48 protein-coding genes, 3 tRNA genes and 1 pseudogene are annotated in these 48,021 nt (G+C 46.8%); 40 read left to right on the top strand and 12 right to left on the bottom strand.

The window, feature by feature from the left end; all coding sequences use genetic code 11:
- The coding region (tnpA, locus tag CLFS41_RS24915) for an IS200/IS605 family transposase (RefSeq protein WP_045093832.1) at nucleotides 1-413 on the top strand (413 nt) is incomplete at its 5' end.
- Between the two features lie 221 nt (nucleotides 414-634).
- Here the strand turns inward: tnpA and CLFS41_RS29915 are convergent.
- On the bottom strand, nucleotides 635-805 hold the full coding sequence (locus tag CLFS41_RS29915; protein ID WP_152649076.1) for an Arc family DNA-binding protein: 171 nt from the start codon (nucleotides 803-805) through the stop codon (nucleotides 635-637).
- 129 nt (nucleotides 806-934) lie between these two features.
- Between CLFS41_RS29915 and CLFS41_RS24920 the strand changes: the two genes are divergently transcribed.
- Both CLFS41_RS24920 and CLFS41_RS24925 read left to right on the top strand, forming a co-directional pair.
- Nucleotides 935-1,258 carry a hypothetical protein gene (locus CLFS41_RS24920; RefSeq protein WP_045093833.1) on the top strand — a complete coding sequence of 108 codons (324 nt, stop codon included), beginning with the start codon at nucleotides 935-937 and terminating at the stop codon, nucleotides 1,256-1,258.
- A gap of 596 nt (nucleotides 1,259-1,854) precedes the next feature.
- Nucleotides 1,855-2,298, top strand: coding sequence for a GNAT family N-acetyltransferase (locus CLFS41_RS24925; RefSeq protein WP_045093834.1), 444 nt, complete (start codon nucleotides 1,855-1,857; stop codon nucleotides 2,296-2,298).
- A gap of 399 nt (nucleotides 2,299-2,697) precedes the next feature.
- Here the strand turns inward: CLFS41_RS24925 and CLFS41_RS31050 are convergent, their stop codons facing one another.
- Entirely contained in the window at nucleotides 2,698-2,898 is a 201-nt protein-coding gene (locus CLFS41_RS31050; protein ID WP_045093835.1) for a helix-turn-helix transcriptional regulator, read from the bottom strand.
- A gap of 104 nt (nucleotides 2,899-3,002) precedes the next feature.
- On the opposite strand from CLFS41_RS31050, the gene CLFS41_RS24935 reads away from it, so the two are divergent.
- The 5 genes from CLFS41_RS24935 to CLFS41_RS24955 all read left to right on the top strand — a co-directional run bounded on the left by CLFS41_RS24935 (nucleotide 3,003) and on the right by CLFS41_RS24955 (nucleotide 11,502).
- Complete coding sequence (locus tag CLFS41_RS24935; protein ID WP_045093836.1) at nucleotides 3,003-3,197, top strand: hypothetical protein; 195 nt, start codon at nucleotides 3,003-3,005, stop codon at nucleotides 3,195-3,197.
- Between the two features lie 860 nt (nucleotides 3,198-4,057).
- Nucleotides 4,058-4,402, top strand: a complete 345-nt coding sequence (locus CLFS41_RS24940) for a DUF2589 domain-containing protein (RefSeq protein ID WP_045093837.1) — start codon at nucleotides 4,058-4,060, stop codon at nucleotides 4,400-4,402.
- A 621-nt stretch (nucleotides 4,403-5,023) separates the two neighbouring features.
- Nucleotides 5,024-9,799, top strand: a complete 4,776-nt coding sequence (locus tag CLFS41_RS24950; protein WP_152649077.1) for a hypothetical protein — start codon at nucleotides 5,024-5,026, stop codon at nucleotides 9,797-9,799.
- A gap of 81 nt (nucleotides 9,800-9,880) precedes the next feature.
- Nucleotides 9,881-10,063 (top strand): hypothetical protein, encoded by a 183-nt coding sequence (locus CLFS41_RS29920; protein WP_152649078.1) that lies wholly within the window; start codon nucleotides 9,881-9,883, stop codon nucleotides 10,061-10,063.
- A gap of 215 nt (nucleotides 10,064-10,278) precedes the next feature.
- Nucleotides 10,279-11,502 carry a site-specific integrase gene (locus CLFS41_RS24955; RefSeq protein WP_242856914.1) on the top strand — a complete coding sequence of 408 codons (1,224 nt, stop codon included), beginning with the start codon at nucleotides 10,279-10,281 and terminating at the stop codon, nucleotides 11,500-11,502.
- 86 nt (nucleotides 11,503-11,588) lie between these two features.
- Here CLFS41_RS24955 and CLFS41_RS24960 read toward each other — a convergent pair.
- Together CLFS41_RS24960 and CLFS41_RS24965 are read right to left on the bottom strand one after the other, a co-directional pair.
- Nucleotides 11,589-11,662, bottom strand: a tRNA-Met gene (locus CLFS41_RS24960).
- A gap of 21 nt (nucleotides 11,663-11,683) precedes the next feature.
- Nucleotides 11,684-11,756, bottom strand: a tRNA-Val gene (locus CLFS41_RS24965).
- A gap of 192 nt (nucleotides 11,757-11,948) precedes the next feature.
- On the opposite strand from CLFS41_RS24965, the gene CLFS41_RS24970 reads away from it, so the two are divergent.
- From CLFS41_RS24970 to CLFS41_RS25050, 17 genes are all read left to right on the top strand, one after another.
- Nucleotides 11,949-12,875, top strand: a complete 927-nt coding sequence (locus tag CLFS41_RS24970) for a diacylglycerol kinase family protein (protein ID WP_007867044.1) — start codon at nucleotides 11,949-11,951, stop codon at nucleotides 12,873-12,875.
- A 58-nt stretch (nucleotides 12,876-12,933) separates the two neighbouring features.
- On the top strand, nucleotides 12,934-13,476 hold the full coding sequence (gene ispF, locus CLFS41_RS24975; RefSeq protein ID WP_045093841.1) for a 2-C-methyl-D-erythritol 2,4-cyclodiphosphate synthase: 543 nt from the start codon (nucleotides 12,934-12,936) through the stop codon (nucleotides 13,474-13,476).
- Between the two features lie 116 nt (nucleotides 13,477-13,592).
- Nucleotides 13,593-15,002 (top strand): cysteine--tRNA ligase, encoded by a 1,410-nt coding sequence (cysS, locus tag CLFS41_RS24980; RefSeq protein WP_045093842.1) that lies wholly within the window; start codon nucleotides 13,593-13,595, stop codon nucleotides 15,000-15,002.
- Complete coding sequence (locus CLFS41_RS24985; protein ID WP_007867040.1) at nucleotides 14,987-15,529, top strand: ribonuclease III domain-containing protein; 543 nt, start codon at nucleotides 14,987-14,989, stop codon at nucleotides 15,527-15,529. The genes cysS and CLFS41_RS24985 overlap by 16 nt, the downstream gene beginning before the upstream one ends.
- Entirely contained in the window at nucleotides 15,526-16,269 is a 744-nt protein-coding gene (gene rlmB / locus CLFS41_RS24990) for a 23S rRNA (guanosine(2251)-2'-O)-methyltransferase RlmB (protein ID WP_007867037.1), read from the top strand. The genes CLFS41_RS24985 and rlmB overlap by 4 nt, the downstream gene beginning before the upstream one ends.
- Before the next feature lie 59 nt (nucleotides 16,270-16,328).
- On the top strand, nucleotides 16,329-17,300 hold the full coding sequence (locus tag CLFS41_RS24995; RefSeq protein ID WP_052665861.1) for a transglutaminase-like domain-containing protein: 972 nt from the start codon (nucleotides 16,329-16,331) through the stop codon (nucleotides 17,298-17,300).
- Between the two features lie 14 nt (nucleotides 17,301-17,314).
- Nucleotides 17,315-18,373, top strand: coding sequence for a type II secretion system F family protein (locus CLFS41_RS25000; RefSeq protein WP_045093843.1), 1,059 nt, complete (start codon nucleotides 17,315-17,317; stop codon nucleotides 18,371-18,373).
- An 11-nt stretch (nucleotides 18,374-18,384) separates the two neighbouring features.
- Nucleotides 18,385-18,714: a hypothetical protein gene (locus CLFS41_RS25005; RefSeq protein WP_007867027.1), complete on the top strand. Its 330-nt coding sequence runs from the start codon at nucleotides 18,385-18,387 to the stop codon at nucleotides 18,712-18,714.
- Between the two features lie 11 nt (nucleotides 18,715-18,725).
- Nucleotides 18,726-19,220 carry a DUF4860 domain-containing protein gene (locus tag CLFS41_RS25010; protein WP_045093844.1) on the top strand — a complete coding sequence of 165 codons (495 nt, stop codon included), beginning with the start codon at nucleotides 18,726-18,728 and terminating at the stop codon, nucleotides 19,218-19,220.
- Complete coding sequence (locus CLFS41_RS25015) at nucleotides 19,213-19,728, top strand: hypothetical protein (protein WP_045093845.1); 516 nt, start codon at nucleotides 19,213-19,215, stop codon at nucleotides 19,726-19,728. The genes CLFS41_RS25010 and CLFS41_RS25015 overlap by 8 nt, the downstream gene beginning before the upstream one ends.
- A gap of 41 nt (nucleotides 19,729-19,769) precedes the next feature.
- On the top strand, nucleotides 19,770-20,252 hold the full coding sequence (locus CLFS41_RS25020; protein ID WP_045093846.1) for a hypothetical protein: 483 nt from the start codon (nucleotides 19,770-19,772) through the stop codon (nucleotides 20,250-20,252).
- 101 nt (nucleotides 20,253-20,353) lie between these two features.
- Nucleotides 20,354-21,415: a PilT/PilU family type 4a pilus ATPase gene (locus tag CLFS41_RS25025; RefSeq protein WP_007867002.1), complete on the top strand. Its 1,062-nt coding sequence runs from the start codon at nucleotides 20,354-20,356 to the stop codon at nucleotides 21,413-21,415.
- Between the two features lie 88 nt (nucleotides 21,416-21,503).
- Nucleotides 21,504-22,451 (top strand): L-lactate dehydrogenase, encoded by a 948-nt coding sequence (locus CLFS41_RS25030; RefSeq protein WP_007866999.1) that lies wholly within the window; start codon nucleotides 21,504-21,506, stop codon nucleotides 22,449-22,451.
- Nucleotides 22,452-22,657: 206 nt separating this feature from the next.
- Nucleotides 22,658-22,730: transfer RNA gene (locus CLFS41_RS25035), tRNA-Thr, on the top strand.
- A 369-nt stretch (nucleotides 22,731-23,099) separates the two neighbouring features.
- The gene (locus CLFS41_RS25040) at nucleotides 23,100-23,642 is read left to right on the top strand and encodes a hypothetical protein (protein ID WP_007866996.1); all 543 of its coding nucleotides are present in this window, start codon (nucleotides 23,100-23,102) and stop codon (nucleotides 23,640-23,642) included.
- A gap of 6 nt (nucleotides 23,643-23,648) precedes the next feature.
- Nucleotides 23,649-25,283 carry a GH3 auxin-responsive promoter family protein gene (locus CLFS41_RS25045; RefSeq protein ID WP_045093847.1) on the top strand — a complete coding sequence of 545 codons (1,635 nt, stop codon included), beginning with the start codon at nucleotides 23,649-23,651 and terminating at the stop codon, nucleotides 25,281-25,283.
- 4 nt (nucleotides 25,284-25,287) lie between these two features.
- Nucleotides 25,288-27,822 carry an HD domain-containing phosphohydrolase gene (locus CLFS41_RS25050; RefSeq protein WP_045093848.1) on the top strand — a complete coding sequence of 845 codons (2,535 nt, stop codon included), beginning with the start codon at nucleotides 25,288-25,290 and terminating at the stop codon, nucleotides 27,820-27,822.
- A 93-nt stretch (nucleotides 27,823-27,915) separates the two neighbouring features.
- Here the strand turns inward: CLFS41_RS25050 and CLFS41_RS25055 are convergent, their stop codons facing one another.
- Together CLFS41_RS25055 and CLFS41_RS25060 are read right to left on the bottom strand one after the other, a co-directional pair.
- Nucleotides 27,916-28,254: a branched-chain amino acid transporter permease gene (locus tag CLFS41_RS25055; protein WP_045093849.1), complete on the bottom strand. Its 339-nt coding sequence runs from the start codon at nucleotides 28,252-28,254 to the stop codon at nucleotides 27,916-27,918.
- A complete protein-coding gene (locus CLFS41_RS25060; protein ID WP_007866980.1) occupies nucleotides 28,251-28,958 on the bottom strand; it encodes an AzlC family ABC transporter permease in 708 nt (235 codons plus the stop codon). The genes CLFS41_RS25055 and CLFS41_RS25060 overlap by 4 nt, the downstream gene beginning before the upstream one ends.
- A 171-nt stretch (nucleotides 28,959-29,129) precedes the next feature.
- On the opposite strand from CLFS41_RS25060, the gene CLFS41_RS25065 reads away from it, so the two are divergent.
- From CLFS41_RS25065 to CLFS41_RS25095, 7 genes are all read left to right on the top strand, one after another.
- Nucleotides 29,130-30,824 (top strand): glutamine--tRNA ligase/YqeY domain fusion protein, encoded by a 1,695-nt coding sequence (locus CLFS41_RS25065; RefSeq protein WP_045093850.1) that lies wholly within the window; start codon nucleotides 29,130-29,132, stop codon nucleotides 30,822-30,824.
- 198 nt (nucleotides 30,825-31,022) lie between these two features.
- Nucleotides 31,023-31,373, top strand: a complete 351-nt coding sequence (locus CLFS41_RS25070; protein ID WP_007866977.1) for a MerR family transcriptional regulator — start codon at nucleotides 31,023-31,025, stop codon at nucleotides 31,371-31,373.
- 17 nt (nucleotides 31,374-31,390) lie between these two features.
- Entirely contained in the window at nucleotides 31,391-32,704 is a 1,314-nt protein-coding gene (locus CLFS41_RS25075; protein WP_207642654.1) for a MerR family transcriptional regulator, read from the top strand.
- 162 nt (nucleotides 32,705-32,866) lie between these two features.
- Nucleotides 32,867-34,222: an amino acid permease gene (locus tag CLFS41_RS25080; protein WP_045093852.1), complete on the top strand. Its 1,356-nt coding sequence runs from the start codon at nucleotides 32,867-32,869 to the stop codon at nucleotides 34,220-34,222.
- Nucleotides 34,222-35,538: an amidohydrolase family protein gene (locus CLFS41_RS25085; protein WP_045093853.1), complete on the top strand. Its 1,317-nt coding sequence runs from the start codon at nucleotides 34,222-34,224 to the stop codon at nucleotides 35,536-35,538. Before CLFS41_RS25080 ends, CLFS41_RS25085 begins: the two co-directional genes overlap by 1 nt.
- Before the next feature lie 250 nt (nucleotides 35,539-35,788).
- Nucleotides 35,789-37,234: a PLP-dependent aminotransferase family protein gene (locus CLFS41_RS25090; protein ID WP_045093854.1), complete on the top strand. Its 1,446-nt coding sequence runs from the start codon at nucleotides 35,789-35,791 to the stop codon at nucleotides 37,232-37,234.
- A 23-nt stretch (nucleotides 37,235-37,257) separates the two neighbouring features.
- Nucleotides 37,258-38,193: a hypothetical protein gene (locus CLFS41_RS25095; RefSeq protein WP_045093862.1), complete on the top strand. Its 936-nt coding sequence runs from the start codon at nucleotides 37,258-37,260 to the stop codon at nucleotides 38,191-38,193.
- 82 nt (nucleotides 38,194-38,275) lie between these two features.
- On the opposite strand, the gene CLFS41_RS25100 is transcribed toward CLFS41_RS25095, so the two are convergent.
- Entirely contained in the window at nucleotides 38,276-38,920 is a 645-nt protein-coding gene (locus CLFS41_RS25100) for a hypothetical protein (RefSeq protein WP_007866936.1), read from the bottom strand.
- 261 nt (nucleotides 38,921-39,181) lie between these two features.
- On the opposite strand from CLFS41_RS25100, the gene CLFS41_RS25105 reads away from it, so the two are divergent.
- Nucleotides 39,182-39,466: a co-chaperone GroES gene (locus tag CLFS41_RS25105; protein ID WP_007866933.1), complete on the top strand. Its 285-nt coding sequence runs from the start codon at nucleotides 39,182-39,184 to the stop codon at nucleotides 39,464-39,466.
- Between the two features lie 54 nt (nucleotides 39,467-39,520).
- Nucleotides 39,521-41,143 (top strand): chaperonin GroEL, encoded by a 1,623-nt coding sequence (gene groL / locus CLFS41_RS25110; RefSeq protein WP_045093855.1) that lies wholly within the window; start codon nucleotides 39,521-39,523, stop codon nucleotides 41,141-41,143.
- A 207-nt stretch (nucleotides 41,144-41,350) separates the two neighbouring features.
- Here groL and CLFS41_RS25115 read toward each other — a convergent pair.
- From CLFS41_RS25115 to CLFS41_RS25125, 3 genes and pseudogenes are all read right to left on the bottom strand, one after another.
- Nucleotides 41,351-42,199, bottom strand: a pseudogene (locus CLFS41_RS25115) (nucleoside recognition domain-containing protein); the annotation flags it as partial.
- A 22-nt stretch (nucleotides 42,200-42,221) separates the two neighbouring features.
- Nucleotides 42,222-43,595, bottom strand: coding sequence for a recombinase family protein (locus CLFS41_RS25120; RefSeq protein ID WP_045093856.1), 1,374 nt, complete (start codon nucleotides 43,593-43,595; stop codon nucleotides 42,222-42,224).
- Nucleotides 43,596-43,781: 186 nt separating this feature from the next.
- The gene (locus tag CLFS41_RS25125; RefSeq protein ID WP_045093857.1) at nucleotides 43,782-44,495 is read right to left on the bottom strand and encodes a hypothetical protein; all 714 of its coding nucleotides are present in this window, start codon (nucleotides 44,493-44,495) and stop codon (nucleotides 43,782-43,784) included.
- Nucleotides 44,496-44,684: 189 nt separating this feature from the next.
- On the opposite strand from CLFS41_RS25125, the gene CLFS41_RS25130 reads away from it, so the two are divergent.
- On the top strand, nucleotides 44,685-44,903 hold the full coding sequence (locus CLFS41_RS25130; RefSeq protein ID WP_045093858.1) for a helix-turn-helix transcriptional regulator: 219 nt from the start codon (nucleotides 44,685-44,687) through the stop codon (nucleotides 44,901-44,903).
- Nucleotides 44,904-45,142: 239 nt separating this feature from the next.
- On the opposite strand, the gene CLFS41_RS25135 is transcribed toward CLFS41_RS25130, so the two are convergent.
- Nucleotides 45,143-45,550: a helix-turn-helix transcriptional regulator gene (locus CLFS41_RS25135; protein WP_242856912.1), complete on the bottom strand. Its 408-nt coding sequence runs from the start codon at nucleotides 45,548-45,550 to the stop codon at nucleotides 45,143-45,145.
- 127 nt (nucleotides 45,551-45,677) lie between these two features.
- Here CLFS41_RS25135 and CLFS41_RS30170 point away from each other — a divergent pair, with 127 nt between their 5' ends.
- Both CLFS41_RS30170 and CLFS41_RS25140 read left to right on the top strand, forming a co-directional pair.
- Nucleotides 45,678-45,839, top strand: a complete 162-nt coding sequence (locus tag CLFS41_RS30170) for a hypothetical protein (protein WP_161797510.1) — start codon at nucleotides 45,678-45,680, stop codon at nucleotides 45,837-45,839.
- Between the two features lie 43 nt (nucleotides 45,840-45,882).
- The gene (locus CLFS41_RS25140) at nucleotides 45,883-46,077 is read left to right on the top strand and encodes a hypothetical protein (RefSeq protein ID WP_045093859.1); all 195 of its coding nucleotides are present in this window, start codon (nucleotides 45,883-45,885) and stop codon (nucleotides 46,075-46,077) included.
- Here the strand turns inward: CLFS41_RS25140 and CLFS41_RS25145 are convergent.
- Nucleotides 46,064-46,573, bottom strand: coding sequence for a hypothetical protein (locus tag CLFS41_RS25145; protein ID WP_045093860.1), 510 nt, complete (start codon nucleotides 46,571-46,573; stop codon nucleotides 46,064-46,066). The two genes, CLFS41_RS25140 and CLFS41_RS25145, sit on opposite strands and share 14 nt — an antisense overlap.
- 140 nt (nucleotides 46,574-46,713) lie before the next feature.
- On the opposite strand from CLFS41_RS25145, the gene CLFS41_RS30505 reads away from it, so the two are divergent.
- The 3 genes from CLFS41_RS30505 to CLFS41_RS29165 all read left to right on the top strand — a co-directional run bounded on the left by CLFS41_RS30505 (nucleotide 46,714) and on the right by CLFS41_RS29165 (nucleotide 47,945).
- Complete coding sequence (locus CLFS41_RS30505) at nucleotides 46,714-46,866, top strand: hypothetical protein (RefSeq protein ID WP_200895113.1); 153 nt, start codon at nucleotides 46,714-46,716, stop codon at nucleotides 46,864-46,866.
- 44 nt (nucleotides 46,867-46,910) lie between these two features.
- The gene (locus CLFS41_RS30175; RefSeq protein WP_161797511.1) at nucleotides 46,911-47,078 is read left to right on the top strand and encodes a hypothetical protein; all 168 of its coding nucleotides are present in this window, start codon (nucleotides 46,911-46,913) and stop codon (nucleotides 47,076-47,078) included.
- A 138-nt stretch (nucleotides 47,079-47,216) separates the two neighbouring features.
- Nucleotides 47,217-47,945 (top strand): sigma factor-like helix-turn-helix DNA-binding protein, encoded by a 729-nt coding sequence (locus CLFS41_RS29165; RefSeq protein WP_200895114.1) that lies wholly within the window; start codon nucleotides 47,217-47,219, stop codon nucleotides 47,943-47,945.
- Nucleotides 47,946-48,021: the final 76 nt, after the last annotated feature.

Below are 48,021 nucleotides of genomic sequence, written 5' to 3' on the forward strand. Positions count from 1 at the left end.
CAAAATATCGCAGGCAGGTAATATATAAAGATATCAAGGCAGATGTAGGTCAAATACTAGGGACCTTATGCCGAAGGAAAGGGATTGAGATAATCGAGGCACAATGCATGCCAGACCATATCCATATGCTGGTAAGCATTCCGCCCAAATATTCTGTATCAGAGGTGGTGGGATATCTCAAAGGAAAAAGTTCGCTCATGATATTCGAGAAGCATGCGAACCTAAAGTATAAGTACGGAAACCGTCATTTCTGGTGCCGTGGATATTACGTGGACACAGTAGGAAAGAATACGGCGGCAATAAAGGCATACATACAAAATCAGATAAAAGAGGATTTGGAATATGACCAGATGTCGTTAGTAGAGTACATAGACCCGTTTACGGGTGAGCCGGTGAAGAAAAACAAGAAGTAAGACTCTTAAGAGTCAGTAGGGAGTCAAAGCAAACCAGTAAGCCCCTTTTGGGGCTAAGCCGGAGTAAGGAAGCACTGAACATGCCCTTTTAAGGGCAGCTGAGAATGTGGTGCAGCAGGCAGACTTTTCAGTGCGCCTTCCGGGCGCAAGCAGGTAACAGCCCCTTATAGGGGCAGAATAAGCCACCGGCTAAGCCGGTGGTCTTGACTCTGACTTAAAGATCATTCTGTCTCTATTTTTCCATGTTTTTGCTCGAAATCAGCAACATGTTTTTTCATAAGAACTTCTAACTCACGATTTGCAGAACGTCCATTATAATCAGCTACAATCTTAAATTTCTTTAACAATTCGGAATCTGTCCGCAGAGTGAACTTGGATGTTTCATTTGGCATATGTTAAAACCTCCATATGGATAGTATGCCATCATTATACAGCCATTATGACGGCAAAAAATAAATTGACGGCATAGTGGCGGCACAATATAATGGAATAGAAACCAGAGCATAGAAAAGGAGAGAATCATGAATAGAATAAAGGAGATAGCAAACCGTGCAAACTTAGATACGTTTATTACATATATAATAGATGGGGTGGATGTATCCGTGGACAAAAACCTTGATGAATGCGAAAAGGCGATTGAGGAGAGCTATGATATTATAATAGCGAAAATTAAGGAATGGTATCCAGATATAAGCACAGATGACAATGGATTATTGGATGCTCTAACGGAATTTGCATTCTCTCATGATGAATGCTATTTTAAGCTGGGGATACTTGTGGGTGCACGGTTGCAGAGGGAGTTGGTCAAAGGATATGATAAGCTTGACTCTGCTTGTGTAAAATAATATAGATATTTATTCGATTGTAGAGGCAGAGGATAGAGGATGGACTACGAAAGTGTGTGAAGCTGCTATAACTATAGAAGGAACAGGATTAAGGGGATTACATATCCGGAGCGGATAGAGAAGAAGATGAGGATATAGAAATTATCAGTGATAAATATGAAGTGATCACAGAAACTTTGTGTATGAAAATGTTTGACTATGGAGCACTATTTTCGGGGCCGTTAGATAAGTAAAAGTACTTGGGTGTGTATCATTTAGATTTTGATTAGAAAGAACTGCTTATAGATAATAAAGGTGGTTTCTTTTTTGTGTAAGAAAGTAGGTTAATAGATAAAAGGATGGCAGACGAAGATTCTTCAAATAATCATTGTATGGTTACAGAGTGTATGCCTTTAATTCTGTTTTTGGGAGAGTCGGGGAGTGGGACAGAGATATCGTATAATCTAGTAACCGCCACATCAGAAGAAAAATGGACTGGACAAAGAAAAAGTAACTTTTTATTGTCTAAAATGGGTAAATGCTATATAATGTGCATATTCGATTCACCTTTGACGAAAGGGTATAACCAACAAACCAAGCTTTATGGAGGACTGAAAATGAAAATCGTTGAAATAAAGGACAGAAATCCGTTATTGATAGAACAGCTAATAGATGTTTGGGAAAGTGCTGTAAAGGCAACACATCTCTTTCTATCAGTGAACGAAATAGAAGACATTAAGAAGTATGTGCCACAAGCATTAAAAGAAATACCGCATTTAATTACAATAGAAAATGAAAATCAAGTTCCTATGGGTTTTATGGGAATAGTTGAACAGCACCTTGAAATGCTGTTTATCTCTCATCAAGAAAGAGGAAAAGGATTAGGCAAAGAGTTGCTTCAGTACGGAATAAAAAAATATTCGATTAACGATTTGGCGGTTAATGAACAAAATCCCCTTGCTAAAGGTTTCTATGAACATATGGGTTTTAAGGTATATAAAAGAACAGAAAATGACGAACAGGGAAACCCTTATCCACTTTTATATATGAGTAGGCAGTAATTTTCGGTCTGTCAGATAAGCGTTCCATGTCCTGCGCGCTGCATACCTCGTACGATGCATTATATGTGGAATTAGGCAGAGGCAGGTATCCCAAATGATATCTGCTTTTTTGCTGTAAGAATTTAGAATTACCTTTAGCAGAAGAGTTCAGCCATGGTTTTGGGAGATGATGGGGCAGAGGTGAATCATTGTTTCTTCATTGTTGTGGATAATGTAGTTGGGTGTTATACTATATGACAAGATAGCGGATCAATTACATCAAATGATATCCAGGTATGTTTTAGAAGGTGGCTGTCAAATGAATAAGACATATGTATACGCCATGCAGGAGATAAAGCGTCTTTGTAATGCTATATAAACAGTTGCCTACGCGAATGTAAAGGGATGGTTTTCCATCCCTTAATCCTTCTCAAATTGTATTATATCCGTGATATTACAATCAAACATATTGCATAGATCATTGAGCGTCCGTAAAGTAATACTTCTATTATGTTTCAGGTTGTCCAAGGTTCCCCTGCTCATATGATATTTAGTTATAAGGTCATATTGGCTTATCTGCTTTTCTCTTAGTGTTTTCCAGAATGGTTCAAAAGTAATCATGTCATCCACCTCATCTATAAGAAAGTTTACTGTGGCTTACTAATATTGAACATTGCCAAAAGTATGGGAATACATGTATAATAATTGTCAGGGGTGAATGATAAATGAAAAGAAAAAGGGGCAGTTACTATACACTACGTTATTTTATTTGTATTATATTGGAGAAACTAGCTGCATCAGTATTTAGACTGGAGTATTGGGTGAAAAATGGAAGATTCCCTAAGAGGGCAAGTAAAAGTCAAATAGAAGAGATACGAGGAATTTTAAAAGAGTTAGATAATATAAAGGATAATAAATAATTGAAAGAAAGGCCAGATATGATCTTGAATCAGTCGGGCCTTTTTGCACTTTATCCATTCACACTTCATTTCCAAGCTATCTAGTATGATATCTGCTTTTTTGCTGGAAAAATAGAGTTCGGTAAGGTGTTCGGTAGTGTGATCCATAGAAAGTTAAATCCTAGTAAAACGGTAGGAATAGAGCGCTTTTTATAATTAATGAAGATATTTGTTATGGGGTTCGGGATATCATCGGTAGCATGTTAAAAAGCCTTATTTTACAAGGAATTTTGCTGTTAGTGATGTGAATGAAAGTGACAATGTGTCATCTTGTGAGACGTGTTCGGCAAACTCCCTATTTTACAAGGGGTTTCAGCTATGTTGGAGCAGATATGATGAATTAGGAATGATTACTAATATATGGGAAAATGCTTAGAAAATAAGGGATTATAGGAGATGAGTGAAAGGACGTGAGGAAAAATCTCAGTTCGGAAATGGTTTGAATATCAAAGTGTTTGATACTGTAATAATTTGAATTACAGATATATCCTTATTTATACCACAGGCCCCATCTCCATTGTAATCCCTAATATATAGTGCTAAAATAAATCTATACAATACCAAGGGGTGATATTATGTCTGAATCAAAGCAATGTCCTATATGTAAAGAATTTTCTGAAATATCAGAAATGTATTGCGATTGCGGTTATGAATTTGGAGGGAACCGTTGTACTGATCCAGAGTGTAGATGTGTATGTGATGATTTCACCTGCTTTTGTCCGAATTGTGGTAGTTCAACACAAAATTATTATGATGGTTTTTTACAAGGAATACCAACTAATGTTAAGTAAACGACTCCAATATACGAAAGGATAGTATATATGTCAGAAAAGGATGTATCAGAAAAAGAAAAGGTAGACAAGATTGAGATCACGGCTCCATTGTTGCATCTCGTTCCAGTTCCGGCCTTCACAATGGAAGAAGCAACAAATAATTTTGAAATGAAAGTAAAAGAAATACCAAAGGATAAGGAAAAGGATGACAGTAAAGTAGAATACACATCTCGGAGAGGGTGGACCAACATGGGATATACGGTTAATGCATATGAAGGTAAGATAATATCCCATGATGATTCGGATGAGCAGCCACAGAAAATAATGGACAAAACCGAAAAGGCGATTGACAAGATAGAAAGCCAGATACCGATATGTAATAAAAAAATATGAAACTCGGTATTAAGCTGGAATTGAGCTTCAGGTAATCCAAATAAGGACAGTATTGTGGTAGTAAACCTCAAATAGGAAGATACGAGGATTAATAATAAATGAAAAGATTTATTGCATTTTCTATCGATCTAATTATTGTTGAATTATCGATCTATTTTTATATTATATTTCTATTTTCTATGGAAGTAGCTGAACGTCCTATAGCTAAATTTTCGTATTTTTTTGGGTTCATAGTGTATAACTTTGTGATCGACCATTTCTTTGATGGACGTTCAATTGGCAAAAGATTAGTTCGTATTAAGGTGGTTTTTTTAGACAAGAATAGAAGGGTATTATATACATATACACATGGTATCATTCGTTATTTGTCGGGTATGTTTAGCCCATTTTTAGGAGTATATTATTTAATGAAAGGGAAGTTGCCACAGGATAACCTATATAGGACAGTTACTGAAAACACATGATCTTACCCGCTTCGATACAGCCATGCTCACATAAAAGCTCTCCACTCTTGGTTTTGCCAGTGCCGAAAATGTAGCAACTAACGCGACCTTCTCATTTGCTGGAGCACTCAATACATTAAAAACCGCCTTTGCTACAAATCCCATTGGGATATCCATCATGGCGATTACAACTGCTGTATCTGGAGCTACAATGGCCTTCTCTTACTATAAACAGAAACAGGAAGAAGCCCTTCGTGTGGCTCAAGATGCAGCAAATGTATATTCTGATACATCTGAGTCAATTAAGGATTATACAACGCGGTATGAAGAATTACACCATGCTCTTTTAGAAGCAAGGGGTAACGAAGAGGATACCTACAATGTCAAGAAACAACTTCTTGATTTACAGATTGAACTTAACAATGAATACGGTGACGAATATGGCAAAGTCAATTTAGTTACAGATGCTTATCGTGATCAGACTGAAGCAATCAAGTCTTTAAATAAAGAAGCGGCTAACAAGATACTGAATGATATTGGTGAGGCTGAGATTAGGGACATTACCAATAAAATGAACACACCTCAAACCTATACTTTGTCAGACCAATACGTTATTTCTGATAGTGATCGTGGAAAAGCCTTGCAGGAACTGGCACAGAAGTACTCTGACCAGGGAATCAAAATATCCGATACTACGATAGATGGACTTCAGGATACTTTCATGATATCAATAGAAGCCAATCCCAAGGATGCTTATAAAACGATAGGCTCATTTATGTCGGATGTACGTAACAAGGCGAACGAGCTTGGTGATGAACATATTTTTGACGGAGTATTAGAGATATCAAAAGTATCCTACGATAATACATCCAAGGATATAGAAAACTTGGGGAAAACCTACAACGAAATATTGAAGGCACAAATTTCCCGGGATGATAGACTATCAGCTCAATACAATAATGCAATACAGGCTGTAAAAGATTACAATGAGGCAGTTTTAAAGAGTGAAGATCCCTATCGAGATAAACAAGTCGAGTCGGCATATCAGAATTTAAAAGAGATTAAAGCAGGAATACAGGACAATGAGGAAGAGTGGGGAAAATATTCCGCTATTACTGATGATGTTTTTGAACAGGCTGATACAAGAATGCTGGACTTCACAAGCAAATTGTCTTCAATGAATAACAACGATATGTTCAGAGGCTTACAGGGCAAAATAGATATAGAAGCAAAGGCATTATTAAATGCTGGTGCAGATGACGAATATAAAGATCTAATTGCATTGGCTGATGAGTATTCTTTATCTATTGATGATATTATTTCCAGTCTGCAAAATATGGGTATTGTAATGGATGGCATAGCTGGCAAGTCCGCCTCTGTATATACGAAGCCTTTCTCAAAAAGTGAAATGATTACTGCCATCAATCAAATGTCCGAAGGTTTTGAATCTCTTGATAAGATCATGTCATCTATGAAAGGGAAGAATCCATTTGATTATGCACTTCTGGATGATAAGAATTTTAAGGAGACATTTAGCGGACTTGGAAAATCCTATACAGATTTTGTAGAACAGATCTCAAACTCTCCGAAGGATGTAAAGGCCTGTCAAAATGCATTTGATAGTCTTGTCTCTGAGTGGATCAAGTCAACAGGTATACTTGACCAAGTTTCCAATCATACTGAGGGCCTGACAGCTTCTATGCTCAAGATGATGGGCGTTACCAATGCAGAGGAGATCGTTACAAAAGCTCTCGCCAATAATCATAATAAACTTGCTGCTGAAAAGTACTACAATGAACAAGCGAGTGCCGCCCTTGAGGGTGCAACCGCTAGTGAAGTAGGCCGTATAGTTGATGAAGGCATAGAAGCGGGTATAACCGAAGGCGCACTTATCAAATTAGTAGCAGAAAAGATAGTTGCTAACAGCACTACGCTTACAACGAATGGGGACATAGAAAATCTAAAGGCATTAGCTGTCCAAACAGGATTAACAGCAGATGCCATTTCTCAATTCAAAACAGGTGCGGATGGTGTCGCAGGGTCTTCTGGTGCAGGTAAAGGCCGCCTGTATTCTAATAATCCAGAAAAAGCAAAACAGGATTTACTTAACTCAATTAATGGTGCTGTGGATGCAAATTTTGGTACAGGAAATACCCCCAACACTTCTTATGGTGGCGGAACCAAAACTAATAAATCTGGCTCCAAAGATAAATCTTCCAAGGAAAACTCTGATATTGACTGGATCGATCAGCGCACAAAGCTCCTTAAAAATAAACAGACAGAACTAGAACGTCAGTTATCCGACACCTACACCGCTTATACCGGACTATCCAAAGCAGAGATGGAGCATGTAAACGATCTGATGAACACGAGCAGTATCCCATCTGAGGACACATTGAATCAATTGATTGCGTTAGCTTCCAAAGCTGACATGTCCGTTACTGAACTGACCGAGAAGATCAAGAATGGAACTGGGCTGGAAAATAAGCAGAGTCTTCTTGAACGTCTCATGCAACTGGATAATGAGATCATTAAAAACGCCGAAGGTTCCATTGATGATTATAAACGTTCATACGAGGATTTGGTGGCTCTTGTCCCCGAATATAGAGACAAGATTGAAAATGGCGGTGTGGACATTGAATTGGTTTCCGGCAATCTAAAGACACAGCTGACAAATGCAATGGATGCTTATAACAAACTGTATGATGCACAGCAGAGTGTCAATGAAGCAAAAGAGAAGCGCAGGGAGCATAAGGATGCATATCTTTCAGCAGAGCTTGACAGCTTGGATGCTGAGAATTCCCGATTGGAAAAAATGAATAGCCTGGTAGATGAACAGATCAACTACATAAAAGCTTCCGGAAGTGTTGTTGACACAGATGCCTACCAGCAGCAGATAGACAATTTTGAACGTCTGGTACAAAACTATAACCGTCTGATCAAACTTGCCAAGAATAAACGTGATAAGCTTGATCCAATTGAGGACAGCGCAAAGTATGCAGAACTGACCGAACATGTGGATGATTATGAGTCCGCGCGGTTACAGGCACTTGAAGCAATTGCAAAGAAGGAATTTGAAGTAGCCCAGATACCGATTGATAATCTCAGTAAAATTATTGGTATGTACAATGATATCACCTCTACGATTGAAAACTGGGGCGCAGAATTGGAATCATCTGGGAAGAAGCTGGATGCTGGCTATTATCAGAGCCTAATTACGAATGGCACTACGATTATAGACCAGTATAAAGAACAGGCGGATTTGATCCAGGATCTAATGTCTGAATATGATACTGGAAGCGATAACTGGAATGAGCTTTACAGTCAGTTACAAAATGTGAATGGTGAAATGTCATCCATGGTACAGAACCTTCATAAGTGGAACGAAGAACTGCTGAAAATGCCCATGGAGAGTATTTCCACCTTTAGTTCTGAGTTGCAGAAGGTTGTTTCAGGTCTGAATGGTGTAAAAGGTGATCTGGATACTGTGCTTTCTGCTGTTACAGGCGCGATAAAAGCGCAGATGGATGTGCTGGAAGCGGAAAACTCACTCACAAATGATTCCTACAATGAGAGGATCAAACTTCTTCAAGAACAGCTTGATTTATTGGAGAAAACTAATACCGAGAAGAATCTACAGTACAATCTTGAAAAAGCCCAGTTTGAGTTAGAACGTGCCAGAAATCAGAAGACCACAAAAGTAGTGAGAGAAGGCGAAGTAACCTGGGAGAAAGATTCGGAGGCTGAAAGGGACGCTCAAAAGGCTGTCCAGGATGCCGAGTATGATATCACAAAGAATAATCTCCAAACTGAAATGGACGGATTGAATGATACCCTTGACGATATCAATGAAAAATACAATGACCAGGTAGATGCATTACAAAAGCAGTCCGATAAATGGTCAGAAATTGCAGAGAAAATCAAGCAGGCGCAGGATGAACTAAAAGCCAATGAACTTCTTGGTGATGGATGGAAAGATAAAGTAACCTCTGGTAATGATACTGATATCTATAACATGTTCAAGAATCTCTATCAGACAAATGCTGACCAGATCCAGAAATATGAGGAGCAGATTGAATCTACAGACAACATCTACTCTCTCCTTCAGGATTATATCACATCCTACAAAGAAGGAACCATCACCTATGAACAGGCACAGGCGGGTATCAAGGATTTATTATCCCAGATGAACGGTAAAATGTCTGCAACTGACAATCTACAGAATATTTATGATTATCTTGGTACAGTCAATGGTACTGCTGCTAATGCGGAAGCTGTGCTTAAAGGAATTCAGAGTGCGTTGGAGAAATCTTCGGATGAACTAATTAAATCCCTGGAACAGTATAATGAAAATGCAGGGCTGATATCGGAATATACCACCAGTTGGCAACAGCTTACAAACAATGTGGCTGATATGAAGGATATACTGGAGGATGTCAAGGATGCATTGGAAGATGCAGCTGATCGTGATGATGACGACAGAGGAAGTTCTAGTGGCTCAGGCAGTGGTGGACATTGGGATTCCAGCGATTCAAGTCATGGACCAGGAGTATACGCTGATGGCGTATTAAGGGGGCTTATAGGCGGAGATACCTTCGACAAGAACCAAAAGATAATTAAATATTACGCCACCCATAAATTAAAACAGGGTCAAGTTCCTATCATTGCTGATGATGGGGAAATGGTTGTTAATGAAGCGCAGCAAGGTACGTTACTTGAAAATATAAAAGCATCAGGATTAGAGAGCTGGACTAAAACGCCTAAGTGGCTTATGCCGGATTATTCCAATATGAATTATGGTGATAATTATTCAACTACACCAAAGAATACAAATGTAGAAATCAATATCGGAGATGTTACGATTGAAGAATGCAATGATGCTAAACAATTCCTTGAGGGAATACAAAAGGGAAAGTTAAGGAGTGCGATAATCCAAGAATTAGGTAAACGATAACTTTATTGAGCGCTCAGAAATGGGCGCTTATTATAATGATGCAGTAGACACTAATTACTGAAATGAAAGGAAAATGGGGACATGAAATACAATAAAACATTCCGTGCACAAATTACGGGAATATTAGACAATGGAAAATATGAAACACTGTATAAAGGCAAAAAGTATACAGTTACATGCAACCGTGCGTTAACCGTAGGAACATGGGTATGGGTGTGTGCACCGCAGAATAATTGGAGTGATTTATTTGTAGCTGGGATTTAGATGTGTGATTTTTATGGGTGTCATATAGACTATAATATCTAACAAGAAAAAACGAAGTAAGGGCGTCTCTGCAAGAAGGGGCGCTCTTTTGATGTTATGAAAAGGATAAATTAAATATAAGTATAATAATAAAGGGGTGCTAGAGTATTACACAAGTAGATAACAAAGATTTATTGCAGTATGCTATATCGCAGGGTATAATTAACTTGGATGATGTGCGAAATAGTATGCAAGAAAGAGAACGTCAAAGAATTTTACGAAAACATCCGTATGAGATATGGGAATCATCCGATGGAAGATGGAGAACATATCTGCCTGATGAAAGTAAACCAAATAAGAGGAGGCTGATAGCTAAAAAACAGAGAGAAAAACTAGAAGATGAGATTATAAAGTTTTGCACAATGGAGGAAGATGAAAACTATATATCGCTGACCAATCCAACATTGACTGACTTATATCCCGAATGGATTAAATATAGGAACACGCTTACAAAATCGTCATCTACTATCAAACGATATAAATCGGTGTGTAATACATGGTATAAAGATAAAGAAATAGCCAGCAAACATTTAAGTGATTTGGACTTCTTGTACCTGAACCAATGGGCGAATTCAATTGTAAAAGATAATAGTTTGGATAAAAAACAATATTATCTGATTGAAAGTGTTGTAGGACAGTTATTACAGTATGCTATTGACAAGAAGTATATTGGAGAAAATCCGTTTGATAAGGTAAAAGTTAGTAAAAAGATGTTCCAGCATAAGAAAAAGCCTGATAATGGAAAGCAAGTATTTCTTGTAAATGAGCAAAAACTGATTGCTGAGGCGGCGAGATATAAATTTGACCATCGCACATGGTGCATCACGCCATTGATTGTTCTGTTGAATTTCCAACTCGGACTTAGAATTGGAGAATTAGTTGCGCTTAAATGGGAAGATATTAATGGCAATTATATAACTATCAATAGAATGGAAACTACTACATATAGGGTTGATGATAGCGGGGAGGTGCTGCCAGATGGATACAAAGTTGTTTCCTATGTTAAATCTGAGGCCGGCTATCGAGATGTTTATTTGAACAATATTGCGAAATCATTATTGTCTGAAATCCGAAAAGCAAATTTGAAGTGTGGGTATTATGATGATGGATACATTTTTATTGCAAGTAGGACAAAGAAAAGAGGAACGAGCCGTACTTTGACCAAATACCTTGAAGATTTATGCAACTATGCAGGTGTAGATAATAAAAGCAACCATAAAATTAGGAAAACATATATTTCCTCTTTGTTTGATAGTGGTGTAAACATTAATACGATCCGTGAACAGGCCGGTCATGAAGATGAAAAGACTTCGCTAAATAATTATTGTTTTGACCAAAAAGACGTATCTGAGAGAGAAAAGGAATTGGAAAAAGCAGCGAATAAGAGGATGGCCATATAAAAAGTGTAATCAAGTGTAATCAATATTTTTCAAAAGCAAAAACCCCGAAACACTTGATTTATCAAGCTTTCAGGGTCATTCACAAGTAGCGGAAGGGAGACTTGAACTCTCGACACCACGGGTATGAACCGTGTGCTCTAGCCAACTGAGCTATTCCGCCATATTAGATTTTGGTAGGTAGTGGGGCCTACAGGGCTCGAACCTGTGACCCTCTGCTTGTAAGGCAGATGCTCTCCCAGCTGAGCTAAGACCCCACATTCCAAGGCTTTCGCAGCAGCTTAATCGCGACTGCCTGTACAGTATATGATAAATTGTGGTAATTGTCAAGACTTTTTCTGCAATTTTTTTTATAGAAATTTTCTTAGTGTTTTATAGGGGATTATGGTATAATATCGGAAGGCAATATGTAATTGTAAAGAACTAGGAAAGGACCCCTGATACCGCTTATGTATAACTTTATTGTAAACCCTAATGCGGGAAGCGGCAGAGGCATGAATCTCTGGAAAGTCATGGCCCGCTATATGGATAATCATAATATAGAATATGAAGCTTTCCTGACAGAGGGGACCGGCGATGCCAGATCCATTGCCAGGAAGCTGACTGATGGTGTGCGGGAACCGCGGTATATCATCGTGGTGGGCGGCGATGGGACCATGAATGAGGTCCTGGACGGCGTTTCTTTCCATGCCCCTTTAAGCCTGGGGTATATACCGGCTGGTTCCGGCAATGATCTGGCCAGAAGCCTGCATATGCCCAGAAGTGTGATCAAGTGTCTGAAAAAGCAGCTTACACCCAGACATTTTACCATGATCGATTATGGAGTCCTCTCTTACGGGGAACAGGAACTATCCCACAGACGTTTTCTGGTGAGCGCAGGCATCGGATATGATGCGGCTGTGTGCCAGGAGGCGCTGACATCCAGATGCCGGCAGCGTTTAAGCCGCATGGGATTGGGCAGACTTTCTTATATCATTTTAGGCATCCGCCAGTTTTTCAGATGCAAGTCCTCCAAGGGCTACATTGTGCTGGACGGTGTCAAGAAGGTAGAGTTTAACAACATACTTTTTATCTCATGCCATATCCAGCCCTCAGAGGGCGGCGGTTTTTTGTTTGCCCCCAAGGCGGATGGATGTGATGGAAAGATGAATATATGCGTGGTCAGCCACGCAACCAGGACAAAGCTGATCCCGGTGCTTTTGTCAGCCTTTGCAGGCCGCAGAGGCAGGCAGAAGGGGGTCAGGAATTTTGAGTGCAGGGAGATCGCTATCCACACGGAGGCAGCCCTTCCCGTCCATGCGGATGGGGAATTCTGCGGGCTTCAGACAGATATCCAGGCAGGATGTATTGCCCGGAAGGTGCGGATGATGATATAATACTGCCAAACCGAGACGGTTATAGTGACAGTTATAGAGACAGTTATAAGGAGATATTATGAGAATCGGACAAGGATATGATGTGCATAAGCTGGCAGAGGGCCGCAGGCTGATTCTGGGCGGTGTGGATGTGCCCTATGAAAAGGGACTTTTGGGACACTCAGATGCGGACGTGCTGGTACACGCAGTGATGGATGCCCTGCTGGGGGCTGCTGCCCTGGGTGATATCGGACAGCATTTTCCGGACACGGACCCGGCATACAAAGGGATTTCCAGCATAGAACTGTTAAAAAAGGTGGGGGAACTCCTGGAGGAAAAGGGATATGTCATAGAAAACATTGACGCCACCATTATTGCCCAGAGGCCGAAACTCGCGCCCTACAGGCCCCGGATGGCATCGAATATAGCCGATGCACTCCATCTGGATGTGTCCAGGGTCAGCGTCAAAGCTACCACGGAGGAAGGACTTGGTTTCACAGGAACCGGGGAGGGGATTTCTTCTCAGGCAATTACCTTATTGACGGAAGTGGCTGATTACTGCTATGATAATAAAATGATGGCAGAGGGCTGCAAAAGCTGTCCTGGCTGTGGCCGGGGATGAGATCAAAAGATTTATAATGATAAGCAGCTTATTAGGATATGAAGGTAAAACATAACCCTTGTCCGTTTAGGGTATGCAAAGCAGAGAAAGAAATAATCCATGAGGAGAATGAGAATATGAAAATATTTAACACATTAAGCAGAAGAAAAGAAGAGTTTGTACCCCTGACGCCAGGTGAGGTCAAGATGTATGTCTGCGGCCCCACTGTCTATAATCTGATCCATATCGGGAATGCAAGGCCCATGATCGTGTTTGACACAGTGCGCAGATACTTTGAGTACAAGGGATATAATGTGCGCTATGTCTCCAACTTTACGGATGTGGACGACAAGATCATCAAGAAGGCGATTGAGGAAGGCGTGGATGCGGATACGGTTTCCCAGCGCTATATTGAAGAATGCAAAAAGGACATGGCGGGTATGAATGTTAAGCCGGCCACCGTTCATCCCCAGGCAACCCAGGAAATCTGCGGTATGCTGGAGATGATCCAGACCCTGATCGACAAGGGCCATGCTTATACGGCTACGGACGGAACCGTTTATTTCAGGACAGGTTCCTTTGAGGAGTACGGCAAGCTGTCCCATAAGAACCTGGATGAGCTTCAGTCCGGTTTCCGCGAGATCAAGGTGACCGGTGAGGAAGGCAAGGAAGATCCCAGCGACTTCGTGCTGTGGAAGCCGAAAAAGGAAGGGGAGCCATACTGGGAGTCCCCATGGTGCAAGGGCCGGCCGGGCTGGCATATTGAGTGCTCTGTGATGTCCAAACGGTATCTGGGTGACCAGATCGATATCCACGCGGGCGGCGAGGATCTGATCTTCCCTCACCATGAGAATGAGATCGCACAGAGTGAATGCGCCAATGAAAAACCGTTTGCAACCTACTGGATGCACAACGCATTCCTTAACATCGATAACAGGAAGATGTCCAAGTCCCTTGGAAACTTCTTTACAGTGCGTGAGATCAGTGAAAAGTATGATCTGCAGGTACTGCGCTTCTTTATGCTCAGCGCCCATTACCGCAGCCCGCTGAACTTCAGCGCGGATCTGATGGAGGCGTCCAAGAACGGCCTGGAGCGTATCTTAAACTGTGTGGATAAGTTAAAGGACCTGGATGCAAAGGCTGAGGGTGCGGACGTTACCGATGCAGAGAAGAGTAATATGGAAGAAGCAGGCAGGCTGCTTGGCAAGTTTGAGGAAGCCATGGATGACGATTTTAATACAGCTGATGCCATTTCCGCAGTGTTTGAGCTGGTGAAGCTGGCCAACTCCACGGCGGATGCTTCCAGCACCAAAGCATATGTGTCCTATCTGAAAAAGACCATTGAGGATCTGTGCGATGTCCTGGGCATTATCACAGAGAAAAAGGAAGAAGTGCTGGACAGCGATATCGAGGATATGATCGCGGCCAGACAGCAGGCAAGAAAGGATAAGAACTTTGCGCTGGCAGATGAGATCCGCGGAAAGCTTCTGGATATGGGTATTGTCCTGGAGGACACCAGAGAGGGTGTAAAGTGGAAGAGAGTGTAACCACAACAGATTTTCTCACATATTATAAACAGTGTATGAAGCTTGAACCAGTGGACGCGAATTCCTACTCGCCACTGGTTCTGGCCTATATTGGGGATGCGGTGTATGAACTGATCATCCGCGCCAGGGTCATCAACCAGGGCAGCATGCAGGTGAACAAGATGCACAAGCGCAGTGCCCAGCTGGTAAAGGCACCCACCCAGGCCGCCCTCATAAGGGCGGTGGAAGAACTGCTGACAGAGGAAGAACATGGGGTGTACAAGCGTGGACGCAATGCAAAGTCCGCCACAACGGCAAAGAATGCTTCGGTCATCGATTACCGGACCGCTACCGGAATGGAGGCCCTGGTGGGCTGGCTGTTCATTAAGGAAGAGTTTGAACGTCTGGTATACATTGTAAGCCAGGGCCTGATCCGGCTGGGGGAACTGCCTGTGGAAAGCGGGGCTGATCCGGCTGGAAGGACTGACTGTGAGGACAGGGACGGAAAATCCACAGGAGAAACCGAAGAAACAGGAGACATGAGATGAGATATGAAGAACTGACCATAGAAGGGCGCAATGCAGTGCTGGAAGCCTTTCGCTCCGGCAAGACCATTGACAAGCTGTTTGTACTGGACGGCTGTCAGGACGGGCCGGTGCGCACCATTGTCCGGGAAGCAAAGAAACATGACACGATCGTCAATTATGTGACCAAGGAACGTCTGGACCAGATGTCTGAGACAGGAAAGCACCAGGGCGTTATTGCATCTGCCGCCGCTTATGAATACGCAGAGGTGGAGGATATGCTGAAGGCCGCTGAGGAAAAGGGGGAACCGCCCTTTTTGATCCTTTTGGACGGGATCGAGGATCCCCATAATCTGGGAGCTATCATCAGGACAGCCAATCTGGCCGGTGCCCATGGAGTCATTATCCCAAAGCGCAGGGCCGTGGGACTGACAGCCACGGTTGCCAGGACTTCCGCAGGGGCCCTTAACTATACCCCGGTTGCAAAAGTTACCAACCTTACGGCCACCATGGAAGATCTGAAGAAAAAGGGCATGTGGTTTGTGTGTGCCGACATGGGCGGTGAAGTGATGTATAAAGTGAACCTGAAAGGACCCATTGGACTTGTGATTGGCAATGAAGGGGAGGGTGTGGGCAAGCTGGTGAGTGAACACTGCGATATGACAGCATCCATACCCATGAAGGGTGATATTGATTCACTGAACGCCTCTGTGGCAGCAGGCGTGCTGGCCTACGAGATCGTAAGGCAGCGCACCATGGCTTAACACCGGGGCGGTCCGCAGATATATGCATGAATCCCATTGATTTAGTAAGAGGTGATCTTATGTTGAAAATAATCGGTCAAACATCTGTTAAATTAACGGCATTCCTGGCAGCGGCCTGTGTGGCCGCGGGTGGGATCTCATCACCGGCCGCCCTGGCCCAGTCCGGCAAGGCGGCGGTGGAGATAGACGATGCCCAGGTGCCCCTTTACAGCAAACCGGCCGGAAGCTATGTGCGCACGCCCATTGCGTCCGGCACAACTACTTATAAGAACGAAAAGGCTACTCTGGACGCCTCCAATGTCTCAGAGGGTTATATCATGGTCAAGTACACGGGCAGCGTTGGGAAGATCAAGATACAGATAACCAAAAGCGGCTCCGAGACTTATACATATGATCTGAACAACAGCGGCGTTTATGAGGTGTTCCCACTGTCGGAGGGCAGCGGATCCTATCAGGTAAAGGTGTTTGAGAATATTCAGGGCAACCAGTATTCCCAGGCCTTCAGCCAGAGCATTGACGCGGGGGTCACCAACCAGTTTGGTCCGTTCCTGTACCCCAACCAGTATGTGAATTTTAATGCTGCCAGCGCAGCGGTCCAGACAGGTGCGGCGGTTGCGGCAGGTGCATCGGATCAGATCGGGGTAGTGGCAGCTATTTACAATTACGTGATTGACAACGTATCCTACGATACGGCCAAGGCCACCTCCGTTCAGTCGGGCTATCTTCCCAATGTGGATGTGGTGCTGGCCCAGAAAAAGGGGATTTGCTTTGATTATGCGGCACTGATGACGGCCATGCTCCGTTCCCAGGACATTCCCACCAAGCTGGTGGTTGGTTATACAGGGAACCTGTATCACGCATGGATCAACGTGTACCTGGAAGGACAGGGCTGGGTGGATAACATTATTTATTTTGATGGGAACAGCTGGAAACTGATGGATCCCACATTTGCATCCTCCAGCGGCCAAAGCCAGGAGATCATGCAGTACATTGGCAATGGCGCCAATTATAAGGCAAAATACAGCTATTAACAGGAGGCAAGGAGATGGCAAAGCAAGGAGAGGCGTATTACCGCTATTCCTACCGGGAGCTGTCCGCGTTCTGCCTGCAGATATCACTGCTGCTGGAAGCCGCGGTGCCGCTGGATGAGGGTCTTTCCATTATGGCCGAGGACGCGGCGGACAAAAAGGAAAAGGATATGCTGCTCTACATGGCGGAGGGCGTGGAACTGGGAGATCCTTTTTTTAAGGTGCTGGAAGACGCAAAGGTATTTCCTGACTATGTGGTGAAGATGGCTAAGCTGGGCCAGCAGACAGGCACCATGGACCAGATGATGCAGTCCCTTTCCCAATATTATGATAAGGAATACCGCCTGATACAGGCCATCAAGAATGCAGTGACCTATCCCATTATGATGGTTGTCATGCTTTTGGTGGTTTTGTTTGTTCTGTTTTCACGGGTCATGCCGGTATTTAACAAGGTGTATGAGCAGCTGGGGGCTCAGATGTCCCCGGTGGCTGTCTCGGCGATCCGCCTGGGAGGCGTATTCAGCGGAGGCGCCCTGGTGGTATCCGCCCTTTTGGCAGTGTTCATAGGCGGTATCTGGCTGGCTTCCAGGTTTGGCAAGAAGTTTGGCTTTGTGGAGCGGTTCATCAGCTATGTAAAGGGACGCAGCAAGATTGCCCTGGCCGTGGCCAACCGCCGTTTTACCGCTGTGCTGGCCCTGACCTTAAAGAGTGGAATGGAGCTGGAAAAGGGAATGGAACTGGCAAGGGAACTGGTTGCCAACCAGACAGTGGCTGAGCGCATTGGCAAATGTTCGGAACAGCTTCAGATGGGCGAGAGTTATTACCAGTCTATGAAGGACACTGGCCTGTTCTCAGGCTTTTATATACAGATGATCAAAGTGGGAAGCAGAAGCGGCCATCTGGATCAGGTCATGGAGGAAATCTCCGGTGATTACGAGGAGATGGCGGATGCCGCCATAGACAATATGATCGCCAGGTTTGAACCTACGATCGTAGCGGTCCTGGCAGTGTCTGTGGGGTTGGTGCTACTGTCTGTCATGCTTCCGCTGGTGGGAGTGCTGTCAGCGATCGGTTAGGAGGCCGGGTCATGAAGGTTCGGGACACAAAGAAAGAAAAGAATACCGTATATGGCTACCTGTTATCCCTGACAGCCATGGCAGTGGCAGTGGCGGTATTTGCCATTGTCACAATGAATTTTGCGGGCCGGACAGGGGGCAGGGAGGAAGAGACTTTAAAAAAAGCCGTTACAAGGGCTTCGGTCCAGTGTTATGCCATTGAGGGGCGTTATCCGCCCAGCGTGGAATATTTGGAGGAAAATTACGGGGTTCAGATCAACCGTAAGAAATATAATGTATTTTACGATGGCTTTGCATCCAATGTAATGCCGGAGATCAATATCATACCCATAGAGGAATAGGGGGCAACAGAATGATTCAGAAAACAGAGAAAAAGGGCCATACCATGAGTGTGCTTTTTACAATGCTGCTGTTTCTGGTATTTGTTCTGAGTGCCCTTTTTACAGTGCTGATCGGAAGCAGGGTATATGAGAACATTACAGTGCGCAGTGATCTGAATTATACGGGCAATACAGCCCTCAGCTATATTGCCAATAAGGTACGCCAGGGCGACCGGGCCGGCCTTGTGGATGTGGTGGACGTGGACGGGACCGGTGTGCTTGAGATGAAGCAGGAGATCGGGGAATCTGAATACGTGACCTGGATCTACTGGAAGGACGGTACTATCCGCGAGCTGTTTACAGATACTCAGAGCGGGCTGGGGCTGGAGGACGGACTGGAGATACTGGAGTGCGGCGGGCTGGAACTTAAAAAAAGCGGACCGCTGCTGCACATAGAAACGCTGGGAGAAGGGGGAGGCGCCATCAGCCTTTCTCTCAGGAGCGGAGGACTTGAGACGGATGAATAGGAAGAGCGGGTCCGGTTCAGGGCCATTTTTGATGGAAATGCTGGTGGTGGTGGTTTTTTTTATTATCTGCGCCAGCATCTGTGTAATGGTGTTTGTGAAATCAGACCGCATCAGCAGGGATGCCAGGGATATCAATCAGGCGGTCCTCATGGCCCAAAGCCTGGCAGAGGAGCTGAAGGCGGGACAGGAACCCCAGTGGAGCGGGACACTGCCGGACCGGAATATATGGGAGCATCTGGTAAATGCCGACAGCGAGGATCAGGCCCGGGCCGACTGGCTTAAGGAACTGACGGCCGGCCCGGGATACGAGGGGATGCATGCCATATATTGGGACAGCGAGTGGCAGGTTACTGAACCGTCATCCCATACGCCATATCTGGGAATCATTTACCAGGGTACGGTGGACAGCATGAGGCGGGCCGATATCCTGGTGATGCGCTATGATAACGGAGGCGATAAGGGGAAGGTCCTTTACCGCCTTCAGACGGAAGACTATGAGGCTCCGTAGAAGATGGTTTGGGAATATAAAATCCATGAAAGAGGAAACAGATGGCAGGACAGAACTCCAGAAATAAAGTTAATATCGGTGTCTCCTCCCTTATCCTTATTTTTATCGTGCTGTGTATGGCCACCTTTGGCCTGCTTTCCCTGAGCAGCGCCCAGGGGGACTTAATGCTGGCCAGCCGCAATGCAGAAGCGGTCACCGGATATTATGAGGCGGATAACAAGGGACAGCAGTGGCTGAAGGAGGTGGACCAGGTCCTTATGGAAGAGATGGGGAAGGGCCGGGATTCCACCCAGTGCAGCCTGGAAATAAAGGACCGGTTAGGCGAGCTTTATGACCGGGAAGCCGGCCTTATCACCACGGATATCCCCATGGACAGGGGGCAGTCCCTCCACATTGAACTGGTGCTCATGTGCGGGGAAAAACGTTACGAGATAAAATCCTGGTATGTGTACAGCAGTGAGGAGTACGAGATCGACAACTCCATACCGGTATGGGATGGTGGAGCCTCGTCCTCACAGGGGTGAGGGGGATCCTTAAGAGGCGGGGGAAGCTGTTTTTTTGAACATTGGATCCTGTGCGCCTGCAGGCTGGGGACACGTATCGTGATATAAAGGAGCAAGAAGTTATGAATGTTATGGAATTACTCACAGCAGCAGTGGAAAAGAATGCAGCCGATATTTTCCTGATTCCCGGCATGCCCTTTTCCTATAAGATAGGAGGCAGGATCATCTATCAGGGCGATGACAGGATCATGCCGGATGAGATGAATGAGATGATCGGGCAGATCTATGGACTGGCTAAGAACAGGAACATGGAAAAGGTACAGTCCCACGGGGATGATGATTTTTCCTTTGCCATCCCCGGCGTATCCAGGTTCCGTGCCAGCGTATTCAGGCAGAGAGGTTCACTGGCCGGGATCATCCGTGTGGTACGTTTTGAACTGCCGGACGCGGGGCAGCTGCATCTGCCCAAGAGCATCATTGACGTGGCAAAGCTGACCAAGGGCATGGTGCTTGTCACAGGTCCTGCGGGCAGCGGGAAAAGCACCACCCTGGCCTGCATCATAGATGAGATCAACCGTACCAGGAACGCCCATGTCATCACCCTGGAAGATCCCATTGAGTACCTTCACAGGCATAAGCTGAGTGTTGTGACCCAGAGGGAGATCGTGACTGATACGGACAGCTATGTCACCGGCCTGAGGGCATCCCTGCGGCAGGCCCCGGATGTGATTCTCCTGGGTGAAATGAGGGATTATGAAACCATCAGCATTGCCATGACGGCGGCTGAGACAGGACATCTCATCCTGTCCACCCTGCACACCGTGGGGGCGGCTAATACCATTGACAGGGTCATTGATGCATTTCCTCCCAATCAGCAGCAGCAGATCCGGACCCAGCTGGCCATGGTGCTGGACGGGGTCATTTCCCAGCAGCTGATCCCCACCGTGGACGGAGGCGTGCAGCCTGCATTTGAAATCATGTTCCTGAATAATGCCATCCGCAACATGATCCGTGAGTCCAAGATCCACCAGATTGACGGAGTGATCGCCACATCCCAGGAGGAAGGCATGGTATCCATGGACAACAGCCTGATCCGGCTTTACCGCGAAGGCAGGATCTCACGTGAAAATACCATTGCATACAGCAGCAACAGTGAGCTGATGGAAAAGAAATTGGCAAGATAGAGGGATATGGATAGAATAACCGTGAGTCTTTCCTGATATACTATACTTATGTCAGAGGGCAGTCAATGTCCTGGAAAGGAGCAACTCAATGAAGGTGGATAAGAGAAAAGTTGTGATCGTGGGAACCGGAATGGTTGGTATGAGTTATGCGTACAGCCTTCTGAACCAGTCGGTGTGTGACGAACTGGTGCTTATTGATGTAAACAGAAAGAGGGCGGAAGGAGAGGCCATGGACCTAAACCACGGCCTGGCATTTGCCAACGCCAGCATGACCATATATGCAGGTGATTACAATGACTGTTCAGACGCGGATATCGTGGTCATCTGTGCAGGGGTTGCCCAGAAGCAGGGGGAGACAAGGCTGGATCTTTTAAAGCGCAATGCCCAGGTGTTCCGCTCCATTATCGATCCGGTGACTTCCTCGGGATTTAATGGGATCTTCCTGGTAGCCACCAACCCGGTGGATATCATGACAAGGATCACCTGTACATTGTCAGGGTTTAATCCCAGGCGTGTGCTGGGCAGCGGCACGGCCCTGGATACAGCCAGGCTGCGCTACCTTTTGGGGGATTACCTGAAGGCTGACCCAAGGAACGTCCACGCCTATGTGATGGGTGAACATGGGGACAGCGAGTTTGTGCCCTGGAGCCAGGCGCTTTTGGCCACCAAGCCCATCCTGGAACTGTGCAGTGAATCCGGGGATGAACTGTGCCGCACCAGGTTTGAGGAGATCGAGGAGGAGGTGCGCACCGCCGCCTATAAGATCATTGAGGCCAAAAATGCAACATACTATGGCATCGGAATGGCCCTTACAAGGATCACGAAGGCCATTCTGGGCGATGAACACAGTGTGCTCACCGTATCGGCCATGCTCAGGGGAGAGTACGGCCAGAGGGACGTATATGTGGGCGTGCCGTGTATTATTAACCAGAACGGGATCCAGCGGGTTCTGCCCCTGTCGCTGACAGAGGAGGAGCTTGAGAAGCTGGGCCGGTCCTGTGATACACTCAGGGAGAGCTACGAAGGTATTTTTTAGACAGCAGAAGCCGGATGTTCCAATACTGTTGTGGCATCCGGCATTTCACTTCAATTTTGTATACGGATCACTTGTATTATCACTTGTGTTCTCTGCCTGACAGGAGTCTGACAGGGGAAAATAAAAAAAGTAAAATTAGTTGTTGACAAATATCTGGGCTCATGATAATATATACAAGGTTCGCGTGAGCGATACCAAATAAAGTTGCTGCTGTGGCTCAGTCGGTAGAGCGTCGCATTGGTAGTGCGGAGGTCACGGGTCCGATTCCCGTCAGCAGCTGAATGGATCCCTTGATTATTCAAGGGATTTTTTTGTTGCCCAAAAGCCATCCAAAGGTTCCGCCTTCAGAACGGAGGGGCATGTAATTGTTCCGTTTCTACAATTAATTTTGAATAATTACAAAATAAGCCCAAATTAATCATAAATAGAAAAATAATATCCGGGCAAATCCCTTCCGTTTTTAGCCACTTTGTGATAAGATTGATATTGTCCGTAAAATACAATCTTTTTGTAATGCGTTAATTGTGAGTTATTGTCATATATATGGGGGAGACTGCATGAGTAAATTTGTGAGTGATTTCATACGGGGGTCAGATATTTTTAGATATGCTGACTTCCGTTTTTTCTTTTTGGCAGGGGGGCTAATGAATGCTTGACTGGATACTTGGCCTGGGGGCTTTTGGGATGTTTTTTTTGTATGACTGGAACAGGGTCTTTCTTAAAAAGCAGTGGATGTCCCACCTGTTTGCAGCCGGGAATGTGTGTCTGGCAGTGGTGGCTGTCCGTCTGGTGCGGCTGTCCCTGACCGTAAGGTTTGGGGGATGGCTTTTGTGGCTTACGGGAGCGGCTGTTTTCCTGGCCCTTCTCATTTATACACTGTATTTTGCCCTCCCCTTTGACAGTACTTACTGCAAGGAGGCGGACCTGCACACGGTGTGCAGGAGCGGGATGTACGGCTGGTGCCGCCATCCGGGTATCTGGTGGTTTTTCGGATGCTTTTTCTGTCTGGGCATGTCCACTTCCCTTGGGGAACGGGTGATACTCTGCCTGGTCCTGTCCTTTCTCAACCTGCTGTATGCCTGGTACCAGGACCGCTGCATCTTTGCGGCGGAGTTTTCTGATTACGAGGATTATAAGAGAACCGTGCCATTTTTGATACCGAATTTCATACAAAACAGTAAAAGGCGGTGAGGATCAATGACATTTGAGGAAAAGCTGGCTAACCAGGAGTACGACCGGATCTGGCAGGAATACTGCGGTTTCCTGGATCTGGATATGGAATCCTATATGAGGATACAGCGAAGGCTGCTGGAAGAACAGATCCGGCTCTGGAGCAGCAGTCCCCTGGGGCAGAAGATATTAAAGGGCAGAACTCCTTCTAATGTGGAGGAATTCCGTTCCATGGTGCCCCTTACCACCTATGAAGACTATGCGGATGTACTGCTTCTAAAAAAGGAGGACATGCTTCCGGATAAGCCCATCATATGGCTTCAGACCACCTGGGAGGGGGGCAAACACCCTATTAAGGTGGCTCCCTACACCAATGCCATGCTGGAGACTTATAAGAATAACATAATCACCTGCCTTATGATGGCTACCAGCAAGGGGAGGGGAAGCTTTGACATCAGTATCGGCGATACCTTTCTCTATGGACTGGCGCCCCTTCCGTATATCACCGGGCTGATACCGCTGGGACTGCAGGACCAGTTTCACATGGAGTTTCTGCCTCCTGTGAATGAAGCGGTGAACATGACGTTTTCCGAGCGCAATAAAAAGGGCTTTAAAATGGGGCTCAGCAAGGGGATCGATTTCTTTTTCGGCATGGGAAGCGTGGCTTATTATGTGAGCATGAGCATCGCCAGTCTGTCCGAAGGCGGCAGGAAAGGGGGATCCTCCTTAAAGAAGCTGTTTACCATGCCACCCAACATGGCTGTGAAGTTCCTTAAGGCAAAAAAACAGTGCCAGAAGGAAAACCGCCAGCTGATGCCAAAGGATCTTTTTAAGCTGAAGGGATTCCTTTGCGCGGGCACCGACAACCGCTGTTATAAGGATGATCTGGAGGAATTGTGGGGCGTGCGTCCGGTGGAGGTATTTGCCGGAACGGAGCCCAGCTTTGTAGGTACAGAGACATGGAACCGCAATGGACTGTACTTTTTCCCTGATGCATGTTTTTATGAGTTCATGCCTCAGGATGAGATGTACAGGAATATGGAGGATCCCTCCTACGCCCCCAAGACCGTGTGCATGGACCAGGTGGTGCCGGGAGAGGTATATGAGCTGGTTCTGACCGTGTTAAAGGGAGGGGCATTTGCCAGGTACCGGGTGGGGGATATGTACCGCTGCCTGGGTCTTGCCAGCAAGGAGGACGACACCAGGATCCCCAGGTTTGAATACATAGACAGGGTTCCGGACATCATCGATATCGCGGGATTTACCCGGATATCGGAGAATTCCATCAAGAATGTGATCGAGCTCTCAGGGTTAGAGGTGGCAGGCTGGGTGGCCCTGAAGGAGTTTACGCCGGATAAGGGCAGGCCGTATCTGCACATGTATGTGGAGCTGGCGCCGGGCACGGTGGTGAACCGTGCGGTGAGCAGGGAATTGTTAAAGGAGCATCTTACCATTTATTTTAAATATGTGGACCAGGATTACCAGGACCTGAAACGGATCCTGGGTATGGACCCGCTGGAGATCACAGTTCTCAGATGCGGCACGTTTAAGGCATACAAGGAAAGGGCTGGAAAGACGCTGAGACATATTAACCCTTCCATCCATGATGTACAGGAGATGGTAAGGATGCAGGAGCCGACAAACAGGCAGAGGAGATATTGAGTGTATGAGAAGTTATGTTTTTATTTCCGTCACAGCCTTATATTTCTACATGTTTCTCATGTTGGCCTTCCTGTCAGCTAAAAAGTCAAAGCTGGTCAGGGATTTCATCGCTGTTTTGGGAAGCATGATCTTATGGACAGGCGGCTCTCTGCTTATGAGGCTTACGGCATGGCCGTCCTACCAGGTATGGTTCCATCTTTCGCTGCTGGGAATTGCCCTGGTACCTTATACGTTCTTTTGTTTTATACGGGATTTCTGCGGCCATTCGCCCAGATCATCCCACCGTATGTGGCTGTTTTTGATATTGGCAGTAAATATCTATAACATGGCCACAAGGCATTTGCTGGAAGCGCCGGAGATCACCTGGATCGGCAGCAATGCGTTTTTCGTGTACCACATGACCTGGCGCGTGGTCGCAATCTACGGCATCTGCTTTCTGGTGGTCATCCATTCAGCGGTCATCATATGGAGCTGCAGGAAGAATAAGAGCGTGTGCTCTAAAGTGGTTCCCCTGTTATCAGGCATCCTGCTGCTCTTTGCAGGCAACATGGCAGTGCCTGTGTTTAACGGGTTTCCCATCGATATCCTGGCAGGGGCGGTGAACGCGGGGGTCATGTTCTACACCCTGTATTCCAGGCATGTGTTTAAGATGACCCTGCTGTTTTCACGGGGAAACTGTTATATCATTGCAATGGCCATCAGCGCCCTGGCGTTTTATAACATTGCCCAGACACTGGAGCAGCTGATACGGACCTCGGTTCCCATGCTGGCGCCCTTTAGTGTTATGATCGTGGCCACCCTGACCATGCTGGCCACCATGCTGATCTATACAGTTGCCAAGGGTTTTTTTGACAAGCTGTTCATAAAAGAGGAGGTGAGCCAGACCGAGCGCCTGAGCGAATACACTTCCCTGGTATCCCAGTCCCTGAGGCTGAATGAGATACTTCAGGGCCTGGTGTCCGTGATCACGGATACCCTTCATGCAAAGAAGATCTATATCTGCATCAATGACGGGCAGGGAAATTATCCGGCCGTGTTCAGCAGCAGCCCTCTGGATGATAAGAATTTTATTTTGAACGGAAGCTCACCCCTTGTGGGCTGGCTGAAGAACCATGACACCTGCCTTTTGCTCAGGGACTTTAAGCGGACAGTGGAGTACAAGTCCATGTGGGAGGAAGAAAAAAGTCAGCTGGAAAATCTGAAGATCGAGTGCCTGCTTCCCCTGAAGGACGGAGATGACCTGGCAGGCCTGGTGCTCCTTGGAGGCAAGGACAAAAAGAGCAAACTGCGGTCAGGCTACACGGAGGAGGATATCATTTTCCTCAACTCCATTGAATCCGTAAGCTCCATTGCAGTAAAGAATTCCAGGCTGTATGAAAAGGCCTACGAGGAGGCCAGGACGGATGAGCTGACCGGCCTTTTAAACAGAAAGTATTTTTATGAGGTGCTGGAAGAAACATTTGAAAAATGCAGACGGACTTCCCTGGCTTTGTCCATTTTTAATGTGGATGACTTTAAGCTGTACAACCAGCTTTACGGCAACCAGGAGGGGGACCGGGCCCTGGTGCATATTGCTCGGATCATCCAGGGCACGGTGGGGGATAATGGTTTCTGCGCCCGCTACAGCGGCAAGGAGTTTGCTGTGATCCTGCCGGACTATGACATCTATTCGGCCCAGAATTTGTCGGAGAATATTTCGCGTCAGATCCAGAACATGAACCGGGACTGCGTGGAGACGTATCTCAAGCCTTTGACTGTCAGCTGCGGCATCTGCGCCATCCCTTACGGGGCGGCCAGTCTGCAGGAACTGGTATCCAATGCGGACTGTGCCGTATATCATGTTAAGCGCTCTGGGAAGAATGGGATCCGGGTCTATTCGGACGGCATCATCGGCATCCGGGACACGGATGAAGGGCTGGCCAAAAAGCACAAGAGCATGTATTCCGAATATGCGCCTACCATCTATGCCCTTACCGCTGCCATTGATGCAAAGGACCACTATACGTTCCAGCATTCCAAAAATGTAGCTTACTATGCGGTATCCATGGGGGAGGCCCTGAGGACCAGCGAGGAGTACAGGGAAATACTCAAGGAGTCCGCCCTGCTCCACGATATAGGAAAGATAGGAATACCTGAGAATATACTGAATAAGACCGGCAAACTCACAGATGAGGAGTACGAGGTAATGAAACGCCACGTGGAGGCATCGGTGGAGATTATCCGCCACCTTCCTTCCATGGATTACGTGATCCCTGCGGTCATCGGTCATCATGAGCGCTATGACGGCAGGGGATACCCCCGCCGCATTGCGGGCAGGGACATTCCCCTTGCGGCCAGGATCCTGTGTATTGCGGATTCCTTTGACGCCATGGTGTCAAAGAGAAGCTATAAGTCCAGCATGTCAGTGGATTTTGCCATCAATGAACTGGAAAAGGGTGCCGGAACCCAGTTTGATCCGGAACTGGTTCCCACATTTGTGGAGCTGGTCCGCACAGGGGTCATAAAACCTGTGCTGGACGAAGTCCAGGAAGAAACATAAAAAACAGCCTGTACGCCCGGTGGGGGATGTACAGGCTGTTTTGAAGATACAGCTGATTGGGGCTACAGCCTGATTTGGGGACAGTGCCTGCTTTCAGAATACCATTTGGACCAATATCATGTAGCACACCGTGCCCAGGGCAATGCTTGCCAGCGTATTTCTTTTCCACAGGTGGAGGACCACCACCACGGCCACGGAGATCAGTTCCGGCAGGCCGTACGGATAGGTTAAGGGCGTGATGCCCTTCAGGCAGTAGACCACCAGCACGGCCATGATGGCGGCCGGAAGCACGCACCCAAGGTAGCGGATCAGCCTGGGCACCTCCTTTTTGCCGCCAAAGAGCAGAAAGGGGAGCCAGCGCGTGACCTGGGTGCACAGGGCGCAGATCAGTATGGTGGACAGTACATAGGCCGGGTTTGAAAGGTTTGTCATGGGTTGGTTTCCTCCATTTTCTTTTCCACTGCTTTTTGAAGGAACAGCAGAAAGGCTACTGTGGCTGCCAGGGCCGGCAGGATAAAGTTGGATGAGCGGATCAGCATCAGGAACAGGGCGCCGCATATAAATCCTGTTATGGCCGGTATGTGGGTCCTGGCTGCCTTCCACTGGTCCACACAGATCACCACGAACAGGGCTGTCATAGCAAAGTCGATCCCTGTGGTGTCAAACCGGATCAGCTCCCCCATCAGGGCGCCCATGACAGAGCCTGCCACCCAGTAACACTGGTCAAACAGGGCGGTGAAAAATGTGGCCGCCTTCCACTCCCTGTCCGTGAAATCCGATGGCCGGGCCATGGAGCACAAAAGGGAGTAGGTCTCGTCCGTCAATGAAAATACCATATAGGGATAGGTGCGTTTCATTTCCTTAAACCGCTGGATAAAGGTCAGTCCGTAGAAGGCATGGCGGCTGTTGATGAACAGGGTCATGACGGCTGTGGTGATAAAGCTCAGCCCGCCGGTGAGGATACCCACCAGGGCAAACTGCATGGAACCGGCATAGACCAGGGCGCTGATGAGAAAGGCCCAGCCCACCCCCAAACCTGATTTTTGAAGCAGGAGTCCGAAGGCAATTCCAAGGAATATGTATCCCAGAAAGATGGGGACCGTCTTTATCAATGCATACTTAGCTGCTTTTTTCATGATTTGGCAATTCTCCTTAATATTTATATACAATTTAGCACATTAATATAGTATAGCAGACAGACAGGAAGATTTCTACCTGAAAATGTATTTTGCCCTTTCACAGACAAAAGAAATGTGTTATGATTATTTATTATACTCAATTAGAATAGTAACCACGGAGGAACAATTATGGCAGAGAAAGACACCGTAATGGAAACAGAGGAAAAGGAGGTAGTCTCCAAGAACTTTATTGAACAGGAGATTGACAAGGACCTGGCGGAGGGCGTATATGACCATGTCCAGACCCGTTTCCCGCCTGAGCCCAACGGTTATTTACACATCGGACATGCCAAGTCCATATTGCTGAATTACGGGCTGGCACAGAAATACGGTGGAAAGTTCAACCTGCGTTTTGATGATACAAACCCAACAAAAGAGAAGACGGAATTTGTGGAGTCCATTATGGCGGATGTAAAGTGGCTGGGCGCTGATTTTGACGACAGGCTGTTTTTTGCATCCAATTATTTTGAGCAGATGTACCAGTGCGCAGTATTCCTGATCAAAAAGGGAAAGGCATTTGTCTGTGACCTGACCGCAGAGGAGATCAGGGAGTACCGCGGAGATTTTACCACTCCGGGCAAGGAGAGCCCATACAGGAACAGGACGCCGGAGGAGAACCTAAAGCTGTTTGAGGATATGAAGGACGGCAAGTACAAGGACGGGGAAAAGGTGCTTCGGGCCAAGATCGACATGGCTTCCCCCAATATCAACATGAGGGATCCGGTCATCTACCGTGTGGCCCATATGGCCCATCATAACACAGGGGACAAGTGGTGCATTTACCCCATGTATGATTTTGCCCACCCTATTGAGGACGCCATTGAGAAGATCACCCACTCCATCTGCACCCTGGAGTTTGAGGATCACAGGCCGCTTTATGACTGGGTGGTGAGGGAATGTGAGTTTGAGAATCCTCCGCGCCAGATTGAATTTGCAAAGCTGTACCTGACCAACGTGGTGACAGGCAAGCGGTATATCAAGAAGCTGGTGGAGGACGGTATTGTGGACGGCTGGGATGATCCGCGCCTTGTATCCATAGCAGCCCTGCGCAGAAGGGGCTACACGCCGGAAGCAATCAAGATGTTTGTGGATCTGGTAGGCGTGTCAAAGGCCAACAGTTCTGTGGATTACGCCATGCTGGAATACTGTATCCGCGAGGACTTAAAGCTTAAAAGACCGCGTATGATGGCTATCCTGGATCCTGTGAAGCTGGTGATCGACAACTATCCCGAGGGCCAGACAGAACTGCTGGATGTCCCCAATAACCTGGAGAATCCGGAATTGGGTGACAGGAAGGTGCCCTTTGGGCGTGAGCTTTATATTGAGAGGGAGGACTTCATGGAAGAGCCGCCCAAGAAGTATTTCCGTATGTTCCCGGGTAATGAGGTGCGGCTTATGGGCGCATATTTTGTGACATGCACCGGATGTGAGAAGGATGAGAACGGCAATGTGACCGTTGTCCATGGAACCTATGATCCTGAGACCAAGAGCGGCTCCGGCTTTGAAGGGCGAAAGGTAAAGGGAACCATCCACTGGGTTGCGGTTCCCACCGCAAGGCAGGTGGAGTGCCGCCTTTATGAGAATATTGTGGATGAGGAAAAGGGCAAGATGAATGAGGACGGAAGCCTGAATTTAAATCCCAATTCCCTTACTGTGCTGAAGAACTGCTTTGTGGAGCCTGCCCTGGCAGAGGGAAAGGCATATGACAGCTATCAGTTTGTGCGCAACGGCTTTTTCTGTGTGGACTGCAAGGACAGCACTTCGGAGCAGCCTGTGTTCAACCGGATCGTATCCCTTAAGAGTTCGTTCAGACTGCCTAAGTAAAGGGGATTTTATCGGGCCGTATCATGGGAACCGTATGAGATAAGAGATGTTAAGAGGAGCCGCGTATTTTATGCGGCTCCTTTTTGGCAGGCGGGGGCAAATGCCACAGGGATATGCCACAGAGATAAATGTTACGCGCGGATGGGCGAAGGACGGGAACGTGCTTCGCGCCCATTTGATCCAGGGGAGGTGCGATGTATGAAGATAGGTGAGTTTTCGCGGGAATTCCAGGTGCCTCAGCACACCATACGGTACTATGTGGAACTGGGGCTGCTGGTCCCCGAGGTGAAGAACCATCAATATAGTTTTAACGAGGACTGCCGGGCGGATATGAAGCTGATCGAAAAGTCAAAGGCGGTGGGGTTCCCTTTAAAGGATATCCACAAGATCCTTTCCCTTAGAAGGCTGTCCAATTTCGCCAGCCCGGAGGACAGCGGACAGCTGGCCCTGTATATGGAGGAGCGCCTGCGGGAACTGGAGCAGGAGAGGGAACAATGGGAACAGAGGAAAAGGCGCCTGGAAAAGCGGATCGCAGATCTGGAGCCGTAGATAACGGGGGGACGGGGATGAAGATACAGGAATTTTCCACATTATACGGGCTTTCGGTGAGGACGGTCCGCTATTATATCCAGCTGGGCCTGCTGCGCCCGGGAAAAAGGGAGGGACAGCTATTCTTTGACCAGGACTGTAAAAGGGAGCTGGAGACTATCCTGGGACTCAGGGAGGATGGGTTTTTGTTAAAGGAGATCGGAGACTGGTTTTCCTGGGAACGGGGGGAGAAACCGGAAGGGGAAATATGGGGACTTAAAAAGGAACTGCTAAGGCAGGTGCACAGGCGTGTGTGCGAACAGGAACAGAAGCTGGATACTGCCTGCAGGGAACTGAGGCAGCAGATAAAAGAATTAAACAGGACTCCGCAGCACCGGCGGGCCGGGATCCATCTGGATATCCTGCCCATCCTGTGCTGCCCCCGCTGCGGCGGATCCCTTGTATATGAGGATACCAGGATCGAGGATCTGGAGATCGTAAAGGGAAAAGCATCCTGTGTCTGCGGATATGAAGCTGAGATCCGGGATGGGATCTATATTGGGGGAGACATGGAGGTGGAGACAGAGGGGAAGGCGGGGAAGGATACGGAAGTGGAAACAGGGAAGGGTACGGAGAAGGACACGGGAAAGGATGAGGGGAGAGGGATGGGGAAAGGTCCCAGGATCGTGCCCATTGACAGGAACCGGGAGACCTACGGGCGCCTGAAGCCGGACGGGGTGAGCCGCCTTCAAAAGAATTTTTACTGGATCCTCAAGGAGATACAGTCCCAGCCTCTAAAGGGAAAAGTGATATTGGAAAATTTTGTAAACACCATCTGCTTTTTGAGCACCGGGATCCTGTATCTGGACCCGGAGGCAATTTATATTATCGCGGATTCCGATCTGTCGGTGATCCGGGATATCAAGGCCAGGATCGAGACGCTGGACCGGCGCTATCAGATCTTATATCTTGTGACAGACACACTGGCCTATCCGCTGAAGGGGGGATCCGTGGATATTGTGCTGGATTATTTCCACACCGAGATTATCCAGGGATTTAACATATCCTCCCTGGAGCGGGCCATGGCGCCCTATGTCCATAAAGGATCACGGGCAGTGGGGATCTTCACCTATATCAAAAAAGGCAGCAGGACTCTTGCCAATAACAGGCGCAAGTTTCCGGATTCCTACAGGGACAGGTTTATTCTGCGGGCGTTAAAGGAGGACCTTAAATCCTGCAGCCTGGTGACCCTGAAGGAGCAGGATGAAAATACCCTGACATTTTCCGTCATTGAATCTTACGAAGAGGGGGACCTTTTGGGAGAGTATTGTTTTCTGGCCGAATACAGGTAAATATGAGTTTTACAGTCAACTTTAGATTTTGAGAAAAAATACTTTATATTATAGGTTGACAGTATGTGCAGGTCATGGTGTTTAATTAGGACAGAAACAGAAAGCGCGCATGACTGGATTCAAAGCATATACGTAGAAAACTTATAATAAGGAGGTCCTTTTATGGATAAGGGGAAGGGACAGGTGGCCGACCGGCCTCAGGAGCTGAAACGCAAGCTGGGACTGGGAGCCGTGGTATCCCTGGGGGTTGGGACCGTGATCGGTTCAGGTATATTTTCATCGGTGGGGGAGGTGGCCGCTGCCTCAGGATGTGCGGCGATCACGATCCTGGCATTTATAGTGGGCGGGATCATCATGATCCCTCAGAACATGGTGGCTGCGGAGATTACGGCCGCATGTCCGGATGACGGAGGGTTCTATGTCTGGTTCAGGGAGGCGGGAAGCAGGCCGCTAGCATTCCTGTGCGGCTGGACCACGTTCTGGGGAGGGGATCCGCCGTCCTATTCCATCATGGCCCTGGCTTTGGCGGACTACATAGCATTTTTTATTCCCGGGATTGCCGGGATCGGCATCAAGCTGCTGGCCACTGCTCTGATCGTGACATTCATGATCATCAACATGCGTTCCGTGGAGGTGGGCGGCAAGTTCCTCACCTTTATGACCAGTTTTAAAATGCTTCTCTTTGCGCTTCTCATCGGCGTGGGACTGTTTTATGCGGACAAGACCATGATAAGCGCACCGGCCATGGCAGGGGCATCCACCGGGTTTAAGGCACTGGCAGGCGTTTCCGCCACCACATGGTCCTATGCGGGGATGGCCACGGCCTGTTCCATGGCAGGGGAGGTGAAGGATCCGGAAAAGACCATTCCAAAAGCCCTGATCATTACGGTTTTTGTCATCATTGCCATTTACACCAGTCTGGCAGCAGCTGTCACCGGCCTTCTGCCCATGAATCTTTTAACCGCATCCTCCGCACCGGTGGCTGAGGCGGCTGCGCAGATTCCGGTGATCGGTTCGGCAGCAGGCGTTATGACCGCATTTATCGCCATTATCGTTATTATCGCATCTCTCCACGGGACCATCATGTGCCAGCCGAGGATCGAGTATGCAATGGCAAAGGATGGCCTGTTTTTTCGGAAATTTGCTGAGATCCATCCCAAGTGGGAGACACCGGCCAACTCCATCATGTATTCCTGCGCTGTTTCCATTGTCCTGGTATTTGCAGCGGATATCGGAGCCTTGTTAGGATTCTTTTCCTTCGTGGCCCTGTGTAAAAATGCCCTTTCCTTTGCAACCATGTTTAAGCTGCATAAGAAAGCGGATTATAATCCTTCCTGGAAATGCCCGGCCTGGCTGCTTATGACCATCCTGTCCGTGGGAGCCAATGTGGTCCTCCTTGTGTCTACCTTTTTGTGGGCGCCCTACAAGAGCCTGTTCAGTGCCTTTGTAGTGGTGGCTACCGGGCTTCCCGCCTATTATTTCTGGGAGAGCAAAAACAGAAAGGAAGGTAGGGCCTGATGATGGAAAACCTCGTATTTGCCCTGAAGGGCGCAGTTGTGTATACGGAGGAAAAAGAGCGTTTTATCTGCCATGACAATGCATATGTTGTGTGTGAAAATGGAGTTTCGGCCGGGGTATACAGAGAACTGCCGGCAAACTATAAGGATATCCAGGTGATGGATTACGGCAGCCATGTGATCATTCCCGGACTGTGTGACCTGCACCTTCATGCTCCCCAGTACGGTTTTCGGGGCCTGGGCCGCAACATTGAAGCCGATGGCTGGGGAACCTGGTTTGATATCTATGCGTTTCCCGAGGAAAGCCATTACAGGGATCTGGAATATGCGGCCAGGGCATATGAACGTTTTACCCATGATCTGATGAAGACCACCACCACCACCAGGGCGGTGATGTTTGCCACCATCCACCGGCCCGCCACCGAACTGCTCATGTCAATGCTGTATAAAAAGGGGTTTGCAGCCTATGTGGGGAAGGTCAATATGGACCGCAATTCCATGGAGGGTCTGGTGGAGACCACAGAGGAAAGCCTGCGCGAGACAGAAGAGTGGCTGCGTGACTGCGGGGGCCTGTACGGCCCGGTAAAGCCTGTGATCACCCCCCGGTATGTTCCCACCTGCACGAACCAGCTGCTGGAGGGGTTGGGAGCATTGGCGGAAAAATACAATGTGCCTGTGCAGTCCCACCTGTCCGAGGGTCTGGATGAGATCAAGTGGGTGAATGAACTGGAGCCGGGGCTGACATGTTATGGGGAGGCCTATGACAGATACGGCCTTATGGGGTCTGCAGTCCCGGCCGTGATGGCCCACTGTGTCTTTCCAAATGAAGCAGAGATGGAGCTGATGAGGGAGCGGAAGGTGATGGTTGCCCATTGTCCGGAGTGCAACATGTTTGCCGCCAACATTGCGCCTGTGAGGGAATATCTGGATTCCGGCATTGCCGTGGGCCTGGGCTCAGACATGGCGGGTGTGGGGCATCTGGAAATGTTCCAGGTGGTAAAACATGCCATCCTGGCATCCAGGGTCAGATGGGCCCAGACAGAGCGGGGGGACGACCCTGACGCGGTCATGGGAGGATTGTCCTGGTCGGAAGCATTTTACCTGGCAACCAAAGGGGGAGGAAGCTTCTGGGGCAAAGCAGGCAGTTTTGAACCGGGGTACCTGTTTGACGCAGTGGTGCTGGATGATACGTCCATTGCGGATCTGAGCCGGCGTTCCACCTGTGAGCGGATCGAACGGCTGATCCAGGCCGGAGATGACAGGAATATTGTTGCAAAATATATTGAGGGGAGACTGGTATACGGATCCAGCAAGTGAAAAACGCTGTAACTGGGAAATGGATCCGCTGTAATAGTGCATCATAACAGTGAGATGGCTGCCGCGCCTTTTAAGCAGGGTGCAGCAGCCGTTTTCCTGTGATGACCGGTCTGTCCCGGTCTTAGGTTCCGGTCTTAGCACATATACCGGAGCCCCCTGAATATTGACAGCACCATGCAAATCTGGTATGATTTATCCGGTTGATATATTTGATTATAACAATGCCAGTTGATGGAAGAAAGGTGGGGACATGGAACTGATCATACCCTTTGACAGCCAGTCGGAAAGCCCTCTTTATGAACAGATCTACCAGTACATCAAGGACGAGATACGCTCGGCCAGGCTGGAGGCAGGCAGCAGGCTTCCATCGACCAGGGTCCTGGCGCAGAATTTGAAAGTGAGCCGCAGTACCACGCAGATGGCCTATGACCAGCTGCTGTCGGAAGGGTATATCGAGGCTCTGCCCTGCAAGGGATATTATGTGTGTAAAATAGAGGAACTGGTGGAGGTACGGCAGAGATCGCCGGGTTCCTTTGTGGTGGAACAGGAGCCGGGGGAACAGGCCTATGAGGTGGACTTTTCTCCCAGGGGAATCGACCTGGAAAGTTTCCCCTTTAATATCTGGAGAAAACTCAGCCGCAATACATTGGTGGATGACAATAAGGATATGTTTGCAGTGGGCAATCCACAGGGAGAACTGTCCCTTCGTACAGCCATTGGAGCATATCTCCATTCAGCCAGAGGAGTGAACTGCAGCCCGGACCAGATACTGATCGGTGCCGGCAGCGAATACCTTCTCATGCTTTTGTGGCAGATCCTGGGAAATGACCTGGGCAGTGATCCACGGATCGCAATGGAAAACCCCACCTACAAGCAGGCGTACCGTGTGCTGCGCGGGGTGGGATACAGCGTGGTTCCCGTGGAAATGGACCGGTACGGGATGAATGTGGACCGGCTTTCGCACAGCGGGGCACAGGTGGCGTATATCATGCCCTCCCATCAATATCCCACAGGGATCGTCATGCCTGTAAAGCGCCGCCAGGAACTGCTGGCTTGGGCTTACAGCAGCCGGGGCTATCTGATCGAGGATGATTATGACAGCGAGTTCCGCTACAAAGGTATGCCTATCCCCGCCCTTCAGGGCATGGACCGGGGCGGCAGGGTGATATATATGGGAACATTTTCCAAATCCATAGCCCCGGCAATCCGTGTGGGGTTTATGGTGCTGCCCCGTCATTTGATGGAGAAGTACAGGGAACGGGCTGGTTTTTACGCCTCCACAGTGTCCAGGATTGATCAGAATATCTTGTACCAGTTCATTACCCAGGGGTACTATGAGCGGCATTTAAACCGTATGAGGGCTGTGTACAAAGGAAAGCATGATGTGCTCCTGGCCGGACTTAAGGATCTGGAGGACAGGTTTGTGATCAATGGGGAATATGCCGGCCTTCATGTGCTCCTGACCTCTAAGTGGAAAGGCGGCGAGATGCAGCTGGTGGAGCGGGCAGCCGCAGCCGGGGTGAAGGTCTATGCAATGTCGGACTGCTTTATCAACCCACAGCACGGTATGGATTCCTCCACGGTCATGCTGGGATACGCAAGGCTCAGTGAGAGGGAGATTGAAAAGGGGATCAGGCTCTTGGATCAGGCCTGGGAAAAACCGGAGAAAGGGTCGGAGAAAAGGCCGGAGATATGACCGGAGAAAGGAACAGTGAAACCATGAAGAACAGAAAATTCAGCGTGCCGGATATAACAGCAATAGCTGCATTTGCCATTGTGCTGGGAATCAGCGTTTTTTGGGGAATGAAGGGCCAGGGACATATATCCGGCCGTATTAATGGTGAGATGGCGGCAGACCCTGGTATTGATAATGCAGGAGGAGGCCGCATGGCGGACGGCGCAGGAAGTGAAGACGGCGCCGGAGGTGTGGGCCGCGCAGGAAGCGGGGATGGCATGGGCGGCTCAGGGAGTCGGGCCAGGGCGGACGGCGTCCCTGTTCTGGACCAGGATCAGGATGTATTGGCGGGAGATATCATGAAGGCGCTGAATGAGGGAAATCTGGAAAAGGCGGCGGGCATCATGGAGCGGGAAGAGGAAACACTGCAGGATCTGTTTTACACAACCATGGAGGGCAGGCGTTACCTCTATAATGGGGAAGGCCTTAGTGAAGAGATAGAAGGGCAGGGAATGGTTTTTACAATGGCCGGCACCGTATATTACGGAACATTCCAGGATGGAAAGCCGGAGGGACAGTGTACGGCCCTTCAGGTGGTGAACCTGGACGCTCCCAGGTATGATTACTCCGAAGGGCTCTGGAAGGACGGCAGGATGGAAGGGAAAGGCCATACCGGCTACTGCTATTATCAGTGGAGCCCGGAGGGGGAAGTGAGGGATATCTGCAAGACGGGTTCATTTTCAGAAGACCTTATGGACGGTGAAGTGACCTATACCAGCATGAATGATGAGAATGAGACAGTCACTTGGAAACTGGAAGTGGACCGCGGCGTGGTGGTTACGGATGAGAGGTGGGTTTACAGCGAATCCACAGAAGAATACCAGCTTTTGTCAGAGGACAGTGACAACCATGCGTATGTGCTGGGAGAAGAACAGATCAAGCTGCCTGTATGGAAAAATCTTCTGGTATGGGAGGAGTGATCCTGAATCATAAAACACAGGAAAAAAAGAAAAACCTCCGGGGCAGCGGCACAATGCCAAAAACCCCCGGAGGTTTTATGCTTTAATCCAGTGTATCTTCCTCAATGGTGGCGGTGGGCTCGGGAGCGGGAGGGATATCCTCCTTTTCCACGGAAGCTTCCTCCTCGTCCATCAGGTCATCGCTGTAATCTTCCGGGTAATTCCTGGGAGGATAGGAAGAATCGCCGTCCATACGGCCATAGTCATAGAGGTCATCCTCGTCCACATAATCATCATCCAGGAACCCTTCGTCCTCGAACAGTTCGGAATCGTCCTCCTTGTTCTGTCCGTGCTCATCCATGAGATCCGCCTTCTTGGCCTTCATAGTGTGTATGGCGATGTGGGCCGTGTCCACGGCTGCTGAGACGGCTTCGTGAGCCGTATCTGACAGAAGGCTGCCTGCATCCTTTAGTACGTTCTTCGTGGCGCTGGCCATGTCCTTGGCAGCTACCTTGAACTCATCTTTGCTGGATGAAAGGGAGATATAATTGCGGTCCGCCTTCCGTGAATCAATGGTGCGGTCAGAAGCATCCGCATCTGCCTCCTCATCGTTGTCCTCAAACTCGCGGAAATCTTTTTCCAGTTCATTATGGTATGTCTTATACTGAAGTACATAAGAAACGCCGGCAGCCACAGCTCCTGCTACAGCTGCAAATGCTACGAACTTACCCCAACCTTTCTTTGACATGACAAAACCCCCTTCTTAGAATAATGATAAAGCATAATTGTGCGATACATTTCATAGTATTCCTTATTGCTACTATTGTAATACGAATGGAAAAAAAAAGAAACATCAATTTGTAAAAAAATAATAAAATTAAAAGAAATTAGCACTCAAGTCTTGACAGTGCTAACAACTGGTGATATAACATATCATGTGAGCAAAATTAAGATGCTTAGTAAGTAACGAGAAAGAAAAAGCAGACAGATTGTAAGGAGGAATTCAATTATGAAGTTGGTACCATTGTTTGACAAGGTCGTATTAAAGCAGTTAGTAGCAGAAGAGACTACAAAGTCCGGTATTGTCCTTCCGGGAGCAGCGAAGGAAAAACCACAGCAGGCAGAGGTTATCGCAGTAGGCCCAGGCGGTGTTGTGGACGGCAAGGAGATCACCATGCAGGTAAAGGCAGGGGATCAGGTTATCTACTCCAAGTACTCCGGTACAGAGGTAGAGCTGGATGATGAGAAGTACGTGATCGTTAAACAGAGCGACATCCTGGCAGTAGTTGAATAATTGAACCCATTTTACAAAATAATGAATAGAACATAAATTTGGAGGTTGATCATCATGGCAAAGCAGATTAAATATGGCGTAGAAGCCCGCAAGGCACTTGAATCAGGTGTGAATCAGTTAGCAGATACAGTACGTGTTACCTTAGGACCGAAAGGACGCAACGTTGTTCTGGATAAATCCTTCGGAGCTCCATTAATTACCAATGACGGCGTGACCATTGCAAAAGAGATCGAACTGGCAGATGCCTACGAGAATATGGGCGCTCAGCTGATCAAGGAAGTTGCTTCCAAGACCAATGATGTTGCCGGTGACGGTACTACAACCGCAACTGTACTGGCTCAGGCAATGGTAAACGAAGGTATGAAGAACCTGGCGGCAGGCGCTAACCCCATCGTTCTGAGAAAGGGCATGAAGAAAGCCACAGACGCTGCTGTTGACGCTATTAAGGCTATGAGCAAGCCAATTAACGGCAAGGCACAGATCGCAAGAGTTGCAGCCATCTCCGCATCTGATGATGAGGTTGGTACAATGGTAGCAGACGCTATGGAGAAGGTTTCCAAGGACGGCGTTATCACCATTGAGGAATCCAAGACAATGATGACAGAGCTTGACCTGGTTGAAGGTATGCAGTTTGACAGAGGTTACCTGTCTGCTTATATGTGCACTGATATGGATAAGATGGAAGCAAACCTGGACGATCCATATGTGCTGATCACCGATAAGAAGATCTCCAATATCCAGGATCTGCTTCCTCTGTTAGAGCAGGTTGTAAAGATGGGCGCAAGACTGCTTATCATTGCAGAGGATGTGGAAGGCGAAGCACTGACCACCCTGATCGTTAACAAGTTAAGAGGTACATTCAACGTAGTTGCTGTTAAGGCTCCAGGCTACGGCGACAGAAGAAAAGAGATGCTACAGGATATCGCTATTCTCACAGGCGGAACCGTGATCTCCGAGGAAGTTGGACTGGATCTGAAGGATGCAACCATGGAGCAGTTAGGCCGTGCAAAATCCGTTAAGGTTCAGAAAGAGAACACCATTATTGTTGACGGTATGGGAGATAAGGATACTATCGCAGCGAGAGTTGCTCAGATCCGCAAGCAGATCGAGGAGACCACCTCTGACTTTGACAGGGAGAAACTGCAGGAGCGTCTGGCTAAGCTGGCAGGCGGCGTTGCTGTGATCCGTGTAGGCGCTGCTACCGAGACAGAGATGAAGGAAGCTAAGCTTCGTATGGAAGATGCCCTGAATGCAACAAGGGCAGCTGTTGAGGAAGGCATCATTGCGGGCGGCGGTTCCGCATACGTACACGCTGCAGCTGATGTCCAGAAGATCGTGGACGGCCTGGAAGGCGATGAGAAGACCGGCGCTAAGATCATCTTAAAAGCACTGGAAGCTCCTCTGTTCCACATTGTTGCCAATGCCGGACTGGAAGGTTCCGTGATCGTTAATAAGGTAAAAGAATCCAAGACAGGAACCGGATTTGATGCATATAAGGAAGAGTTTGTAGACATGATCGAAGCAGGCATCCTGGATCCTGTAAAGGTTACAAGAAGCGCACTTCAGAACGCAACCAGCGTTGCATCCACACTGCTGACAACCGAGTCCGTGGTTGCCAACATCAAGGAGCCGGCTCCTGCAATGCCGGCAGCACCTGACATGGGCGGAATGTATTAATAAGATAAACGGTTTATGAGATAGAAGTAAAATAATATCAAGAAACAGCCCGGAACGCGGATGGGATACCGTCTGTTCCGGGCTGTTTCAGCGTGGCGGAAAATCCGCCGTTCTGTTTTGTGGATCGAATTGGTTTTGTGGGACCGAATTGGAGAGGCTCATCCCCTGAGCGCCCTATAACAGAGCTTGGGGTCCCTTTGGTTTGGCCTAAATAAACATCTGCGCCACACAGTTAAATGCAAAGCAGATGACAATGCCGCATACCGTGGGTATCAAAAAGGACATAATTGTCCATTTCAGGCTTCCCGATTCCTTGCGTATGGTGAGCAGGGTGGTGGTACAGGGCCAGTGCATTAAGGAGAAAAGCATGGTGCTCACAGCGGTTATCCAGGTCCAGCCGTTGTTTACCAGCAGTTCCTTTAACTGTGTAAGGCTTTCAAAATCCAGGATGCTTCCCTGGGCCATGTATGCCATGATGATAATGGGGATCACGATCTCATTGGCCGGAAGCCCCAGGATAAATGCCATGAGGATAACTCCGTCCATGCCCAGCATATGGGCGAAGGGGTCCAGAAAACCGGAACAATGTGCCAGAAGGGTGATCCCTCCCACCTGTACATTGGCCATGATCCATATGAGAAGTCCTGCAGGAGCGGCCACGACAATGGCCCTTCCCAGCACAAACAAGGTGCGGTCAAAGATGGAGCGCACGATCACCTTGCCGATCTGGGGACGCCGGTAGGGAGGAAGCTCCAGGGTAAAGGAGGAGGGCATTCCCTTTAAAACAGTCATGGACAGGGCCTTGGAGACCGCAAAGGTCATAAATACGCCCAGAACAATGAACATTGTCAGGAGCAGGGCTGATAAAAGGGATTCAAAGGCACCTCCGGATACCCCTACAAAAAACATGGATATAATGGCGATCAGGGTGGGGAACCTTCCGTTGCAGGGCACAAAATTGTTGGTGATCATGGCAATGATCCGTTCCCTTGGGGAATCGATGATGCGGCATCCCACAATACCGGCCGCGTTGCATCCAAATCCCATGCACATGGTATTTATAAACTTGTAAAATAAATTAAAGCTGCTTTAACTTAATATTTACATCGGTCTCATTTATTATAATGCGGTCTATAATCATTGTTATGCAGGCTCTCTTTTCATCTAAACTGCCTGAATCCGCAAGCGCTATTAAAGTATCTCTTGCGGATATCATTTCTTCAAGGGTGGTCTTTGAAACATCTTTTGGCCTTGATAATTCCAATAGCGTTTCCTTCTCTTTACTGAGTGCATCCATTTTTGATTGTATAACTTCAAGCGGAATGCCACCGACCTGATAAAGGTCTATCAGTTTTCCAATCTGCTTATCTATATCGGACAAACGTAAAGAATAGTCCGTTACAGAAGCCTGGGCCGGAGGATTATTCTGCAATTTGGAAAAGTCTAAGCGCGTTATGTAATCCACCACCAGTTTATCCAATTCTTCTATTTTCCATTTATTATTTTTGCAGTTAGGATCCACAATATATTTTTTGTCACCTTTAGTACGGCTGTAACAAGAATAGTTGCCGTGCTCACCATGGAAACGTGCCCCACACTTACCACAATACACGAGACTGGAAAGAAGGGTGCTTGCCTTAAATGGAGACCGCTTGAAGGTATTAGAGGCCCTCCTGGAGCTGTTAAACAGGTCCTGCACCTGCCGGAATGCCTCTTCGGATATGATAGGCTGATGGTTTCCTTGATATGCTACGCCTTTGAATTTTACTTTTCCAATATATAATTCGTTTTTTAGAACATTCCGAACCAAAACTTCGCTATTCCACCCCCCGTATTTTTGCTGCATGTACTGCCAACAGTTATGAATGGTATACCCCTTTAAAAAACGATCATACAATTCCTTGACCTGTATAGCCTCGTAATCATTTATAACAAGATCTCCATCAATATAATCATATCCTGTTGGAGCGTTGCCGCCCCCGTGAAAATACCCATTCTTGGCCCTGCCTATGCGCCCCATGGTAAAACGCTCTGTGATCTGGTCCTTCTCCAGCTGGGCAAAGACCGACAATATTCCGATCATAGCCCGGCCAAAGGGGGTGGATGTGTCAAAATTTTCATTCACCGAAACAAAGTCCACATTTTTGGCAAGAAAACAATCCTCGATCAGCATAAGTGTGTCCTTTTGGCTTCGGGATAGGCGGTCAAGTTTGTAGACAATAACAGAATCTATCAATCCTCTGTCGATATCCTGGATCATCTGCTGCAGAGCGGGCCTGTTAGTGTTTCCACCAGAATAGCCACCATCAGTATATATTCGGACTATCTGGATATCCTTTGCTTTGCAATATGCCTCTAGGCGGTCGGTTTGTTCTTCAATGCTGTAGTTTTCTAACTGGTTATCCGTTGATACACGCACGTAACATGCGCCCCGTAGAAAATTTTTATCCATAATTATATCATCTCCTATGTAATGATATGAAAAAATGTACAAAAAATACGCCCCTTGCCAAGAACGTACCAGAAATGATATAATACAGGTGTCGAATCTGATTGTATCTTTCTGGGATTACCCGGTAAGAGAAAATCTATGTGAAAAGCTTCTGTGTTACCAGCACGGGGGCTTTTTACTTTGATTTTAGAAAGTGTGGGCCTGATTCAGGTACACTTCATAGCTATCATAATCAACATCGTAGGGAGATGCCTTTTCGGTAACTGTTTTTCCTGCTTCAACATCATAGATATCTTGTGGATAGTCAATGTGGGCGACCTCATCACCCTTATAATAAACTACTGCATACTCTATTTCATCAATGGGAACATTGTCATTGTTTGTTATCTCAATAATTACACAATCATCACCCGGATTTGACGTGATGGAAATTTTGTCCGCATGGTTTTTATAAGATGGATGACAACCTAATTGAACATCACTAACTATTTCATAGTCTGAATATTCTCCAGGAGCACTCATTTTTGAAACGACTGTACTTCCAGGAAGGACCATATCATGCCCATCCGTATCCATATCTATCGTTTCGCCAGAACCATTCTTATAATTTATCTGAACTTCCAATTCGTCAATAACGCTACTGCTATTATTAGTTATCAGTAGACAGATTTCGCCATCAAGCGTTTTTAATGGATTGAATTCCAGTTGTTCCTTCACCGTAGAAGCATCATCTTCCTTCGAGGCTGCCACGGTTTCTGCCACAACGGCTTTTTGAGTATTATCAGCTGTACTTTCAGCGGCCGGTGCGTTAGTTGCTTTCTCAGTAACTGCGGTAGCTTTGCCCCCACAAGCCGTAAGCGCAATAGTGGTTAACGCGATAGCAACAACAATTTTTTTCATATTCTTTTCCTCCATAAGATAATATTATTAAAAAGCCATAGGCTATTTTAATAAAAGCCATAGGCTATTTTAATTCTACACATTAATACTTGAATAAGAACGTGTGTTCTGATATAATGAAATCGAACATAAGTTTGTGCATGACTTCTGCTGCTACTGCGAATACTATTCGCATGGAGGTACATGCTTATGGTTCCACGATTTACAATTGAATATCATCTGTTTGATTTCCGTGATAAGGCAGGCCTTACAGATCGCGAACTTGCGGAATTATCAGGAATCAGTAAAACCCAAATTAACCAGATTGAGGACGGCAAAGCCAATCCCACGTTACGTACTATATGCATCCTTTCCCTTGCATTGGACGTTCAGCCGGCGGACCTGTTTTCAATCCGCATATCCCCCTGAAGGGGATACATAATAGACACTTGTCAATATTTGTCCGTTATACCGGACAAATGCGAAACTGACAGGCAATTTAATCATGTCGCAACGTTCATATAGTAACAAGGTCGTTATAACGACTATAGGGGAAGGGTGGTACATAATATGATATTTAAAAAGATGTTGCATGAGTTAGTTGATTCATTAGATGATTCGCAAGCAAGACACATCTACCATCTAGTTTTAGGGGTTCTGGGGAGGAGTTAATCCTCCTCAGGATCTTTATGGGCCTCTTTTAGGCAGCTTTCAAATTGATTAAAAATATAATCCCACTTATCATCAGGAACACAATATACCATCTCAACCAAGGCGGATAAGACCGCTTTTTTTTGTGCGCTTGCATTTCCCATTATAGAGCCAAAATGGCTAAATACCAGATCTGTTGCATCCATCTTATTGAACATTTCGCCCTTTCCGGTTCGGAGCCATTTTTCATTAATATTAAATTCCCTACATATATCTCGTACTAATCTATCAGAAGGGTCACGCTTTTTTCTCTCTAATAAGGAAATGGTAGAATTAGTTACTCCAAGAATGGTTCCAAATTCTTCTTGGCTTTTCTGAAAGTGCTCTCTTACCTTTCCAATCCTATCTCTGATTTCTTCATTCACAATTTATCACCTCGTTTCATACTTAAATATTACAATAGAAATTCGACAAAGTCAAGAAAAATATCTTGACATATTGAACTAAGTCGAATATAATTATGACATAGTCGAACGGAAAGGAGGTGAGAAGGTGAAAGAACACAGAGAAGTACCGGAATCTAAAGAACAGAAACGTCTGGAGCAGCTACGCTACATTATGGAGCACTGGAATGAACTACCGGAAACCATGCAGTGTCGGTTTGAAGGTCAGGTTCAGACTGCTAGGGATTTTCTCATGCAGAAGACAAACTGAATGGACGCACATTGGCAAGTGAATAAGGAAGGAGGTAAGAGGGATGTTTATATCAAAAGGCTGTCTGATCACAATTTTAGACAATTTGTCCGTGTTGAACAAGGAGACAGAGGAATTAAAAAAGAAAGTAGCTGACCTTGAAGGGCAAGTTCAAAGTCAGCCAAACTTGAAAGTAGAAGATATCAAACGTGTAATTGAGAAACATGACAGAGATACAAAGCGCTCTACTTTTTTCTAAGTTCCTCCAGTGTTGAATGGGTGTCTAACAGATACTTATTCAAGTTAGGAACCTGACGATGCATTGCAAATATAAAGTGGTCGATTGGCAAGTAAGGCAGTAGGTCTAAAGCTTCATCTTCGCTTAGCAAATTGTTCCTCTTTAAAATTTTGGTTATGGCAGTTAAACGTTGCTCATGATTTTCCAATACTTTTTGAAGGTTAAAACTAAATACAGACTCTTCGCTAAGTGATTCCTTGAATGGAATGGTACTCACATACAAACGAATATTATATTCAATATCGTAGGTATATGCACCTAGAGAACCGCAATAGGAAGTATCGTCCAAAGTGAAATTCAACAAATTTTCATTGGTAAGATGATGCTGTAAATGAAAGTCCTTAAACTTATCAAATTCCTCTTTTGTGGCTAGGCTTGCATCAATTACAAGCCAATTGTCATCAAGCAAGTAATCAGTTACTTCAATACCAAAACTATCAAACTTAATGTAATGCATAAACACTTTCTCCTTTCTTTTGTACTCGGCACTGCAACGCCTGTAAGTACAGTATAAGCTAGGGGGAGAAAAAAGACAAGACGGACAATGCAAGAAGTACAACCAATGCCACATACAATCTATCAGAGAGGGGTGGTGATATGGCAAACGTAACCATAACAACATATGACGGGAAAGTCTATACGAACCCGGAGGACATTAAAGTGGAAAGAAATGAGAATACGGAAATGTTTTATCAGTTTCTGGAGCGCTTCCGTGATGAAATGATCAGAAAGAAAGAGGGTACCGCTTAAAAGCGGTCCTAATGGACAAGCATAAGCGAAGGAGGGACAAGCCAATGAAACGACAAGCTGATTTAGATAAGTACAATGATGATTTGCAAGTGGATAATTTTATTGATCAGCTGCTCTGGGCGCTATGCATTATTGTTCTTGCGCTGACAGCGGCTTACATATATCGATCTTTTCAGGTCCGCGAGTTGATTAGACTGCTAAACAGGATGTAGAAGGGAGGTGAGAGAGAAATGCATAAGGACAGTAAGGTAATCCTGGATGGACGTCTGGAAGTACATACGAATGGCACAGTTTTTAAGATACGGCCAGACGGGAGCAGGGTAGAGGCCCATATAACATTAAGCAAGAATGTGAAACAGGCAACAGTCAGTCTGCAGGAGAATGGTAAACAAAAGGTATATTCTGTTAACCGTCTGATTGCCCAGGCTTTTATCCCCAATCCGGAAAACAAGCCTTATGTGAGCTACCTTGATGGAAATCCAGCCAATAACCATGTGGACAACCTTTCATGGACCACAAAGGATGAACAGGTTGCAAAGGCAAAAAGAACCTTAAAGAAGAAAAAGCGAAGCTGCAGTATTTGCGGGGCCCCCACATTGTCAGATGATGGTATCTGCACATCATGTAAACAGATCGAAAAAATGGAAGAAGCCAGGAAACAAAACAAGATTAACACTTTGGAGGAGATAAGAAAGGAATTTAAAGCCGTCAATCCGGCTGATCTTACATATCTCCAGAGACAGACGGTTGAAATGCGTCTGCAGGGCATGACGTATGAAGAAATTGGCTCAGTAATGGGGTGCAGCAGACAGTGCGTTGATCAGCGTCTTAAAGCGGTATTAGAAAGGTCTGAAAAGATAAGAACTCCTGGAAAATGTACAAGGAAAGCTTATATGTCAGCGCAAAATAAGCTCAGCAAAAAGCGTAATCTTTTAATGTACTTGACGGGTGAGGAGGAGATTACGAGGATGGAAATACAGGAGTTGGAACAGATCATCGTGAAATATGAAGAGATGTACCCTCAGGAAAAAAAAATGGACCCCAGCGGTAGCCGCCGCGAAGGATCCAGAACGAAATAAACTAACACACCCTTATTATATGGGATTCAGGAGGAAAAATCAATGCTTACTAAAAAAGAAGTGACAAACTGGGTGT

Source organism: Clostridium sp. FS41 (assembly GCF_000954015.1).
In the GTDB taxonomy this organism is placed as follows: domain Bacteria; phylum Bacillota; class Clostridia; order Lachnospirales; family Lachnospiraceae; genus Enterocloster; species Enterocloster citroniae.

Coding starts and splice junctions, on each gene's coding strand:
- cysS (WP_045093842.1), top strand. CDS start 13,593: ATGAAAATATTTAACACATTAAGCAGAAGAAAAGAAGAGTTTGTACCC.
- rlmB (WP_007867037.1), top strand. CDS start 15,526: ATGAGATATGAAGAACTGACCATAGAAGGGCGCAATGCAGTGCTGGAA.
- CLFS41_RS30175 (WP_161797511.1), top strand. CDS start 46,911: ATGAAACGACAAGCTGATTTAGATAAGTACAATGATGATTTGCAAGTG.
- CLFS41_RS25005 (WP_007867027.1), top strand. CDS start 18,385: ATGAAGGTTCGGGACACAAAGAAAGAAAAGAATACCGTATATGGCTAC.
- CLFS41_RS25015 (WP_045093845.1), top strand. CDS start 19,213: ATGAATAGGAAGAGCGGGTCCGGTTCAGGGCCATTTTTGATGGAAATG.
- CLFS41_RS25065 (WP_045093850.1), top strand. CDS start 29,130: ATGGCAGAGAAAGACACCGTAATGGAAACAGAGGAAAAGGAGGTAGTC.
- CLFS41_RS24920 (WP_045093833.1), top strand. CDS start 935: ATGAATAGAATAAAGGAGATAGCAAACCGTGCAAACTTAGATACGTTT.
- CLFS41_RS25055 (WP_045093849.1), bottom strand. CDS start 28,254: ATGACAAACCTTTCAAACCCGGCCTATGTACTGTCCACCATACTGATC.
- CLFS41_RS25075 (WP_207642654.1), top strand. CDS start 31,391: ATGAAGATACAGGAATTTTCCACATTATACGGGCTTTCGGTGAGGACG.
- CLFS41_RS25040 (WP_007866996.1), top strand. CDS start 23,100: ATGCTTGACTGGATACTTGGCCTGGGGGCTTTTGGGATGTTTTTTTTG.
- CLFS41_RS24935 (WP_045093836.1), top strand. CDS start 3,003: ATGAAAAGAAAAAGGGGCAGTTACTATACACTACGTTATTTTATTTGT.
- CLFS41_RS25085 (WP_045093853.1), top strand. CDS start 34,222: ATGATGGAAAACCTCGTATTTGCCCTGAAGGGCGCAGTTGTGTATACG.
- CLFS41_RS24925 (WP_045093834.1), top strand. CDS start 1,855: ATGAAAATCGTTGAAATAAAGGACAGAAATCCGTTATTGATAGAACAG.
- CLFS41_RS25140 (WP_045093859.1), top strand. CDS start 45,883: ATGTTTATATCAAAAGGCTGTCTGATCACAATTTTAGACAATTTGTCC.
- CLFS41_RS25025 (WP_007867002.1), top strand. CDS start 20,354: ATGAATGTTATGGAATTACTCACAGCAGCAGTGGAAAAGAATGCAGCC.
- CLFS41_RS25120 (WP_045093856.1), bottom strand. CDS start 43,595: ATGGATAAAAATTTTCTACGGGGCGCATGTTACGTGCGTGTATCAACG.
- CLFS41_RS25100 (WP_007866936.1), bottom strand. CDS start 38,920: ATGTCAAAGAAAGGTTGGGGTAAGTTCGTAGCATTTGCAGCTGTAGCA.
- CLFS41_RS31050 (WP_045093835.1), bottom strand. CDS start 2,898: ATGATTACTTTTGAACCATTCTGGAAAACACTAAGAGAAAAGCAGATA.
- CLFS41_RS25090 (WP_045093854.1), top strand. CDS start 35,789: ATGGAACTGATCATACCCTTTGACAGCCAGTCGGAAAGCCCTCTTTAT.
- CLFS41_RS25070 (WP_007866977.1), top strand. CDS start 31,023: ATGAAGATAGGTGAGTTTTCGCGGGAATTCCAGGTGCCTCAGCACACC.
- CLFS41_RS25105 (WP_007866933.1), top strand. CDS start 39,182: ATGAAGTTGGTACCATTGTTTGACAAGGTCGTATTAAAGCAGTTAGTA.
- CLFS41_RS29915 (WP_152649076.1), bottom strand. CDS start 805: ATGCCAAATGAAACATCCAAGTTCACTCTGCGGACAGATTCCGAATTG.
- CLFS41_RS25095 (WP_045093862.1), top strand. CDS start 37,258: ATGAAGAACAGAAAATTCAGCGTGCCGGATATAACAGCAATAGCTGCA.
- CLFS41_RS24940 (WP_045093837.1), top strand. CDS start 4,058: ATGTCAGAAAAGGATGTATCAGAAAAAGAAAAGGTAGACAAGATTGAG.
- CLFS41_RS25130 (WP_045093858.1), top strand. CDS start 44,685: ATGGTTCCACGATTTACAATTGAATATCATCTGTTTGATTTCCGTGAT.
- CLFS41_RS25020 (WP_045093846.1), top strand. CDS start 19,770: ATGGCAGGACAGAACTCCAGAAATAAAGTTAATATCGGTGTCTCCTCC.
- CLFS41_RS25010 (WP_045093844.1), top strand. CDS start 18,726: ATGATTCAGAAAACAGAGAAAAAGGGCCATACCATGAGTGTGCTTTTT.
- CLFS41_RS25030 (WP_007866999.1), top strand. CDS start 21,504: ATGAAGGTGGATAAGAGAAAAGTTGTGATCGTGGGAACCGGAATGGTT.
- groL (WP_045093855.1), top strand. CDS start 39,521: ATGGCAAAGCAGATTAAATATGGCGTAGAAGCCCGCAAGGCACTTGAA.
- CLFS41_RS29920 (WP_152649078.1), top strand. CDS start 9,881: ATGAAATACAATAAAACATTCCGTGCACAAATTACGGGAATATTAGAC.
- CLFS41_RS24950 (WP_152649077.1), top strand. CDS start 5,024: ATGGCGATTACAACTGCTGTATCTGGAGCTACAATGGCCTTCTCTTAC.
- ispF (WP_045093841.1), top strand. CDS start 12,934: ATGAGAATCGGACAAGGATATGATGTGCATAAGCTGGCAGAGGGCCGC.
- CLFS41_RS25080 (WP_045093852.1), top strand. CDS start 32,867: ATGGATAAGGGGAAGGGACAGGTGGCCGACCGGCCTCAGGAGCTGAAA.
- CLFS41_RS25145 (WP_045093860.1), bottom strand. CDS start 46,573: ATGCATTACATTAAGTTTGATAGTTTTGGTATTGAAGTAACTGATTAC.
- CLFS41_RS24995 (WP_052665861.1), top strand. CDS start 16,329: ATGTTGAAAATAATCGGTCAAACATCTGTTAAATTAACGGCATTCCTG.
- CLFS41_RS25045 (WP_045093847.1), top strand. CDS start 23,649: ATGACATTTGAGGAAAAGCTGGCTAACCAGGAGTACGACCGGATCTGG.
- CLFS41_RS25000 (WP_045093843.1), top strand. CDS start 17,315: ATGGCAAAGCAAGGAGAGGCGTATTACCGCTATTCCTACCGGGAGCTG.
- CLFS41_RS24970 (WP_007867044.1), top strand. CDS start 11,949: ATGTATAACTTTATTGTAAACCCTAATGCGGGAAGCGGCAGAGGCATG.
- CLFS41_RS25060 (WP_007866980.1), bottom strand. CDS start 28,958: ATGAAAAAAGCAGCTAAGTATGCATTGATAAAGACGGTCCCCATCTTT.
- CLFS41_RS25050 (WP_045093848.1), top strand. CDS start 25,288: ATGAGAAGTTATGTTTTTATTTCCGTCACAGCCTTATATTTCTACATG.
- CLFS41_RS30505 (WP_200895113.1), top strand. CDS start 46,714: ATGGCAAACGTAACCATAACAACATATGACGGGAAAGTCTATACGAAC.
- CLFS41_RS25125 (WP_045093857.1), bottom strand. CDS start 44,495: ATGAAAAAAATTGTTGTTGCTATCGCGTTAACCACTATTGCGCTTACG.